Raw genomic sequence first — 57,671 nt, forward strand, 5'->3', positions numbered from 1 at the left:
CTTTAATGATCTTCTTAATGATTCGTCATCATCAAGCTAGGTCGGCCATATTACTCTCTTTAAAAAGAAAGTCAACTAGTAATTCGAAATATTTTTAACTTATTTAATAATCATTCAATTCAGCACTTCGTGCTAACTGCCTGTTTATCAACAAGTTTTATTTCTCATCACCGCCGATGGATGTGCATTCTACAGCATTCCCAACCTAACACAACCCTTTTTTAAATTATTTTTTATCAACCGTATAAACTTTAAACTCAAAACCCACAAATTATTGTTTTTTATCAATTATTATTTTAGTTTATTTTCACTTTTTATCTGGTGTTTTTTTGATTAAAATATAATTTCATTATTTTTTAACTTTATTATTTAAAATGCATCATAAGAAAATTAAAAGATGTAGTGTTCTACTTTTCAGTTTTTGGCTGAGTTTTTCAGCTTATGCCACATCAACTCAAAATTTTTTAGAAATAACACTCTCTATTCTTAGCTATGCTAAATGGAATACAAATGTTAATACACCCAATCTATGTATTGTAAATAATCCAAATCTTGTAGGACAATTTAAACTACTTGTTCAACAACAGCACGCCAATTACAACATCATACCAATTGACCTTAAACTGCTTGATCAAAGCACATGCCAAGCAATTTATTTTTCAACTCTATCTGCAAAAGAGGAGCAAGCTGCGTTAAATCATCATATTCACTCTCCAACCCTATCTTTTAGCAGCAATAATACCGAATGCGACATTGGAAGTGCTTTTTGTCTTTATAAAAGAAATGGATTGACATCTTTTAAAGTCAATCTCGACAGCTTAAGCCAATCTAAAATAAGAGTTGATCCACGAGTTTTACTGCTCGCCAAGCCTTTGGAGCAATCATTATGATTCGTTTCAATAAAGTGTCGTCTTTAAAAGATTTATTCAAACGTGCTCAAGTTTCTCTTTTTATTTTAACAATTAGTATTTGTACGTTTATTTTTGTGGTGATTTCGGCAATTACACTCAATACCTATGCAAAACAAACTTTAAATATTTTAAGCAAAGCGCTAAATGAACGTATTCAACCCGCAGTCGTCTTTAATGATAAAGCCACAATGAATCAAATTTTATTGGAATATATGCAAGAGTATCCGATTCGCACGATTGTCATCCAGAATCCAGAGCATCAAATCTTAGCATCTACGAGCGACTATCCAAAGAAACAAGTTTTCATTCAAAATATATTGGATCAATTATTTTTCCACACCCCAATAACAACCACGATTCAGCATGAAAATAGACAGTTTGGAACAATCATTATTTATGGTAGTTCAAGCAATCTAATTCAATTCTTTTTTACTAGTTTTATAGGCCTTGGACTAGGCATTTCCCTCATTCTCATCACGCTACTTTACTCAATGCGTGCAAACTATCAATTTATTTTTAAGCAAATTTCACCCATACTCACCGCAGCACAAAACATGAGTAATGAAAACACCTATTACCAACGGTTACCAGAATCACAAATCAAAGAATTCCAATCTCTAAATACAATTTTTAATCATTTTTTAGCGAAAATCCATGCTTCAACCTTAGAATTAAAACAAGAAAATTCTCAATTGACGCATCAAGCAAATCATGACCAACTCACACAACTCCCAAATCGTCATTATTTCTACCATGAACTTTTTGCTTTTTTCGAGAGCCAAAATCGCAAAAATGCAGCATTACTCTTTATTGATAATAATAATTTTAAAGCGATTAATGACCAATACGGTCATTTGGCCGGAGATACCGTTTTACAAGAAATGGCGTTACGTTTAAAAAATAGTATCCGAAAAGATGACTTAATTGCACGATTAGGTGGAGATGAATTTGCCATTTTCATTCAGGATATTGAAAATACAGAACAAGTAATTACGATTTGCAATAAACTACTCAGCAGTAGTGAAACACCAATTTTCTTTAATAAAAATAAAATTAAATTCAGTTTTAGTATCGGAATTGCATTCACGATACAAGCAAGCTCACCAGAACATTTAATTACCGATGCAGACAATGCCATGTATGTTGCTAAAACCATTGAACAAGGTTGGTATATTGCATCAAACCACAGCTACAAGGACCCTTCACATGTTTAAAAGACCAATTAAATTCGGATTCATTCTACTGTTAAGCAGTATTTTATCTGCTTGTGCAGGCTTAGGTCATTTAAGCTATAAACAAGCACATATGCTTAAAAAAGAAGGTTTTATCCTTACAGATGAAGGCTGGAATCTCGCACTACCTGAACGCTTATTATTTAACTTTAATGACTACACCATCGCTCAACAACAAACGCAGGACTTAACCTTACTTTCCAATCAACTATACAAATACAAGTTAAACAAAATTAAAGTGGTTGGCCATACTGATGACATTGGAGGCATTCAATATAATCAAGAGTTATCGCTTAAACGCGCTAATAGCGTTGCCGAAATATTCTTAACACACGGCTTTAATACATCAAATGTTCAAATCATTGGTAAAGGCTCAAGCCAACCTATGGTTGAAAATGATAATGATGAAAATCGCGCAAAGAATCGACGCGTAAATATCATTATTATTCCTTAAATGTCATATCGCCTTTTCGGGGGCGATTTCATATCCTTAATTTTTAGACATAAAAAAACCGCAATTAAGCGGATTCTTTAATATCACTTCTTATTGTAAGAAGTGGTCGGAGCAGTAGGATTCGAACCTACGACCCCCTGGTCCCAAACCAGGTGCACTACCAGGCTGTGCTATGCTCCGTTTGTGGGGTGAATGACGGGATTCGAACCCGCGACAACCGGAATCACAATCCGGGGCTCTACCAACTGAGCTACATCCACCATAACGGTACTTTAAGTTCTAAATATCAGACCACCATAAATGGCGCGCCTGACAGGATTCGAACCTGTGACCATCCGCTTAGAAGGCGGATGCTCTATCCAACTGAGCTACAGGCGCATGACCGATGATAAAACTTATCACACGATACTTTTGCCGAACTTAAACTTTGGTAAATTTAAGTGGTCGGAGCAGTAGGATTCGAACCTACGACCCCCTGGTCCCAAACCAGGTGCACTACCAGGCTGTGCTATGCTCCGATTGTCTCAGCGTTTTATGTATCACACATCGTGCGGTACGGTGTGCATTCTAGGCGCGACAATGACTTTGGTCAATACCCTAAGTTAAAAAAAAGTGCTTTTTGCTTACCAAAAGACTATTTATTCAGCGTTTTAGCTCAAATCTCTTTAAAAGAGCTATTTTTTAGACATTGTTCTTTATTATCAACACGATATTTTCTATGTAATAAAATAGCCGCACAAAAATGTGCGGCTGTTTTTCATACTTACTCAAATTTAAGAGCGATAGTCTGCATTAATTTTGACGTAATCATAAGAAAGATCACAGGTATAAACTGTATCTTTCGCATCACCACGACCTAAATTCACACGAATCGTCATTTCTGTTTGCTGCATCACCCGTGCACCAGCTTCTTCCGTATAATCCGCTGCTGCACCACCATCTTTACAAATTTGCACTTCATCCAACCAAACTTGAACTTTTTCAACATCTAAGTTTTGGATTTTGGCATAACCAATGGCACACAAAATACGCCCCCAGTTCGGGTCAGATGCAAAAATAGCAGTTTTAACCAAAGGTGAATGTGCAATGCTATACGCGACTTCACAACACTCGTCAGTATTTAGTCCACCTTCTACCGTTACGCTAATAAATTTAGTTGCACCTTCTCCATCACGCACAATCAACTGTGCTAAACGTTTCATCACACGAATCAATACATCTAAAATAATGCCATAACGTGAATCAGCTTCTGATTCAATTGGTGTACCACCCGCCTGCCCTGTGGCAGCAAAAATACAAGAATCGTTGGTTGATGTATCGCCATCAATGGTAATGCGGTTAAAAGATTGATTCACAGCGATCGTTAACAATTGTTGTACCAATGGTTTTGCAATCGGCGCATCGGTTGCCACGAAAGAGAGCATAGTCGCCATATTCGGACGAATCATGCCTGCGCCTTTACTGATCCCTGTCATGGTGTAGGTTATACCACCAAGTTCAAATTGCTCAGAAGCACCTTTAGGTGTGGTATCTGTGGTCATAATGCCTTTGGCTGCCGCATCCCAATGGGTTTCATTTAAGTTTGCGACAGCAGGTGCCAAACCTGCTAACAAACGTGGCATTGGTAATTGCTCACCAATCACACCGGTTGAAAATGGTAAAATATGAGCTGTGCTCACACCTGTGATTTCAGCCAAAGCTTGACAGCTTTGTTTGGCATTACTTAAACCCAATGCACCTGTCCCTGCATTTGCATTGCCCGTATTAATTAATAAATAACGTGGATCTGTTTCTAAAAGATGCGCTTTAGACACTTGCACAGGTGCTGCGCAAAAAGCATTTTGGGTAAAAACACCAGCAACCTTGGTTTCTGCTGAAAACTCAAACACGACTAAGTCGCGTCGATTCGGATAGCGGATATGCGCTTCTGTTGAACCAATTTTTACACCTTTGACCACATGCATATGCGGCATTGACACATCACCAACAGCCATCTTGAACGATCCACTTTAATGAAAAATAAACAAGCTTTAGCTTATTAGATATCAGCTCAAAAATCGAGATCAGTAGAAATTTTAGTGGTGAAATAAAAAACTGGTCAAATGACCAGTTTTTCTCTTTTTTGCTTATTGCGCTTCAGGTGCTGAAGGCATCGCCAATAAGGCTTTTTCGGCTAATTGCTGGCTTTCATCTGAAAGTGCTGGATTTTTAGCAACAATCCGCTGCACGTTTGCGCTTGTTGCAGCAGTAATCGCTGCCGTTTGCACTGTAATTGGACGACCATTGGTATCGCCTAGTGTATAACGAATACCTGTACGTGGACTAATAATCGCTGTCTCGCCACCTTTAACAACAGCCGTAGCAGTCGTTGTACCTTTGGCAACCAATACGTTCTCAACACTGGTTGTAAATGGTTTCGTTTCATTGGCAAACGCCAAACTTGGCAAAAGAATAAGCGAACATAAAATCGGTTTTATTGTATTCATCATCATTTTAACTAAAATCCATAGTGAACGATTACATGAATTGAGTGTACTTGAATTTCACACTAAAACCCACGTATGCAAAAATAAAAAAGCAGAACTCTTGTTCTGCTTTTGTAATATCAAGATTTAGATTTTGCCGTGACATTGCTTGTATTTTAAACCTGAACCACATGGGCAAGCGGCATTACGACTTGCAGGTGCTTCGAAGTTTTGTACAGTCTGTGCAGCTTGCTCTTCATTTAACATCACAGTTGAAACATTACCTGTTAAACCATCGACTTCATCGTGTTCAAAACTTAAACGCATTGACTCAGCTTGTTGCTGCTGTTGTGCTTCAAGTGCGGCAACTTCTTCTGGCGATGGAATATGTACCAAAGATAAATCATTTACAACGTCTGATTTAATGATTGATAGCATGTTCACAAACAAGTTGAAGGCTTCTTTTTTATATTCTTGCTCTGGGTTCTTTTGTGCATAACCACGCAAATGAATCCCTTGACGTAAATAATCCATCGCCGCCAAATGCTCTTTCCAATGGCGATCAAGCGAATTGAGCATGAAATGACGTTCAAGCATTGGTGCGGATTCATCACCCATTTGCTCACGGCGTGAACGGTAACGTGTAACCACCTCATCAGTAATTCGTGCGACTAAACCTTCTTCATCTAGGCGACGATCTTCATCTAGCCATTGCTGCACAGGCAGTTGAATATTTAATTCAGTGGCTAAAGCCGCTTCTAAGCCTGCAACATCCCACTGGTCATGAATCGATTCAGGTGGAACGAAGTTAGCAATAAAGCCTTGCATGACAGATTGATGCATTTCTTCGATATAGTCTTGTAAACTATTTTCAACCAAGACTTCATCGCGCTGACGATAAATAATTTTACGTTGTTCGTTGTTAACATCATCGTATTTCAACAAATTCTTACGAATATCAAAGTTACGGGCTTCAACTTTACGCTGCGCATTTTCAATTGAACGGCTCACCATTTTATGTTCAATGGCTTCATCTTCTTTTAAGCCCATCGCACGCATCATACCCACAACACGGTCGCCTGCGAAAATACGCATTAAGTCATCTTCTAGCGATAAGTAGAAGCGCGACACGCCCGGGTCACCTTGACGGCCTGCACGACCACGCAATTGGTTGTCGATACGACGTGATTCATGACGTTCGGTACCAATAATATGTAAACCACCAGCATTTAACACAGCTTCATGGTCACGTTGCCACTCAGCTTTTAAACGTGCTTCGTCTTCAGGTGTTGGATTTTCAATTTTGGCCAGTTTAACTTTCCAGTTACCACCTAACAAAATATCTGTACCACGACCTGCCATGTTGGTGGCAATGGTGACTGAACCCGGACTACCCGCTTGGGCAATAATATCGGCTTCACGCTCATGTTGTTTTGCATTTAAAACTTCATGGGCAATCCCTGCTAACGATAATTGTTGTGACACAATTTCACTAGCTTCAATGGTCGCAGTTCCTACCAAAATTGGCGCTTGAGTAGCCTGAATGCGTTTAATCTCAGCCACAATTGCACTGTATTTTCCATCACGGTTTAAATAAATTAAATCGTTATGATCTTGGCGCACCATTGGACGATGAGTCGGAATAAGAACGACATCTAAGCCATAAATTTCTTTCATTTCCGCAGCTTCGGTATCGGCAGTACCAGTCATTCCGGAAAGCTTTTTATAAAGGCGGAAATAGTTTTGGAAAGTTGTTGTTGCAAGGGTTTGGTTTTCAGGCTGAATTTCTAAGCCTTCTTTGGCTTCAACAGCTTGATGCAAACCTTCAGACCAACGACGCCCCGGCATTGTACGACCTGTGTGCTCATCGACAATCACCACTTCGCCATTATGAATAATATAATGCACATCACGTTGGAATAAGAAATGTGCACGAATGGCTGCTGAAACATGATGCACCAAGTTTAAATTGGTTGCCGAATACAAGCTTTCGCCTTCTTGCAATAAGCCCATTTGGATTAAAGCAGACTCAACCGCCTCATAACCCACCTCGGTCATTTCAACTGAACGCTGTTTTTCATCAATCCAGAAATGCCCGCCATCTGCCACTTTTTCTTCTTTTTGTGGATGTAATTGCGGTGCAATCATATTAATTGCGGCATAAAGTTGCGATGAATCTTCGCTTTGCCCAGAAATAATTAATGGCGTACGTGCCTCATCAATTAAAATTGAGTCGACTTCATCAATAATGGCATAACTTAAACCACGTTGTTTTTTCTCTGCAAAAGAGAACACCATGTTGTCACGCAAATAATCGAAACCAAACTCATTGTTAGTTCCATAAGTAATATCTGCCTGATAAGCCTGTGCTTTTTCATCTGGCGCTTGCATTGAATAAATCGTGCCCACGCTTAAACCTAAGAATTCAAATAATGGGCGGTTTAATTCTGCGTCACGCTGTGCCAAATAATCATTCACAGTAATGACATGCACGCCTTCTGAACTTAAGGCATTTAAGTAACATGCGAGCGTCGCCATGAGGGTTTTACCTTCACCGGTACGCATTTCGGCAATTTTACCTTCGTGTAATGTAATACCACCAATCAACTGTACATCATAATGGCGCATCCCCATTACCCGCTTACCTGCTTCACGGCAAACAGCAAATGCTTCAGGCATTAAATCATCTAAACTCGCTCCTGCTTGGTAACGAGTTTGAAATTCTTGAGTTTTGGCAGACAATTCTGCATCACTAAGTGCAACGATCGTCGGTTCAAGCGCATTGATCTTTTCGACAATTTTACGCATTCGCTTAAGTTCACGCTCATTTTTTGTACCGAAGATACCTCCGATCAGACTTGCCAACATGAATAAACTCTCTAAATTTTGCTAATTAAAAATAAATTAATCGTTTGACTCTATTATGGAGTTAGATTTTTGAAGTACAAGTTTTTTGCGTAAAAAGCGACACTTTTTTTGCCGATAACTCAGCGACCCTCATTATTTCTGAAATTTTCTCATACCAAGACATACCTATAACAGCACAACAACCTTGAATGGATATAGATCAAAAGCAAAAAATAGATTAAAAAAATAGCGACAAGGCTCTTTTCCTTATCGCTATTCACATATATAAAATTTATTAATATTAGCGCTGATCGAGCGGCACCCAATCAATCACCCATGCTGACTTCATGCCTAAACTTGTATCGGCTTGAATTTTCTTACGAGATACATCTGCACTGTCACGGTCTTTGGCAGGGCCAACCATAATCCTAACCCCTTTTGAGGTTGGACTCGTAACCACTTTATAACCTTTAGCACGTAACTTTGCCACAATTGAGTCAGCATTCGCCTGATTACCCGCTAAAGCAACCTGCACCATCCATTTCTTATGCTCGTCATCATCTAACAGTTTACGTGCATTTTCAGTGTCTGCTTTTTTCTTGTCAGCAGTTTTTTTATCATCTTGGGCTTGCTGCTTTTTGGCTTCAGCCTTTTTCTTTGCTGCTAACTCCGCTTTATGCGCGGCTTCTTCATCTGCTTTGCGCTGTGCTTCTGCCTCAGCTTTCTTCTTAGCAGCCAACTCCGCTTTATGTGCGACCTCTTCATCTGCTTTGCGCTGAGCTTCTGCCTCAGCTTTCTTCTTAGCAGCTAACTCAGCTTTATGTGTTGCTGCTTCACCTGCCTTACGTTGAGCTTCTGCATCTGCCTTCTTTTTGGCAGCAAGGTCTGCTTTGTGCTGTGCGGCTTCATCTGCCTTACGCTGTGCTTCAGCCTCGGCTTTCTTCTTAGCGGCCAATTCAGCTTGATGCTTTGCAGCATCATTGGAAGAAGAGGCGTTTAAAACAGCCGTTTTATCGGTTGTTTGTGCATTCAACTTACTTTTATCCCCGCCCATATCGGGTGGAATATTATCTGAACTTTCTTGCTCTTTATTACGACGCTTATTAATGTCGGCATATTCTTCTGCTGCTTTTTGTGCAGCATTGGCTTCAGCTTGCTGTTGTTGTAATAAGTATTGTTGGGTGCGTGCTTCTTGCTCAGCCACAGCACGTTCTCGCGCACGGCGTTGCTCTTCAAGTAATCTTTTTTCTGTTGCAACATCAACTGTCAATGGTTGCAAAGACTGCATTTCACCTGATTTTGCAGATTGTGCTGCTTTTGCAGGCGTGATTGTTGCATCATCTTTATGTTGCAATTCTTGCGAACCTTTAAACAACAATGCAGCCAACAATACACCACCACCTAATAAAACAACGCCTCCCATCCAACGTTGTTTGCTATTCATTGACATGATCAATGTACTCCCAAACCGCTTCTAAAGTATGAAACGATCCACAAACTAAAATAAGCTGATGTGACTGCACTTGCTCTAAGGCATTCTGAAATGCTTCAGCAACACGTTTAAACTGCTGTGTCTGTGTACCTTGCAATGCGGTCTGTATTTGTTCAATCTTCGCAGCACGAGGGACATCTAGCTCAGCAATTTTCCATTCGGAAATCACAGATTTCAACAATTCAACCACGGCATCAATATCTTTATCTGCCAACATGGAAAAAACTGCAACAATATTTGTGTACTGTTTATTGCATTGCAAGAATCTTTGCAATTGCTTTAACAAAAATTCAACACCATGTGGATTGTGGCCCGCATCAAAAATGACGGTTTTCGCTTGAATTTTGCGAACTTCAAACCGCCCTGCAATATGCGCAGTCGCCACACCGCGTTGAATGGCCTGATCAGAAACATTCAAACCACTCAGTAAAACAGCAGCAACCGCAGTCGATAAATTTTCTAAGGCCAAATGTCCACGTGGAAGCTTTAAGGTAGTTGCGGGCGATGCAAATGTCCACATCGCGTCATCATGTTCAGTATAAAAATAATCTCGATTCACTACATAAAGTGGTGCTTGTTCTTGTTCTGCTTTGTCTTGAATGGCTTGTGGAAGGGTTTGCTGCCCTGCAAAAACAACTGGAATATTTTTACGAATAATACCTGCTTTCTCAAAGGCAATTTTTTCGATGGTATCCCCTAACCAATCGACATGGTCTAGGCCAATATTGGTAATCACCGCTAAGTCGGGTTCAATCACATTCACCACATCTAAACGGCCACCAAGACCAACTTCTAAGACCCAAACATCACATTGTTGTTGTTCAAAAATTTGGAAGGCTGCTAAGGTCGTCGCTTCAAAAAAAGACAGGCTCAAACCGCATTCGCGTCGAGCCTGATCTACTTGAACAAACGCATCAATCAGAGTTTGATCATCCGCTTCTTTGCCCGATATTTTGACTCGTTCATTAAAATGGTAAATATGTGGCGACTGATATAAACCCACTTTATAACCCGCTTGCTGCAAAATTGCTGCAATGGTGGTGGTGGTCGAACCTTTACCATTTGTACCTGCAACCGTAATCACCTTTGCAGTTGGACGAGTCACTTTTAATTTTTCTGCAACAGGAATCACCCGCTCTAGGCCAAGGTCAATTCCTGTAACATGCACTTGGCCCCAATAATTGAGCCAAGTGAGTAAATCATCAGAATGTAACGGAGGTGTGATATTCAATTTAGATGTTCATCAGCTTACTTACAATTCTACATACAGTATCACGTAATGCATGACGATGAACAATTTGATCGACCACACCATGATCAAGCAAGTATTCAGCACGTTGGAACGGTTCTTCCAATTTTTCACGCACAGTTTGCTCAATGACACGTTTACCCGCAAAACCAATCATAGCTTTCGGTTCAGCAATGTGTACATCGCCCAACATGGCTAAAGATGCAGTTACACCACCATAAACAGGATGTGTTAATACCACGATATACGGTAGGCCCGCGGCTTTAACTTTTTCAATCGCTGCTGCTGTACGCGCCATTTGCATTAAAGACAACATGCCTTCTTGCATACGTGCGCCGCCTGAAGCTGCAAAGCAAATTAACGCTTGTTTTTTCGCAATGGCACTTTCAGCTGCTTGTACAAAACGATCACCAACAACCGTACCCATTGAGCCACCCATAAAGTCGAACTCAAAGGCACATGCCGTCATAGGTACATTTTTAAGTACACCTTGCATCACCACCAAGGCTTCGGTTTCACCGGTTTTCTTTTGTGCTTCTTGCATACGCACTGGGTACGGTTTGCTATCCACAAAATGTAGCGGATCTTTGGCAACAAATTCTTGACCCAATTCGGTAGTCACATTGTCAAAAAACCACGTTAAGCGATCACGTGCTTTCATGCGCAAATGTTCGTCACACTGTGGGCAAACATGGGCATTAAAAGACATGGCGGTTACTGTAGTTAATGAATGACATTCAGGACATTCAACCGTTGGTTCGCTAAAAGAAGCTTTGAAGGTTTCTTGTGCGTCAGGCACACGAATTCCCGGTACAGTACGTTCAGTCCACGGCGTCGATGGGTTTAGCACTTTGCTTGCTTTAACTTCTTGATTCATATTCACTCATCGAGCGCAGCTCGAAGCTCCTTGATTTTATTAACCGTTTGATCTGCGGCTTGTTCTGGTGGCAAGGTTGCAAAAGGCTTAACCAAAGCACTTCCAACAATCACAGCATCAGCAACAGCACCCATGGCTTTGGCTGATTGGGCATCGCTAATACCAAAGCCCGCCCCCACAGGAATCGTGGTGTGCGCTTTAATTTTAGCAATACGGGCTGCGGCTTCTGCTGTATCTAAGGTCGCTGCACCAGTGACCCCTTTCAGTGAAACGTAGTAAATAAAACCACTTGCTTGCTGAATAACATGTTGAATACGTTCATCAGTTGATGTTGGTGCGAGCAGGAAAATTTGGTCTAAACCGTGTTGTTTCAGCACTTGGTTTAATGTGTCTGCCTCTTCAGGCGGCAAATCAACCAATAAAATACCATCTACACCACTTTGTGCCGCGCGCTCAACAAATTTTTCATAACCAATCACTTCAACAGGATTTAAATAGCCCATGAGTACCACAGGCGTTTCCTGATCGTTTTGGCGAAAACTTTTAACCATATCGAGCGCATCAAAAGTATTGGTTCCACCTGCCAAAGCACGTTCTGCTGCCAGTGCAATGACTGGACCATCGGCCATTGGGTCTGAAAAAGGCAAGCCTAATTCAATCACATCTACGCCTGCTTCAACCATACGGTGCAACAAAGGTACGGTAACGTAAGGATGAGGGTCTCCCGCCATAACATAAGAAACCAAAGCTTTTCGCTGTTGAGATTGAAGCTGATGAAAACGTGTGGCGAGACGTGACATGGGTTTACTTTCCTTTTATACAAAAATAAAGTGGTGCTGTGTGAAGACACGACACCGCATTGTAACGCTATTTTTTGTGCATTGCACAGCGCCAAAATCAACCCGATTGTATTCAACTTTTTAGGAACAATCCGCAAGCTACATTAATCAATATTTAGCAGTTTTTCTCAATGATCAAAGATACCTAATTTCGGGAAATTCTCAAAAGCATAGCACTGGGTGTTTTATGGGCTTTTTTAGCAGAAAAAAATTTAAAAACAAAGATTTAAAAAATTAAAACAGCATTTTGATTAATAGCAAAAGCTATACGTAACGAAAATTTTGCAGCGATATTACAATCGTACAAGATCAATCTCACTGAATATCGACAACAACCGCAAGTGGTCAGTTAAACGCAAAATAGCCATTGTGCTCGGCATCTAACTATCATAAAAATTTGGATTTATGGCTGCTCGCAAATATTTTTTACTTTCATCTGATGTATGCAGAATACAAACCAGCTTCAGTAATCCGACAAACAGCCAAATCCAATAAACGCTTACATATCCACCATTTCAATGCCATCTAAGCGCGCAACAGTCATTAAGTCTTTATCACCACGCCCTGAAACAGTCGCAATAATGATTTGATCTTTAGACAGGGTTGGAGCAAGTTTTGTGACATATGCCATAGCATGCGCACTTTCAAGCGCAGGAATAATGCCTTCAATTTGGGTTAAATCACGGAAACCTTGTAAGGCTTCATCGTCATTAATTGGCACATAATTGACACGATTCATATCTTTTAAGAAGCTGTGTTCAGGCCCAACACCCGGATAATCTAGCCCCGCAGAAATACTGTGTGTGTCAATAATTTGACCTTGTTCATCGCTCATTAAATAAGTACGGTTACCATGTAAAACACCAACATGCCCCGCAGTTAATGGTGCAGAGTGTTTACCTGTTTCAATGCCATAACCTGCCGCTTCAACACCATACATTTTGACATCTTGATCATTCAAGAACGGGTAAAATAGCCCAATCGCGTTAGAACCACCACCGACACATGCCACCAATGCATCTGGTAAGCGCCCGGCCTGAGTTAAAATTTGTTGGCGTGCTTCACGACCAATAATTGATTGGAAATCACGTACTAATTGTGGGTATGGGTGCGGCCCTGCTACAGTACCAATCACGTAATAGGTGGTGTCGACATTACTTACCCAATCACGCATCGCTTCATTCAATGCATCTTTTAGAGTTTTTGAACCACTTTCAACAGGCACAACAGTCGCACCAAGCAAACGCATACGGTAGACGTTCATAGCCTGACGTTTGACATCGTCTGCGCCCATATAAACCACGCATTCAAGCCCTAAACGTGCAGCAATCGTTGCCGTTGCAACGCCATGCTGCCCCGCACCAGTTTCGGCAATAATACGTTTTTTACCAGAAAGTTTGGCAAGCAAAGCCTGACCAATGGTGTTATTGACCTTATGCGAACCTGTATGATTCAAGTCTTCTCGTTTTAAATAAATTTGCGCACCACCAAGGTGCTTAGACCATCGTTCAGCATGATAAAGTGGACTAGGACGGCCAACGTAATAGGCCAAATCACGGTCAAATTCTGCCAGAAATTGTGCGTCATTCTTCATTCTGCCATACAAGTTTTCTAAATCTTGTAAGGCAGCCATCAAGGTTTCTGACACAAAACGTCCGCCATGAATACCAAAGTGTCCTTTGGCATCTGGATATTGTGTGTAGTCAATCACTTCATTTTGCTGATCCACAATGGACTCCTTGCATAAATCTTTCAATAAGCTGCTGGTCTTTAATACCTTTTGCAGACTCCACGCCACCACTAACATCTACTGCATAGGCTTGTGTGGTTGCAATGGCATCTTGAATATTGTCAGGGTTTAAGCCACCTGCCAAGATTAAAGGAATAGCGAGTTTTGGAAACTCAGACCAATCGAACTGTTCACCCGTCCCCCCTTTTAAATTGGGGTGCCAAGCGTCTAGTAAGATAGCACTTGCGCCTGCCTGTTGGTAGCGTTGAATTTCATTAATTAAATCTAAATCTGGTTTCACTTGAATGGCTTTATACCAACGGCGTTTGGTCTGCTTCGCAATCGCTTGGCATTGTTCAGGGCTTTCATCCCCATGAAATTGTAAAATATCCAGCGGAATATCATTCAAAACATGTTCAATCTCTTGCACCGTTGCATTCACAAACAAACCGACCACTTGCACATAAGCAGGAATATGCGCCACTAATGTTTGTGCTTGCATACTATTTACCGCACGTGGGCTTGGCGGGTAAAAAACCAAGCCAATTGCATCTGCACCTGCTTGAACAACAGCTTGAACATCTTCAACTCGGGTAATTCCACAAATTTTGGCTCTGGTTCTCATGGTAACTTCTTTCATGTATTGGTTTAATTCATGCTTGGCATTAAAACGTGTTTTTAAATCAAAAAGCGAGTGGATTTGCAATTCACAGGTAAAACCTTGTGATTAATTGTTTCAATCTTTAAAAAAACGTATACTCATCAACATTCAATGCTTCAAGTTCAGGGAAGTTGGTGCAAGTCCAACACTGCCCCCGCAACGGTCATCAATACGCACAACATATTTAGCTTGGTTGCTAACGTCACTGTTTTTTTAAAATGGGAAGACGCTATATGTTGCTGTTTTAAGTTGAAAGTCCGGATACCTGCTTGTTGCTAAAGTCTATTAAGCATGCGCGGGGCGCGGATGTATGGAATGAATTCTCTATGTCTATTTTCAAACCAACTACATTGGTCAGTACTATTACGTTCGCGATGAGCGTAAGTTCAGTTTCACATGCAAATTTATCCTCTACCGAACTTGACCCAATTGTTGTGACTGCCTCGAAAATCGAGGAAAAAAGCAGCCAAGTGCCTGCACACATTACCATTATTTCTAAAGATGAGATTGAAAAAAATCCTACCCTTAACTTGTCTGATGTTTTACAAAAAGATGCGTCCATTTATATCAAACAAAATGGTGGATTAGGGCAAGTAACTGATCTATCACTACGTGGTGGTCGAACAGGGGCAACATTATTACTAAAAAATGGTGCACGTTTAAATACACAAAATAGCTTCGGGCCTGTTGCACCAGAATTTATAGATTTAACCGATATCAATCAGATTGAAATTTTAAAAGGCCCTGCATCGGTACAATATGGATCTGATGCGATTAGTGGTGTTATCAATTTAATCTCAAAAACACCAGCTAAATCGGATATCAATTTAACAGGCATTTATGGTGAGAACAGTACTTATAAGTCGATTATAAATGCAAACTATGTTGATGCGTCAGGCTTCTATGCACAAGTCGGCGGACAACGTTTAGAATCGGATGGAACACGAATATTAAGCAGCCAAAAGAAAAATGATAAAGCCGGCTTTGATCAAAAAGGCTATCATGCTAAGTTCGGTTATAAAAACAATGCCTTAGATACCAGCCTTGCAATTGATGAAAACCAAGGTATCAACAATTATTTAGATTACAATGCAGGCACCAATACCGCTAAACGTGATTTTAAAAATCAATTGATTAATTGGCTAGCTTCATACCAATTCAACCCTGATGTTAAAATCAATGTACGTTATTCAAATATAAAGAACATCAGTGAATCAACAGATACCGATTGGAACTCTCAACTCTCAACGAGCCATTACAATACTGAAACAAATGAAGGCGATTTAAATGCTGTTTGGAAGTTTACAGCGCATCAAAACATTTTAGTGGGTATCACAGATAGCAAATCAAAGTACGATGCATCATCCTCGCCCGAAGCTGTACGTACCATCAACACGACAGGTTACTATTTACAACATCAATATCAAAATAATGGCTTTAACACTCAAGCCGGCATTCGCTTAGAAGATAATGATTGGTTTGGTCAGCATACCGTCGGGCAGCTTGCAGCACGCTATCAGCTCCTACCGCTAACCAGTGTCTATGCCAATATTGGTACGGCGTTTAAAGCACCAACACTTGAAAACCTATACGGTTCTTATGGCAATACTTTTTACAGTAATCCAAATCTAAAACCAGAAGAAAGTACCGCCTATGAAATTGGTCTAGATCAAAAACTAGATTACGGCTTATCGGCTTATATTTCTGCATATTCTACCTATGTTAAGAACATGATTAGCTTAGGTAAAATAGATGGAAAAACAACCTATATCAATATCAACAAGGCAACGATTCAAGGTGCTGAAGTTGGTTTTAAATGGTCACATGACTCTTTATTTGCAAATGCTGAATATGCTTATACCAAAGCAGAAAATAAAGCGACTCAATTAGATGCTGCATATCGCCCCCGCCAAACCTACACCTTAACAGCAGGCTACGATGATGGTATTTATGGGGTCAATGCCGCACTAATTTCTCGCTCAAAGGCGAATACAAGTGCTGCAAATATTAAAATTTCAGGTTATGCCACAATTGATCTAAATGCCTTTTGGAATGTGAGTCAAAATGTAAAAATTTTCACGAATATTCAAAATATTGGTGATATACAAAATATCGTTGTTAACGACTATGGCTCTGAATATATTAACGGTGGACGCCAAGCCTCTATCGGAATCACACTGCACTACTAAATTCGCATCAAATTTAAAATAGCTGAAACAGCGCTTTTTGAGGATAATGGTCTCCAAAACATTATCCTCTTTTTTATGGGCAATTTATGGGTCATCGTTTAAGTAAAATCTACACTCGCACAGGCGATTCAGGGACAACGGGATTAGGCGATGGTACGCGTATTTCTAAAGATGATTTACGGATTCAAGCCTTAGGTGATATTGATGAACTCAATGCACTGATTGGGGTACTACGCGCACAAATTCAAAGCACGTCAATCACACATTCACGTGATTGGGACAAACCTTTAAGTCTGATCCAACATTGGTTATTCGACTTAGGCGGTGAGGTTTGTATTCCAAATTACAACTTATTACAGCAAGCCAGTATTCTGTTTTTAGAGCACGATATAGACCACATGAATGCAGCGCTTCCAATGCTTAAAGAATTTATTCTACCTTCAGGCATCCTTACCTGTAGTTATGCGCATCAAGCCCGTGCAGTCTGCCGCCGTGCCGAACGCAGTTTATGTGCCGTGCAACAACGCGACCAGAACATTCAAAATATTGCACTGCAACTGCTCAATCGTTTATCCGACTGGCTGTTTGTCGCCTCGCGTATGTTGCAACGTGAAGCAAGTGGTAGCGAAGTTCTATGGCAAAAAAATATCAATGACACAATTTAAGCGTATACTTTTGCCCAAGATATTTATTTACAGATAAGTAGCATGCAAATTATTGGTCATCGCGGTGCGCGAGGCGAAGCGCCTGAAAATACTTTAGGTGGCTTCCAATACTTACGTCAATTGGGTATTCGTGCTGTTGAATTCGATGTTCGACAACTTAAAGAGCTTTCGCTGGTAGTGATGCATGATGATAATTTTCAACGTACTACAGGCTTAAAAAAGAAGATTGATGATTTTCACATCAGTGAACTACAACACTTCGACCATCGGATTGAATGGCCAAGTTGGTCACAACCTGAATACACACCGCTATTGTCACAAGTTTTAACCGAAATTCAGACATTTTCACACATTGAAGTCGAGATCAAAGCCGTAGCTAGTCAACAAGCGGCAGAGCAATTGATCGAAACATTACTCCCGCATTTAATCAACTTTAAGAACCAAGCCATCATTACCAGTTTTGACCACAAAATTTTAACAGCATTACAACAAACTCATCAGCCCTTTAAACGTGGATTATTGGTTGAATCGAAGCCCGATCAAGCGATTGACACCGCGCTTGCACTCGGTTGCAGTCGGATTGGCTGGATGAATAAATTAGCAACCAAGCAACGTATTTTTGCAACACATACAGCACAACTAAAAACCAGTGTTTGGACAGTCAATAAAATCGATAGAGCCAAAGAATTACGTGACTTAGGCGTCGATGGATTAATTACAGATCTTCCTAAAATAATGCTTCAAGAATTAACATAATCGCGTAAAATAAAAGCAGAACATAAACGGATGTATTTTTTATTTCCCTTTTAAAATACAACTGTATAATATTGTTAAAAGTCTGCCTGCAATATCAAGGCTAGATTTTTAAATATGACCTTGTTCTGGTTATAAAAGGTTCTCTTATTCACATTTAAGGAGTGTCGTGAAACATGACTCCCCTGCCCAAAGCTCCAATAAACTGGACGGCTGCAATTACCCTATTAGGCACGCCAATTGCGGCCCTCATTGCAATTCCCCTTTATGCCTATTCACATGACTTTAGTTTAGGCGCATGGCTCAGTTTATTTTTCTTGTTGGCTGTTAGTAGCTTAAGTATTACTGCGGGCTATCATCGCTTATGGGCACACCGTGCTTATGAAGCAGCGTTACCGCTTAAGATCCTTTTGATGTTAGGCGGCACATTTGCCGTTCAAAACAGTATTTTATATTGGGCATCGGGGCACCGTACCCATCACCGTCATGTCGATGATGTAGAACAAGACCCATACTCAATTAACAAAGGGTTTTGGTATGCACATTTAGGTTGGATGATTCGCGATTATCCAACTGCAACGGCAAACTATAAAAATGCGCCAGACTTACTCAATGATAAAGTGGTCATGTTCCAAGACAAATATTATGTCCCTCTCGTCATTGCTGTACATGTGGTAATTTTAGGGACAATTGGTTGGGCTGTTGGCGATTTTTGGGGTGTGGTATTGCTTGGTGGCTTACTTCGCTTAATCATTAGCCATCATGTTACTTTCTTTATTAACTCTTTATGCCACATGTTTGGTAAACGACCTTATACCGATGAAAATACCGCACGGGATAACTTTTGGTTAGCCATTGCGACATGGGGTGAGGGTTATCACAACTATCACCACATTTTCCAATACGATTACCGTAATGGCGTTAAATGGTGGCAATATGACCCAACCAAATGGCTAATTTGGAGCTGTTCTAAACTTGGGCTTGCCAAAAACTTACGCCGTATTCCAAGCTTTAATATCAAAAAAGCCGAATTGGCGATGAAGTTTAAATATGCAGAACAAGACCTTGCAATTTATGGCTTAGACATCAGCGAAGATATTGCAGCATTAAAACTCAAGATTTCTCAAGAATCAGAGGCTTTTGCCCATACTTTAAATGATTGGAGTAAATTGAAAGAACAAGAAATTCAAGCAAAAAAAGCGGCAATGACAGAAAAATTACACCAAATGGATCATCGTTTAAAGCTTGAGTTTCAGTTAATTGAACAGCGTTTACAGCACCATCGCGACCGCTTAGAAGTGATGATTGAAAATGTGAAAAAACTTCCTTCACGCTAAATCCAAATCACCATACCTCATTTTATTTGCCCATTTCTAAATGGGCTTTTTTATGTGTAAAACTTTCATTGGACTGATTTTAAATTTATCTACCACCTCTAAACTGGCATAAATTTAAACATTTCACCTTCTTATTTGGCGCATTTTAGGTAGACCGAACAATTCTTTTGTCTGATCAATCTATGACTTAAGACCTAACATCTTAAACTTCATTCAATTGAAAGCCTTATCTAGTTTTTAAACATTCAATGCTACCATATGAAAACGGTTAACTCTGTATACACGTAAAAATTCTAAAGCCTCTATCTATAATGGCTGATGATTTATGACTGTATCCTCTTTATAACGGTTTTACTATATCTTTAAAGTTATACATTTAAAATCGGATGCTACTCTAACAATAAACCTGTAATTGTTTAAAAGGTATCAAACAAGCAATAAAAAATCAGCCTTTAAGGCTGATTTTTTATTGCGAAAACAAAGAACTTACTTTTAGTTTTCACTTACAAATGCAATATCATTTAGTCCTGCACCACTTGCGCGTGACATTACTTGCGCAACAACATCATAACGAGACTCTTTGTCTGCGCGTAGTTGAATACTTGGTTTTTGTGCAGCCTGAGCTTCAGTTTGGAAACGATTATTCAGTTCATCTAAACTCACAATCTGATCATTCCAAGCAACTTCACCCTTTGCGTTAATGCTCACGGTAATGGCTTTTGGTGGCGGTGTGGTCATTTCCGCTGTGGTCTTGGGTAAAGTCAGCGGAATGGATGGATTCGCAACAGTTGCCGTCACTAAAAAGATAATCATTAAAACTAACATGATATCAATCAATGGAATGAGGTTCATCTCATTCATACCAGCATCGTGATCTTCACCCAATTGAAAACCCATTAGGCTTGACCTCCAACAAAGCGCTGCTCAGTCGATTGATGCTGCGCTGATGTCGTTGTGGTTTCTTGCTGTAACATCGTATCAATTAATAAGCTATGTGCTTTATCTTGTAAGGCATGTGCTAAAGCACGATTGGCACGCACACAAATGTTATATGCAAGTACAGCTGGAATCGCAACTGAAAGACCTAAGCCCGTCATAATTAACGCTTCACCAACAGGGGTTGCAACTTGTGCAAGTCCTGCTTGACCGCTTTTTCCCACAGCAACAAGGGCATGGAAAATACCCCAAACTGTACCAAATAAACCAACAAACGGTGCAATAGATGCAATCGTTCCAAGTACCGATACGCCTTTTTCAGCTGCACTCTTTTCTTCAGAGATTTGACGCAGTAAAGCTTGTTCTGCAACTGCTTTACGTTGCTCAAACGATAACGGCTGTAATTTCGCTTTAAGCTGACCCAAGGCCTGTTCTAATTGAGCATACGCTTGTTGCTTCAACTGCCGCGTACCCATTAAACGTAAAATGAAAATTGTCCATGTCGCAATCGACATGACAATTAATACAAAATACAGGGTCTTGCTGACGGCATCTGCATTCTGCCAATAGACTGAAAAGTTCATATACTCGAACTCCTAATTGAGTTAGCCGTTAGATCGATTAATTTAAATCAAATGGTTGGTTTGCACGAATCGGATACGCCACACCATTCTCTTTATAAGGTTTAAATTTCGCACTGCGAACTGCTTTCATCACTTTTTCATCCAATGCAGGCAGTCCACTACTTTTTACAATACGTACTGAAGTCACTACGCCTTTTTCATTCGCCTCAATTGCAACCACAATTGAACGCGGCGCATCTTTTAAATCTGAAGGTGAAACTTGTACACTTGGACTACGACTCCACTGCACTCCAGAACCGCCAATTGAAACACTTTTCGGTGATTTATCCGCAGGTGGCGCAGCAGGTTCAACCGGTTTAACCACTGGTGCAGGTTCAACAGGTTTGACGACGGTTTTTGTTTCTGAAACCGTGGTACTAACTACTGGCGTTGGTTTAGTTACAGGCGGTTGAATAACTTGTTTTGGTGCTTCAGCCTTCACCTGTTGTACTTTTTCCACTTTTTTAGGTGGTGGAGGTAATTGTTGTTTAACAATTTTTACCTCTTTAACAGGCTTTGGTTTTTCTTTTGGTTTCTCTTTTGGCTTAGGTGGCGCAGGAGGCGGTTGAATTTTAACAAAGCGCACTTTAACTGGATCTTTATGAACCGGTTTGAGTGTTTGGACTTTCATTTGGCTTAACAGCCCAAGCACTGCAATATGTCCAACAACCACTGTGGCAACAGCAATCATTGCTTTTTTTTTCATCCCATTATTGGGCTGATTTTGATTAAATACGCTAGCGTGACTCATAACACCATAATGACCTGTGGCATAAACTGGACAAATAAATCAATCCTCAAGATCGGTTTAAGTCAGTTTATCAATGTGAGTTGGACAATAAAGTGGCATTATAATAAATGAGAAGTGTTTTCATTTGCAACTTATTTTTTGTTTTTATCTGTGCTGATTCAAAATTAATCCTAGAATATTCTCCTTAAAAATTTAATTGTCTCAGACAAGCCACATCAGTTATCTTTATTAAAGATATGATAGATTTCATTTCATCCATCATATCTAGCGTAAATTACCAACTTATTTTTGTGATTCTAAAATCTGAATCGGAATATCCTCAGTACGCGTATAGCGATCTACCACAACACTGACCATCATATCACCCTGCACATTCACCACCGTACGGACAGTATCTAAAATACGGTCAATCGGTAATAAAATGGCAATGGCTTCAGCAGGTAACCCCACCGATTGTAAAACCATAATCATGGTCACCATACCGGCACTTGGAATACCCGGTGCGCCAAGTGAAGCAATCATGGCGGTTAAACAGACAATAATTTGCTGTCCTAAATGTAAATCTAGTCCCATTAAATTTGCAACAAATAACGCAGCTGCGGCTTCATATAGTGCTGTTCCATCCATATTTAGATGTGAACCGAGTGGAATCACAAAACCTGTAATTTGCGGACGAACTCCCAAGTTTTCTTGGGCACACTTCATACTTAAAGGCATAGTTGCCGAACTTGAACTGGTCGCGAACGCTGTGATTAATGCCAAACGCGTGCCTTTAAAAAAGGTCAACGGCGACATTTTTCCAAAAATCCACAGTAATAAAGGCAAGACCACCACACCATGAAAAATCGTTGTTCCTGTTACTACGGCTGCAAATTCAGCGACACGACTTAAAATTGATAAATCTTCAGTGGCAATCAATTTGGCTAACAATGCTAAAATTCCAAGCGGAGCAAGTTTCATCACCCAACTGACTAACAGCATGACCAAATCAAAAAACTCTTGGCTCACTTGCCGAATGCTTTGGAAGCGTTTACCGCCATAAACCAACGCCAAGCCAATCAACATCGCAAAAATCACCACAGACAAGACATTGCCATCACTAAAGGCTTTAAATGGATTGATCAGGGTATTTTGGACAAAATTCATGAGAAATGAAGATGCATCTAATGACTGCACCGTAGGTTGATGCTGTTGCATGGCACTTTGAAACATGGCCACATCTAAACCCTTACCGACTTCAAAAATATGGGCACACATTAAGCCTAGAAACAATGACAAGCTCATGGTCACAAAACTACACAGTAAGGTCATTTTCCAAACCTTACCCAGTTGCTGACCCGACTCAAGACTCGCTACCCCAATCACAATGGATGAAAACACCAGTGGTACGAGCAACATTTTTAGAAAACCAATAAAAATGCCACTTATCAAACTTAATACATAAATGCTCTGGCTAAAAAAAGCCGCTTCAGGATAGAAGCGGAGTAGTAATCCAAAAAAGATTCCGATCAATGCGGCAATAAAAATTTGCGTGTTTAAGCTCATGCCAATCCATATAATTTTATCATGCTCGTAATATGGCATGAGCAACTGTTCAAATCGAGCCTTTCTTTAGCACTTTATTGACTTTCTATTTCACGTAAACGCATTAAGCCCTCTTGTACCGTACTACAAACTAATTCACCATTTTGCCACATACGACCAAAATTCAAGCCACGAGAATTAGCACTAATCGTGGCATTCATATCATAAAGCATCCACGCATCTGCCTTTAAAGCCCGATGAAAATAAATCGTATGGTCAATACTCGCACACTGTAAACTTGGCGATAAATAATTCAAACCATGTGGACGTAATGCCGTTGTCATTAAGGTAAAGTCAGAATAAAAGGCCACAATCGCTTGATGTAATGCTGTTTGGTTTTGATCTTCAGGTATCGCATCATGCGTGCGCACATAATGTGCATATTCTGGCGACTCTGGTTGTGGTCTAAAAAAATTATTCACACTGTGAATCGGACGCAGTTCAACATGGCGTTCTCGCATAAAGCTAGCACGCACATTTTCAGGCACAAATTCAAGTAAACTTTGCTTTAATTCTTGTTCATTCTTTAAATCTTCAGGTGCAGGATAGTCAGGCACATGTTGCTGATATTCTAAACCCTCTTCGGGTGGTGCAAACGAAATCATCGCAGTAAAAATTAGGCGACCATGTTGAATTGCACGAACTTGACGACTTACAAAGCTTTTACCTTCACGTAAACGCTCAACTTCATAAATAATCGGTGCATTAATATCACCACCAAATAGAAAATAAGCATGCATCGAATGCGCAGGGCGATCAGTCGTATAAGAAGCAGCACGCAATGCTTGCCCAAGTACTTGCCCGCCAAAAACCCGTTTACCAACCAAATTACGGCTTTGACCACGATAAATATTTTCCTCAATTTTTTCTAAACTGAGTAATGCAATTAATTCTTCGGTTAAGTTGCTCATTTTGTTCCTCATATCATCTCATCCGAGATTTTCAATCAACTCAGATTAAAGTGCCACATCACGATACACCCAAGTCAGTCACAGCACTTAATTTTATCTACTCAAAATCGATATTAGGTACAATAAAACGCAAGTAAAGTTGCAGTACTTGGCAAAGTTAGTAGATAAAAACACCTTTTTTAACCAAATTTATGCGCAATCTAGCAGATTTTAGTTAAAATGATCCGCTAAACGAATTTTACACCATGAATCGTATCATGCGATTCATCGGTCATGATTCATCATGACTTTACCTTGAGTTGAAGTAGGAGTTTTTATGTCCAAGAATAGCATTGGTCAAATCTATCGCAGAGTATCAAGCAAAATTCTTGATCTTGTGGTCAGCCCTCGCCTTCTTGGAGATGCTCCTACGGCTTCAACCGAACCTGCTGCAACAAATGATGCATCCAAGACACAAGCGCTTACCTGTTATGTCTTACAAAATTATTCGCGTAGTAATGCTTTGGTACTCGACAGCGAAACCCGCCGTTTAAATTTGCCTGCCGCACTCGAACCTTTAGCAATTTTAGGACAACAAGAAAAATCATCGGTCTTTTTCTTACAAAAATCTGACTTTACTGTTTTTACCGCCAATAGTCCGACTTTACCGCCCCGTTTATTACGTTTAATTGATCTGATTGATCAAAACCCTGAACTTGAAATTCAGTTGGTGCCTGTAACCATTTTATGGGGACGTTCACCAGACAAAGAAGATTCATTATTTAAACTGTTATTTACCGATACGTGGGCAACACCCAGCACACTCAAACAACTCATGAATATTGGGGTACATGGTCGTCAATCGTTCTTAGAGTTTCATCCTGCACAGTCGCTGCGTGACTTAGTCAAAATTGCCCATACCGAGCATCCGAATCTGTCGCCTGCAACTTATATTGTCAACCAATTGAATCAATATTTAGATCGTCAGCGTGAAGCGGTTTTGGGCCCCGATTTATCGGATCGCCGTAACGTCATGCAGTCTTTGGTGAAATCTAAAGATGTCCAAGAAGCCATTCGCCGTGAAAGTATTCGTGGTAAAGTCAGCCTATTTGAAGCCGAACGCCGTGCTATTGGCTATGTCAATGAAATTGTTTCGGACTATTCATATTCAACCATTCGCTTTGGCGATATGGTGCTGACGCGCCTATGGACACAACTCTATGACGGCGTTGAAGTCCATAACTTTAATGTGGTGCGTGAATTGGCAAAAGATTATGAAATTATCTATACCCCATGCCATCGCAGCCATATCGACTATTTATTATTATCTTATATTATTCATCGCCGTGGATTAATGGTGCCGTATATTGCCGCAGGCGATAATTTAAACTTGCCGTTTGTTGGGCAAATTTTACGTGGTGGCGGTGCCTTCTTTATTCGCCGTTCATTCCGTGGCAATGGGCTTTACACTTCTGTTTTCAAAGAATATTTATATAGCATTTTGTCACGCAATACGCCTTTAGAATACTTCATTGAAGGTGGACGCTCACGTACAGGACGTTTGTTACCACCAAAAACAGGCATGTTAGCCATGACGGTGCATAGCCATTTACGCAGCCGCAGCAATAAACCGATTGTGTTTATTCCCACCTATATTGGCTATGAACGCCTGATGGAAGGCTCAACCTATATTGGTGAAATGCAAGGTAAACCGAAAGAAACCGAATCCTTATTGGGCATTGCCAAAACGTTGCGCAAAATTGAACGTATTTTCGGGAAAGTTCACTTGAACTTTGGCGAGCCTGTATTTTTAGATGATTTGCTGAAAGCACACAATGCCGACCAAATTCGCATCGAAAAAAATGACGACCCAATTCCTGCGGCAGTCTCGGATGCAGTGAACAGTTCAGCCCATGAAATTTTGAAAAAAATTAACAATGCCGTGGTGATTAACCCTGTCTCATTGTTAGCACTGACCTTACTTTCAACCGACAAACATACTTTAGATGAAGCTGTATTTGTTAAGCAGCTTGAAAATTACCGTCAGTTAATTACACAAGTTCCATACGACCATCGTACCGAAGTTACGCCACTTTCAGGCCAAGAAATGATTCGTTATGGTCTTAAACTGAAACTGATTAAACGCGTTCAACATGCGCTAGGCGATATTATTGCCATTGAAGACAATCAAGCGGTTTTACTGACCTATTTTAGAAACAATATTTTGCATGCTTTTGTGATTCCATCATTAATTGCATCGTTGGTTGAACGTAATGGTAAAATTAAACGTGATAGTTTGAGCAATGTTATTTGCACACTTTACCCATTCTTAAAAGCTGAACTGTTTATGAAATGGGATATCACTGAACTTCATACACCAATTCAGCAATATATCGACAGCCTGATTCAAGCAGAGTTAATCAGCCAAGATAATAATGGCATGTTGCATAGCCCTGCACCAAATAGCGAAGCACATCAGCAATTGGTGTTAATGGCTGCACCTGTTAAACAAAGCTTAGAACGCTACTTTATGACAGTTGCACTGATCACCCAACGTGGTTCAGGCAAAATCTCTGCCAAACAAGTCGAAGATTTGAGTCATTTGCTTGGTCAGCGCTTGTCGGCATTATATGAGTTTAATTCACCCGAATTTTTTGATAAAGCGCTGTTCCAAGGCTTCTTAAAAGTCTTAACGCAACAAAGCTATATTCAAACCAATAGCGATGGTTTCCTTGAATATGACGCGCGCTTTAGTCAAGCTGCTCATCACGCCAACCTTATTTTAGATGATGCGACCTTGCATATGTTGCAGCAAATCACCCAGTTTAGTGATGACGAGCTACAACAAGCGCTTGATGCGGTAGCCACACAAAATGCTAGACGCCGCAATAAGAAAAAAGCCAAATAAGCCAAAAACGACCACGCTACGGCGTGGTTTTTTCTGCCTCATTTAATAAGTGTTGATAGACCTCAAAGCAATTTTGATGCTGCAATACAAAACCACTTTCGTATAAATTCGTGGCATATAAGCGCTTGCCTGTTTGAACATCCGTATTGTCTAAATTCAAAATCGAGTGTTTGGCTTGCACTTGAAACCATTGCAAAATTTCGTGCATCGGCTGTGGTCTTGAATCACTGACGATATAACTCGACGCAAGTGTAGATTGAGGGATTTGGGTTAAATAGGCTAAAAACCCTGCCAAATCATCAATATGAATCCGATTACTCCAATGTATATTTGGATAGGTGCTTGCTTGCGCTAACGTTTGCAGCCGCACAACACTTATGCCATAAATGCCGCTTGGACGAATGATAATGGTTTTTTGCGGATATGCTTGCTGCCATAACTGCTCCATTTTCAATAGCAATTGTCCTTGCACATCTTTAGGATTGGGCGGTGTTTCATCATCAATCGCCTGCCCTGTGTCGTCACCATAAACGCGAGTTGATGACACAACCACTACACGTTGCACAGGATGCGTTTGCAGTGCCTTTACAATTGGTGCAATCGTATCAACATAGGTTTTTTGATACCCGTCGATACTACTCTCGCTCGGACTGAGTAATACATACACCCAATCAATTAAAGGATAAGCACTTAAATCTAAAGCCTGAAGATCTTGAATATCGTGTGTGGCAAAGTGATCTGTTTTTACACTTCGACTCATGGTATAAATTCGGTGACCATCTGCAAATAACTGTTTTGCAACACGTTGCGATGTTTTACCATAACCAATAAATAAGATGTTCATATCAAGATCCAACTGGAGGGACATGCGTTCAATTCAAACGCTGCAAGGCATTGGGCAAGCCACAGCAAGCTTGCTAGAAAAACTACATATTTTCACCACTGAAGATTTAGTATTTCACCTTCCACGTGACTATGAAGATCGTAGCACGATTATTCCCATGTACCAATTAAGCGTGGGACGCAGCTATTTGCTTGAAGGAATCATCCAATCTGTCGATTTCCCGCCAGGAAAACGTCAGTCGATGGCTGCCACATTACAAGATGACAGTGGCAAAGTCACTTTACGGTTTTATCATGTTTATAAAGCCCTGACCGACCGACTTAAAGTCGGCAATCGGATTCGGGTATTTGGCGAAGTTCGTGTAGGCGCACGGGGCTTAGAGTTATATCATCCCGAAATTCAAGCAATCACTTCACAAACAACACTGCCCAAAACGCAGCTTACTGCCATTTATCCAAGTACCGAAGGTTTAACCCAAGCCAAATTACGTGACTATATTCAACAAGCCTTACAAGAACATAGCGAGAATTTAGCAGAACTGATTCCTGCACAATTCCACAATGGCTATGGACTCAAGCAAGCTTTATTGTACCTACACGAACCACCTCTCAGCGCCAACATGCAGCAATTGGCACAAGCCACTCATCCTGCACAACAACGCCTGATTTTTGAAGAATTGGTCGCACATCAACTGAGCTTACTCACCCGCCGTGCCTATATTCGGCAAATTCAAGCACCAACAATCAAGCCAAGCCAAAAGCTCGCAACACAACTTTTGGCACAACTTCCCTTTCAACTCACTCAAGCCCAACAGCGTGTTTCAAAAGAAATTTCGGATGATTTACAACACAATAAAGCCATGCTGCGCTTGGTTCAAGGTGATGTGGGTGCAGGTAAAACCTTGGTTGCAGCAATTGCCGCTTGTCATGCGTTAGAGTCGGGTTGGCAAGTCGGACTCATGGCACCCACCGAAATTTTAGCCGAACAACATTTTTTAAATTTTAGCCGTTGGTTTGAACCCTTAGGTATTTCAGTCGCGTGGCTGTCTGGCAAACAAAAAGGCAAGGCACGTGAAGCTGCGGAACAACAAATTGCTTCGGGTACCGCGCAATTGGTGGTTGGCACGCATGCGCTGTTTCAAGACACCGTACAGTTTTCTAAACTAGGCTTAGTGATTATTGATGAACAACATCGTTTTGGCGTCGACCAACGCTTAGCATTACGCAACAAAGGCGAACAAGGCAACACCCCACATCAATTGGTCATGACTGCAACACCTATTCCTCGTACTCTTGCCATGAGTGCTTATGGCGATTTAGATACTTCAGTCATTGACGAGCTTCCACCAGGGCGTGCACCAATCCAAACAGTTACTATTCCGCTAGAACGACGTGAACAAGTGCTAGAACGGATTGCCAATAACTGCCGTGAAGGTAAACAGGCTTATTGGGTATGTACCTTAGTTGAACAATCCGAAACCTTAGATGCGCAAGCGGCTGAAGCGACTTATTTAGATATTCAACAACGCTTTCCCGACCTCAATGTTGGGTTGGTACACGGCAAAATGAAGGCTTCAGAAAAACAAGCTGTCATGCAATCTTTTAAAGCCAATCAATTACAATTGCTTATTGCAACCACCGTCATTGAAGTTGGGGTGGATGTCCCAAATGCCAGTATTATGGTGATTGAAAATGCCGAGCGTTTAGGACTTTCACAATTACATCAGCTTCGTGGTCGGGTAGGACGTGGTGCATTAGCCAGTTTCTGTGCGCTACTGTATAAAACCCCACTGTCACAAAATGGTTATGAACGCTTGGCAATTTTAAGAGAAAGTAATGATGGTTTTGTGATTGCCGAAAAAGATTTAGAAATTCGGGGTGCAGGCGAACTACTTGGCACCAAACAAACAGGTGATATGGGTTTTCGCGTGGCACGACTTGAACGCGATGCCCATTTATTACCGCATGCACAGCATACAGCCGAGCAAATTCTGCTGCACTACCCAAATTTAGTTGAACCTTTACTTGAGCGATGGTTACCCGAGGCGCCACGCTATGCCTATATTTAAGCTTAAACTAAAATTGCCCTTGCCATGTAAGTTATGTCATTCCACTATCGCTGTTATGCCACAACAACTCTGCCAAGACTGTTGGCAACAATTACCATGGTTTAATCAATCCATTCAGTACGAACATTTTCAGTTATATGTGGCATGTTGGTATCAATATCCCATCAATCGGCTCATCCAACAGTTTAAGTATGAACAGCAATTACATTGGCTGCCCGTATTGTCTGAATTACTGTTAACGCTAAAAATTATCAAAATACAAGCGATTGTCGCTATGCCTGTATCTGAACAACGCTTAACCGACCGTGGCTATAATCAAGCCTTACTTTTGGCACAAGTGTTGTCTAAACAATTACAAGTTCCTATTTGGCAACCTATTTCGCGTAAAAATGAGCATTCACAAAAAGGGCTTTCGGGTGCAGAACGGCGGCAAAATATTGAACAACAATTTTACGTCACACAAAAAACGAAACAACGCTTTAGACGCGTTTTGATGGTGGATGATGTGATTACCACTGGCAGTTCACTTGACGCACTGGCGAAACAATTGAAATTACTCGGTTGCCAAGAAATTTTCGCAGCTTGCATAGCGATTGCAAAATAAGCCATTAAATTTAGTTCAAAAATTAACAAACTATAAAAGTTCAATCACAATACCAATAAAATGAATCAATACAGTTTTGACACTCATTGCATGGCTCTCATCAATTTTTCAGGTTGTACTGCCATTCAAATCAATAATACAGAACATTTTAATGCCAAACAGTTAACTCAAATCTGCATCATTCAAAACCCGAAAGTCACAATTTAAGGTTTCACCAATTTGCTTGAACGCAGTTTTGCACGCCACCTTTTCAACTACGCAAAAAGGTGGCTTAGCTTTAAACAAATGGCGCAGTGTAGATACCAACATTGATGAATTGGTCGATCAATTACTCGAAAAACCACCTCAACATGGATAAAAATTAAGGTACAACATCAGCCGCACCCCATTTCGGTTCAGGTGAAGTATAGGCTTCAAAACGCTCAACCAGTGTTTCTATGCTGTCTGACACTTGCAACGCATCAGCAAAACGTGATTGAGTAAATCCTGTTTCTACAGTGCGTTGTACCATTGCCAAAAGTGGATCATAAAAACCCTGAATATTTAAAAATCCACAAGGCTTGGCATGAATACCCAACTGCGCCCATGTCCATTGTTCAAAAATTTCTTCTAAAGTGCCTGCCCCACCTGGTAGTGCAATAAAACCTTGGGCCAGTTCCGACATTTTGGTTTTACGTTCATGCATGTCTTTAACAACATGTAACTCGGTCAAATTTGGATGTGCCAACTCTTTATCAACCAAAGCTGTTGGAATCACACCAATGACCCGCCCACCTGCTTGTAATGCGCTATCAGCCACCGTACCCATAAGCCCTGAACGCCCACCGCCATACACCAAAGTCACACCCTGTTGCGCCAAGTACTCACCCACACGTTGTGCAGTTTGCACAAAAATAGGCAAATTCCCCGCCTTAGACCCGCAAAAAATGGCAACTGACTTCATAAAAACACCTTTTCTTAAATAAATATGAATTAAAAACAAACTAAAGTAGGTTTTTTTTAACAAAATAACAAACGGAACAGTGTTTTTAATTGATTCCTTGTCTAAAATACACCCATCGTTTCACCCCCCATTTTAAAGGGAGAAAGACACCGATGCTTGAAGCTTTTTATGCCACAGAGCGTGGTAGTCTCGAAGATGCAGCCATCAATGGTGGATTTGATTTACATCCAGAATTAGTTTGGCTTGACCTCATTGCCCCTTCACAAGAAGAACAGCAATGGGTCATTGATGCTTATGAACAGAACTTACCAACCCTAAAATCTTTAGAAGATATTTCGTCTTCTGCTCGCTTTTATCGTGATGATGATGGTGTCTTGCACATCAGTACTTATTTTTTAACAAAAAATAAGAATTATCAAGTTGATGATGACACCGATGAAGCAGGAAAAATGCTTGCAACCGTACAAACGGTGGCTTTTATTTTAACCAAAGAACGCTTAATTACCTTACGTGGTGAAAAGCTTGTGGCTTTTCGTGCCTTTCGTGCCCGTGCGCGCCGCAATGACTATGAAATTGATTATCAGGATCCAATCTGGATTTTGCTTGGATTACTCGAAGCCAAGCTAGATGAACTTGCAGACATTTTAGAAGACATCCATAAAGATTTAGAGAAATATTCAACTGAAGTACTCAACAATCATCATCGTGAACAAGTCCTTGATTTAGACGACATGATTACTCGCCTTGCACAACAAGAAGATATGTTGGGGAAGGCACAGCTCTGCTTAATTGACTTACGCCGCGTGCTGACATTCTTGTCTCGTCCGCGCGCATTAGGCAGTCATATTTATGATGGTGAAATTCGAGAAATGAGTGAAGATGTCCGCTCATTGGTCGAACATGATGCGTTCTTATTCCAAAAAGTACGTTTCTTACTCGACACCACATCAGGCTTTATTAACACCGAACAGAACGATACCATCCGTCGCTTCTCGATTTTACCAAGTATGCTTGCTCCACCTATGCTCATTGCCAGTATGTACGGCATGAACATTGATGAGTTACCTTTTGCACATGGCAAACTCAGCCTTGCTATTGTGAGCGCGGTACTTCTCGCCACATTCTTTGGCCCAATGCTGTATTTCCGTTGGAAAAAATGGATCTAATTTCTTAGGCTTGCAACCTTCGTGGTTTAATCCATCTTGCAATAAAAAACCGCACATCAATAATGATATGCGGTTTTTTATGCTGCTAAAAATCGTTTTCTTTGATGTTAACTTGTAGCTTAAGCAATTAATTGCAAATCATCTTGCAAATGGCAGGCCTGAATAATTTTTAACATTTTTTCAGGTACCGCTTTAAACTGCAAACCTTTGGCTTGTGGTGTATGGCGCAACCACTGCACCAAAACGGCCAATGCCAAGGTATTACCATGCACTAGACCTGACAAGTCAACCACCAGTGGAAACTGGGTTTGCTTGGCAATAATGTCTTTGCCTTGTGCATATAATGCTTCAGCATTTTTAAAATCAACTTGCCCTGAAAGCGACAATTGTTGTGATTTAAACTCGATCACGTTTCACCTACACTTTAATTGACAACTTGCTGCTTATTGATATGCACTTGTAACAAGCCGAAGATTATTTCGTTGCATTATTTGCATCAGGTTTAAAGCTAGCAATCGCTTTATCTAAGTTACCACCATTACGTTTTACCGTATCTGCAAACTGATTACGGAACTGTAAACCTAAATCAATTCCGGCAACATTAATGTTACGCACTTTCCACTGGCTACCCGCATCGGTTAACTGAAATGATACAGGGGTTTTCTGACCTTGGTTATTAAAGTCAAGCGTTACTACAGGGAATGCACTTGCAGTTTGTTTATATGGACGAATGCTATAGCTTTGATTACTGTATTTAGCAAAAGCAGTACCATAATTTTGGATTAAACTTTGACGTAAATTACGCTCAAAGGTTGCACGTTGCTGTGGCGAACTGCTTTGTGCAGAGGCGTAAGTTCCCATCACAATACGAGTAAAAGCTTGTGCGTCGACATTTGGCTCAAGGTTTTGCTGTACGATCGCAGTTACCGCAGCAGGGTTATTTTGCAATTTAGCATGGTCTACCTTTAAACGGCTAATTAAGCTATCTGCAATACGTTTTACAAATGCAGGGGGTGCTTCGGCAGGTGCAGCCATTGCCGTACTTGCAATCATTGTTGATAAGATACTAGCTGTAAGTGTTTGTTTCATTAAGGTATTCAAATCTACTCTCCTCTATTGTTATTCAGCAAATGATGTTTGTGGATCGGCTGTTTTTGCGCTCTCTGACGCAGTTTTATCACCTGAGCTGTCTGATGATTTACCGGACATGCCTGTAATAAATTTACCAATCAAATCTTCTAAATCCATAGTGCCTTGGGTATTACTAATGACACCACCACGTTTGATATAGTTCAAACCACCACCTGGAACAACTTTTAAATATTTTTCACCAAGTAAACCATTGGTTGCCACCATAATATAAGCATCTTCATCAATGTTGGTGATGGAGTTCATGTTATTTAATAGTTGCTGTTCCATTGCTTTTTGTTGAGTCGCGTTGGCTTGTTGATAAGCATCGCTATAACGTAGCTCATCCAAAGCATTTTTTTGTACAGTTTTAAGCTGATCTGCACTGAATGTGGTTAATTTACTGTCTAAATCAAAAGTAACTTTGGCAAGTCGCGAGACAGGGTCAAGTGTGATGGATTCAACACGCCCAATCGTCACCCCACTCATCGTTACTTTGGCGCGGGTTTTTAAGCCATTCACATTATCAAACTGTGCGCTCATTTCATAACTATTGCCCATATTATTGCCAGTTAAACCACTGACTTTCATGGCCAAGAAAAATAAAGCTAAACCAAAAATAACAACAAAAATACCAACGGCCAGTTCACTTGCACGTGATTTCATTACAATCCTCCAAACATGACCGCAGTCAACACAAAGTCACAACCTAAAACACATAAAGACGAATAGACAACTGTTCTTGTGGTTGCAGTTGCAATTCCTTCCGATGTTGGCTCGCAGAAATAGCCTTGATACACCGCAATCCATGTACAAATTATCGCAAAAATAATACTTTTGATGATGCCATTTACAACATCGTGATGAAACTGTACTGAACTTTGCATGCCGCTCCAAAACGAGCCTTCATCCACGCCTAAAAAGTCTACACCTACTAGTTTGCCGCCAAAAATACCAATCGCCGCAAAAATAACTGTCAACATAGGCAGACTGATTATCCCCGCCCAAAGCCGTGGTGAAACAATCCGCTTTAATGGATCAACCCCAATCATCTCCATGCTCGACAATTGCTCGGTAGCTTTCATTAATCCAATTTCGGCAGTTAAGGCAGAACCAGCACGACCTGCAAAAAGTAAGGCTGCAACGACAGGAGCAAGTTCGCGCAATAGCGTGAGTGCCACCATCGTACCTAGCATCGACTCACTGCCAACATTGACTAAAATGCTATAGCCTTGTAAGCCAATCACTAATCCAATAAACAAACCAGACACGGCAATAATCAATAATGACATCACCCCAACGCGGTACATTTGGTAAATAAATAAACGTACACCTAGCCAAGATGGAATCGAAAAAATAATTTGCAGCAACATGAGTGCAGCAACACCGATGCCTTGAACACGCTCAATCACACGTCGACCTAAAACGGCAATAGCATTCATGAATCGACCTCTTGGCTTAAATAAGCCTGTTGACTAAATTGGAAATCGACAGGGCCTTCGGCATGTCCATTTAAAAATTGTTGTACAAAAGCAGAGGGATGCGTGCGTAATGCTTCAGGTGAACCTTCTCCCTGAATTTTTCCTTCAGCAACAATATAAATGTAGTCAGCAATCGACATGGTTTCATCGACATCATGCGAAACAATAATCGTGGTTAAATCGAGTGCTTCACGTAATGAACGAATTAAACGGGTTAATACCCCCATCACAATCGGGTCTTGCCCTGCAAAAGGCTCGTCATACATAATTAAATCAGGATCAAGTGCAATCGCACGCGCCAAAGCCACACGCCGATTCATCCCTCCCGAAAGTTCCGCAGGCATTAACTGTTCTGTGCCACGTAAACCAACAGATTCCAACTTTAATGCCACCAATTCAGCAATTAAGTTTTCTGGCAACTGGGTATGTGCACGAATAGGAAATGCTACATTTTCATATACCGTCATATCGGTAAAAAGCGCACCACTTTGAAACAACATCCCCATACGGGCACGTGCTGCAAATAAATCATGACGACTCATTTTAGATAGGTCATGACCATCAAGCAAAACCTGCCCAGAATCAGGGGTTAGTTGCCCACCAATCAGACGCAACAAGGTTGTTTTACCTGTACCTGATGGGCCCATAATGGCAGTAATTTGCCCGCGGCGAATGTTTAAGCTTACATTGTCATAAATGACCCGCGCCCCTCGTTTAAAACTCAAATTTTTTACTTCAATTAAAGTTTTAGCTGACGAAGTCGCTATGTTTGTTATCATAAATAAATCCCTGCTTATGGTTACAGCAGTTTATTGCATTTGCACAGCTTGCCGAAGCACCCAATTTAAATTTATTTTTGAAGCAAAATTGTGTTTACATTTCTAATGTGCATTCAATTTTTTTGATTGAAGAATAAAAATGTCGACCACAGAATTGAATCTATTGTAAATGAAGCGTAGATAAATTTTCTAGCATCAAGCTTACCATTTTCGCCCCATCATCGTGCTGTATTTTCAATCTCACATACATTTTTGTACATAAATTAGCTGTTTTCTTTAGTAAAAGCTTTCTATTACCGATAATCAAGGCCGTAATTTTCAAATTAAAATAAACAGAAACTCAACGTCTATCATTAAGTTTTTCACAAATCTTAGATATAAAAAAACCAGTCACAGGGACTGGTTTTTTATCAAAATTCTTAGACCAACTTAGTCTGAGAATTTACGACGACGGTCGCCACCTTCACGGTTTGGACGGTCTGATTTATTAAATTCGCGACGTGGACGATCTTCTCCACCAAATGCTGGACGATCACCATTACCACGGAATGAACGAGGCTTGTAATCTGCACGGTTACCGCGGTTATCATCATTTGAATCAAAACGAGGCTTGTCGCCGAATGAACGTTGTGGACGGTCGCCATTGAATTCACGACGTGGACGATCTTCTCCACCAAATGAACGTTGTGGACGGTCGCCATTGAATTCGCGACGTGGACGATCTTCCCCACCGAATGAACGTTGTGGACGGTCGCCATTGAATTCGCGACGTGGACGATCTTCCCCACCGAATGAACGTTGTGGACGGTCGCCATTGAATTCGCGACGTGGACGATCTTCCCCACCAAATGAACGTTGTGGACGGTCGCCATTGAATTCGCGACGTGGACGATCTTCTCCACCGAATGAACGTTGTGGACGGTCGCCATTGAATTCGCGACGTGGACGATCTTCTCCACCGAATGAACGTTGTGGACGGTCGCCATTGAATTCACGACGTGGACGATCTTCCCCACCGAATGAACGTTTAGGACGATCTTCACCGAACGAACGTTGTGGACGGTCTTCACGGCCACCTTCACGACGTTTGAAGTTACCTTCACCTTCGAAACGACGTCCGCCACCACTACGACCACCGCCGTTACGACCACGACCACCGCCGTTACGACCACCACCATCACGACCTGAACGTGCAGGAGGTGGAGATGGCTCAAGGCCTTGAATTTCAGAAACTTCTAAACGTGCTTCTAAGTAGTCTTCTAAAGCACGAATTTTACCACGCTCACGGTAAGTTGCTAAAGTGATTGCTTTACCAGTACGACCCGCACGACCGGTACGACCAATACGGTGTACATAGTCTTCGTGTTTCATTGGTAAACCAAAGTTAATTACGTGTGAAATGGTCGGAACGTCCAAGCCACGTGCAGCAACGTCAGTTGCAACTAAGATTTTTGCTTTACCTTCACGAATGCTACGTAAACGACGGTTACGAACAGTTTGTGGCATTGCACCATGAAGTGCAACAACAGAAAGACCCGCTTCAGCAAGCTCTTCAGCTAACATGTCTGTATCTTCTTGAGTCGATGCAAACACAACTGCTTGATCTAAATCTTCTTCACTTAACCAATGGGTAAGCAATTTTTTCTTATGCTCAAAACCATCAGTCCAATGTAAAGTTTGGCTAATATCGGTATTGGTTGAATGACCTGTTTCAATTGCAATACGTTCTGGATCATTCATCATGCGTTCAGCAAGATTAATAATACGTGGTGCAAATGTTGCAGAGAACATCAATGTTTGCTTACGGTTAGCTGCTAAATCGCTAATTGCTTCTAGGTCTTCAGAGAAACCTAAATCAAGCATACGGTCAGCTTCGTCGACAATTAAAGAATCAACTAAATCAAGTTTGATTTGACGGCGGTTGACCAAGTCAAGTAAACGACCTGGAGTTGCAACAACAACTTGCGCGCCTTTTAATTGTTGAATTTGTTTTGCAAATGGCATACCACCCATAATTGCAGCAACACGAACGCCTTTCATGTGACGTACAAATGCAATTGCGTCTTGGCAAACCTGTTGCGCAAGTTCACGTGTTGGAGAAATCACCAAAATTTTTGGTTGAGTGATCGCTTTCATGCGGTCTTTAAATGGTACAAATGTTTCTTGACCAGCTAAAGCGTTTAATGTTGGAAGTAAAAATGCAGCAGTTTTACCCGAACCTGTTTGGCTTGAAACAAGAAGGTCTTTACCTTCCATTGCAGCAGGAATAGATTGTTCTTGCACAGGTGTTGGCGCAGTAAAGCCAAGTGTGTCAAGTGCTTGTTGTAATGACTCGTCTAAAGAAAAATCAGCAAAAGTTTTGCTCATAGAGGTATTCACCCTAACGTGGGTGCTCCAAATAAATAAAGTCTATTGGACATCGGCAAATAGCGGCACAGCAGTAAACGCTGAAAATATAGAATCAGCGGCGATCCGAGAACGACGATGCGTATAACGCACAGATGATTACAGCCGCAACCTGAAAGAATCGCTTAAGCGATTGGGTGGGGCGCGAAATATTGTCCTCTCTTTGGACCGGACGCGCATACACAATGATAGAAGAGAAATGTTCAGGTAATGAACGGAATTTAAGTGCGTGGGCGAATTATAGCAGCTTTTTATAAGTTGTCACGTTATTTATTTTTTTATCTTAAAAATGCATAAAGATAAATGGCAAACTGACATAATCTTTGTAGCTAAACTTTTTATTCCAATCCTTTTAAAAATCACAATAAGTACCAAACCACCCCATATAAATACAAAAAAGCCAGTCATAGTGACTGGCTTTTCAAATCTCTAAGCTATTATTTAACCGCATCTGCCCATGCAGGTACAACTGCTTGAACAAACGGTTTTAACATTTTCATTGAACTTGCAATCACTTGTCCATTTTCCATAGATTCGTTACCGCCACGAGCATCAATCACTGTACCGCCAGCTTCTTTCACAATAAGCTCACCGGCAGCAATATCCCACGGTTTTAAACCTAATTCAAAGAAACCATCATAACGACCTGCTGCAACATAAGCTAAGTCTAATGCAGCAGAACCACTACGACGGAACTGTGCACCTGCTTCAGTTACAGCTAGCAATGCATCAAAATGTTGTTTGGCATAAGAAGTAATTTGACCATTACGTTTCGCACGGTAAGCATGACCTACTGCAAGGAAGGTATTTTCCAAGCTGTCTGGCGTATTTACACGAATACGACGTTGGTTTAATACCGCACCACGACCACGACTTGCAGAGAATAGTTCATCACGCACAGGATCATAAATTACGCCATGTTGCGTCACGCCTTTATGTTGTACCGCAATTGAAATACAGAAATGTGGAACACCCTGAATAAAGTTTAATGTGCCATCTAAAGGATCAATAATCCAACACCAGTCTGCATCATGGCCTTTGCCTTCTTGCAAACCGAACTCTTCACCAAGGAAGCTGTGATTTTTATAACTTTTACGAAGCGTATCAATTGTGAGTTGTTCGATATAACGATCAACACGGGTAACAGGGCCATCAATGCCTTTTTCTTCAACTTGCAAGTCGAGTTTATGACGATTTTGATGCGCTTTTAAAAGCTCTTGACCAACTGTTTGAGCCGCACGCGCAGCCATCACCACCATAGGTTCCATTGAACACCCACTTAAAACAAATTAAAGATTTTGACAAAGAATAATGCATAAAAGCACAGCTATTCTAACAAATATCTGCGCTTTTTGCTAAAGAAATTTCGATTATTTTTTAGACACTTTGTGTGGTTTTCAACCACGCCTGTTGAATACTAGCTTGAATACCTACAGCATCCAAACCACAATCGCGCAACATTTGGGCATGATCGGCATGATGTAAGAATGTATCAGGCAGCCCTAAATTCACAACCGCTTTCGTCACTTGCATTTTTGCGAGTGCTTCATTGATGGCACTGCCAGCTCCTGCCATCACCGCATGCTCCTCAACCGTCACGAATAATGAAGTTGTCGCAGTTAAATCTGCCAACATTTGTTCATCGAGTGGTTTTACAAAGCGCATATTCACCACACGAATCCCAACATCAAGCTGTTCTGCCAATTGGGTGGCGGCTTGCACAGCAGGATTTACCCGACTACCAAAAGCCAAAATACTAATTTGATCTTCATGTTGTGGGTTAATCTCTGCCACAATTTCAGCTCGACCCAGTTCAAGTTGAGTCAAATGAGTGTCAACATCTACCCCAATTCCTGCACCTCGCGGATAACGTACCGCAGCAGGCCCTTTATATTGATAGGCAGTATGCAACATCTGACGACATTCATTTTCGTCTTTAGGTGCCATAATCACTAAATTAGGGATGGTGCGCATAAATGCATAATCGTATGCACCCGCATGGGTTGGACCATCTTCACCGACTAACCCTGCACGATCAATCGCAAAAGTGACATCTAAATTTTGTAGCGCAACATCATGAATGAGTTGGTCGTAACCACGTTGCAAAAAGGTCGAATAAATTGCAACCACAGGTTTTAAGCCTTCGCAAGCCATACCCGCAGCAAGCGTAACCGCATGTTGTTCGGCAATTGCCACATCAAAATAACGCGAAGGATATTGCTTGGCAAATTGCACCATACCCGAACCTTCACACATAGCAGGCGTAATGGCTAATAAACGTGAATCTTGTGCTGCTTCGTCACACAACCATTGCCCAAAAATATCTGAATATTTAGGCGCAGATTTTTTTGGTGTAGCCTCTATTTGAACTGGTGTAGTTTTTTTAGCAATGGCGTGATAACCAATTGGATCGGCTTCGGCAGGTGCAAAACCTTTGCCTTTTTTGGTATAGATATGGACTAAGCGTGGCCCTTTACGCTGTTTTAGTGCGTTAAATACCTGTGTTAATTGCTGCACATCATGTCCATCAAAAGGGCCAAAATAATCAAAACCAATGGCTTTAAATAAATTGTCCGCTTCTTGGGTTGCGGCTTGATGCAAGCGTGAGGTGTAATCCCATTCAGGATACGGCGCAACAAATGCTGTACCTTCTGCATCAATATGAATTGAATGACCTTTTTCCCAAATTGCAGCCAAATGTTTAGCAAAACCACCGGTGCTTGGTGAAATTGACATATCGTTGTCGTTTAACACCACTAACAAATCAGCTTGATGAGCCACTGCATCGTTCATTGCTTCAAAAGCCATACCCGCAGTCATCGCACCATCACCAACAATTGCAACGACCTCACACGGATCATTTTGGTAACGACGTGCCAAAGCCATCCCTAAGCCTGCTGAAATTGCAGTCGAGGAATGTCCAACCCCAAAATGGTCAAATTCCGACTCTTCCCTTAAAGGAAATGCCGCCAAACCATCTTTAGCACGAATGGTCGTTAACCGATCACGGCGTCCCGTTAATACTTTATGTGGATACGCTTGGTGGCCAACATCCCAAATTAAACGGTCATTTGGCGTATTAAAACAATAATGCAAAGCAACTGTCAGTTCGATGACGCCTAAGTTGGCTCCAAAATGTCCGCCACTTTGTCCAGCAGCATACAAAATGTATTGACGTAGCTCATCGGCCACCTGTTCGAGCTGACTAGAGTCAAATTGACGCAATTGCTGTGGATGATCAATCACATCTAACAAGGGCGTAACAGGGCGTTGAGTTGGAATTTCTGTATACAACATAATGTGGCGAAGCCTTCTAAAGCCTGGCAATTTCCTAAGCTAGGGATTGACGTGAACCGATAATTTTAACTCATCGAGCAGTGTTTTCAATGTGCCACTTTTCTTTTTTAAAATTGCGCATTGCTTTTGTCTAAGACAAGGATGTTGATTATCCTGAAAAATGGCACCAATGTTCAACTATTATTAAGTAGTTTGCATAAAAAAAGAAAATGATTGGCTTAATTTTTGTATATCGAATCTAGGAATCTCTGATCAGTGCGGTATACTTTCAACGATTATCGATGACCAAAGAGCGTAACTGTGGCGATTGCTTTTGTTGCAACATCTAAACTTCCAACTGCATTTGGAGATTTCAATATCAGTGTGTTTCAAGACCCTGAAACAGGTGAAGAACATGTTGCATTATCCAAAGGCCTAGAACAACCACCATCGACACCTGTCTTAGTACGTGTGCATTCAGAATGCTTAACAGGCGATGCCTTCGCTTCATTAAAATGTGATTGTGGCCCACAGCTCAAAGCAACACAAAAACTCATTGATGAGGCAGGTCAAGGCGTGATTTTATATTTACGCCAAGAAGGTCGCGGTATTGGATTAACCAATAAAATTCGCGCTTATGCCCTACAAGACCAAGGGCACGATACCGTCGATGCCAATTTAATGCTGAATTTACCTGCTGATGCGCGCAAATACGATATGTGTAAAATTATGCTCAATCACTTACACGTTAAACAGGTTAAATTAATTACCAATAATCCCCTTAAAATTAATGCATTAAAAGCACTTGGCATTGATGTAGTCGACCGTGTTGCATTAACGGTAGGTCTAAATCCATTTAATGAACAATATTTAAAAACCAAATTAGAACGCATGGCACACATGTATAAAAAAGATGACTTTTAAAATTTCGCTGTAAATTAAAAGTAAAAATCGAGCTACATGGCTCGATTTTTTTGATAATCGTCATTGCATTTTGTACAAGATCAAGCGCTATTCTCTCAAACCACGAAAAAACATGCGTCACTCATCCCAATAAATATTGCAATCAAACCTCTTTTCAGTCGAAATTTGACCGTGCTAGCACAAAGATAGACTATTTTTGCTAAGAAGTGGAGTAAATCGCCCCACTTTTTAACCGACCAATTTAAGCCACAGGTCTATTATCGTTTAAAGCCAACAAGCCTTTAATGGCACGATAAATAATCCAAACCCATGATACAAAAACTACGGCAAGCCAAAAGAAGAATGCAAGTGATGCGATACCCGCAAATAAATTGGCATTATCATTGGTTAAGAATAAAAAGAAAAATGGAACAATCCCAAGAATATTCCAAAGCAAATACCACCAAACGGTGCGAATCTGCCAATTGAAGTGACTTTCAAAAATGCTACCGCGCATGGCATCTTTTTTAAGGTAATTAATCACAAGCGCAACCACAGCCAAAATACCTGCGGAAAAAATGGCAGCGATATAAAGTAGATACAAAACAAGCGTTAGGGTTTTGTCCGATTTAAATTGATCATCATATGTCATTATTATACTCACTGTTTCAACACATCGTTTAAATCATAGGACGGAAAATCAACCATAAGGTCAGTCCAATATTCAATACAATGGTACAGTGATAAATCTGTTGAAACGGTTGTTTTTGTGTTTTATGGCGTAGCTTTTGTTGTGCCAACCATGCCGCAGGCCAGCCACCCAATAACGAAAACAGGTGCAAACTTTGCTCTTGTACTCGCCATTGTTTTTGTTGAGCTGCTTTCTTATCTTTGGCATACAACGCATAAGTAATAATATTGATGAATAGCATCACTACAAAATAAATACTTGGGATGCGGGCAATTCCAAAAGCAGTCAAAACCACCACCAAATACATAATAATGACGATAGGCATAACACCCAATTTGGCATTTTGCTGTTGCCGCACATTTAACGCTTGGGGTGAATGAGGACGACTACCCTGCTTTTTGAGGTACGCAACTTGCGTAGCCCGAAAACGCCCTTTGCTATCTACAATCACCAAATAATCTAAAGCACAACCAACCAAGGGGCGCGGGCCACGTTTAGCAAAATCTTGGATATGCAAAAATACCCGATCTTTTGAAGCATCATTGGGCTGAATAAAACCATAACCCTGCTCATCAAACCACTCAATCAGCCTTCCTTGATCACGCATGAATTATCCAAGCACCGTAACATGTACCAATCGATTTAATAACATATTACGCATTTGTGTCGGATCTTTTTGGAACACGTCGTCGCCACCTCGTCCTTCTAAACGGTTTAAACGTGCCACATTTAAACGTAAGAACCAAAAACGACAAGCGGCCATTGCCAAATAAATTGGCAAACAAGCTTGTTCGTCTTCAGTCAATGCACGAACTTGTTGATAAGCATTTAAATAGGCGTCGACACGGTGTTGGTCCAACGTTACATCGGGATATGCCGTACAAAAATCATTAATAGTAATTGCAATATCAAATAGCAATTCATCAAAATTGAGTTCGTAAAAATCTAAAATCCCAGTTAATTTTTCTTGTTGATACAACGTGTTATCTCTGAATAAATCAGAATGCACCCAGCCTTGTGGACGATTTGGATGCTGCGCACGATAAGCTTCAAAAATGGCGTAAATCTGTTGTTTTAAAGCAGCATCTTCAGCGTTCATTTCATTTTGCAATAAATCGCCAATTTCTGTCCAATACACATGACCACGGCTATGTTCACGTGCTAAAGGAAAGTCCGCTAATGTAACATGTAGTGTGGCTTGTGCTTCTGCAATTGCCGCAACTTGCTGCGCAGTCGTGGTTTCAGGATGTTCACCCCAAACCCGCGGTGCAATTTGTGCAGGTTTACCAACCAAATAATGAATTGCTTTATTGCTATGCACGAGTGGTGCAGCAACAGGCACACCAACTTCTGCCAAACGTTGTAAGGCTGGAATAATCTCTCCTGCACTTTGCTCGGTTTCATTTTCAAATAAGGTCAGAACATACTGCTGCCCATCTGCACAAACAATAAAATAATTGGTATTCTGAATCCCGCCTTGAATGGGCACAAGCGCTTCGACCTGTAAATTATAGGCTGCGGCAAAGGGCTGGACTTGATCTAAATTCAAGGGCGTATAAACAGACATAGAAAACCTGCGTGAAACAAAATAAGTTTGATAGAATACAGTAAGTTGATCAAATTTAAAGCCCTCACGGCAAGTTTCTTTCCATAACCCACCAATCGGATGCCATTATGCTTGCAAAACGAATCATTCCTTGCCTAGATGTCGATAATGGACGCGTTGTAAAAGGCGTGCAATTCCTTGATATTCGTGATGCTGGCGACCCTGTAGAAGTAGCGCGTCGTTATAACGAGCAAGGTGCAGATGAAATTACCTTTTTAGATATCACCGCAACCCATCATGGTCGGGACACCACCTATCGTACCGTAGAGCGCATGGCAGAAAGCGTTTTTGTACCATTAACTGTGGGCGGTGGTGTACGTAAGGTTGAAGATATCCGCCTATTGCTGAATGCAGGCGCAGATAAAGTGAGTATTAACTCAGCTGCGGTATTTCAACCTGAATTTGTACAAGAAGCATCGCAGCGTTTTGGCGCACAATGTATTGTGGTTGCCATTGATGCAAAAAAAACAGGCGAGAATAAATGGGAAATCTTTACCCACGGCGGACGCAAACCAACAGGGATTGATGCGATTGAATGGGCAATTAAAATGGCAGATTTTGGTGCAGGTGAATTATTGATTACCAGTATGGATGCCGATGGCACTAAAGCAGGTTATGACATTGCCCTAATGCGTGCAATTAATGAAAAAGTTAATATTCCAACCATTGCTTCGGGTGGCGTTGGCAATTTACAACATTTAGCCGATGGTATTTTAGAAGGCAAAGCTGATGCTGTACTCGCTGCCAGTATTTTCCACTTTGGGCAACACACCATTCCAGAAGCTAAACAATTTTTAGCAGCGCAAGGTATTGAAATGCGTCTTTAAGAGGCTCATGCTCAAAAATAATCGATGACCTTCATTTAAATGCTTATTTTTTGGCTTGAGTTTTATTCATATTACTGTAGAATTCATGCCACGTTGCCGGCATAGCTCAGTTGGTAGAGCAACTGACTTGTAATCAGTAGGTCCACAGTTCGAATCCGTGTGCCGGCACCAGCAAATTTTTAAAAGCCCCCAAGTAAATTACTTAGGGGCTTTTTTTATTTGCGCTTTTTTCACTTTTTGCTTAAATTAGATTTTCATTTGCAGTTTTTCATATATCAATATTTAGGACAATAAAATGACGGTCAAAGATCTATTCCTTGCCCTGCTAATTATTTTGGCATGGGGATTTAACTTTGTCGTGATTAAATTTGGCGTTGCCGATATCCCGCCACTCCTACTCGCCTGTTTGCGTTTTATTGCAGTCGCCTTTCCTGCCATTTTCTTTGTTAAACGTCCAGCCGTACCATTTAAACTCATTCTTCTTTATGCAATGAGTCTGTTCTTCGCTCAATTTGCTCTGCTTTTTATGTCTATTCATTTGGGTATGCCCGCAGGATTAGCATCCTTACTCTTACAAGCCCAAGCTTTTTTTACCTTAATTTTAGGTGCATTGCTGCTATCTGATAAAATTCAACCACATCATTGGCTCGGCATTCTGATTGCCGCAGGTGGGATTTTCATTTTGGCCGATGCAAAAGCAGCCAACCCACAAAGTAGCATTCCACTGCTTCCATTATTACTGGTCTTAGCGGCAGCGTTGGCTTGGGCGGTTGGAAATATTAGCAACAAGGTCATTTTAAAACACCATCCTGTCGATACATTATCGCTCGTAGTTTGGGGGGCACTGATTCCAATTGCTCCCTTTTTTATCTGTTCATGGGTGTTTGAAGGCAAAGTCGCAATTCTGCAAAGCTTGCAACATTTTCAATTACGTGACTTTTTCGTGATTGGATATCTGGCATATATTGCCACCATTATTGGTACAAGTTTGTGGGGCTATTTGCTCAATAAATATGAAACGTGGCGCATTGCACCACTTACGCTACTGGTGCCCGTGGTGGGTATTGTGACTGCGACTATCGTTCTCAATGAACATTTGTCGCTGCAACAGGGTTTAGGTGCTGTGGTGATTATTTTAGGTTTATGTGTGAATGTGTTTGGAATGAAAATAGTTCATCGCTTACGACATCTTCGATCAAACCGATGATGCCCTTGCCGTAACTTGCACATATTCAATTAAACCGTCTTGTGCCAGTTGCCGACAAAGCTTTGCGGTCATTTTAATTTTAAAACCATCCAAGCCATGCAACTGCTGTGGCGGCATTGTAGTAATGTAGTGCGCAAAACCTGCGCATACACCTTGGGTTAAATCCTCAATTTTAATGTGATGAAAACCGACTTGTGTAAGCTGCTCCCATAAACCCTCTTGATCCTTTAAATGATCTAGCTGAATGTCGGCGGCTTTCAACAAATAACGTATCCGTAACTTTTGCCACGTTGTCGCTTTTTTCCACTTTTTACTAAACGTCAAATAATGAAATGCAATACGACCATGGTTGCCAAGTAATGGCCGAATCACACTTAAAAAATCAGGCAGCGCATGATGATAAAGCGCATCAATACAAACAATCACATCAAAAAATTGCTGAAATTGCGCTGGCTTTAATTTAAGAAAATCACCTTGATGCAGATGCTGCAATCCCAGTAAAGCTTGCTTTTGAATCGGATCAATACATGCTACTTGTAATTCTACCGCTTCAAAATGCGGCAATTTAAAATGATCTTGCCAAAGTTTTAAACTTGCACCTTGCCCACATCCTAAGTCGAGTAAGCGATCTTGCTGAGTTAAATGAATTGCATCGACCAGATGCAACACAAGATTGCGACAAGCCTCAGGATAATTTAAAGCACCCTGCCACAGTCCCAAATTGGTCCATGGTAAGGTCGATGTATCTCCCAACATAGATGCCTGAATGGCATATTTATGTTGGGACAACAGCGTAGATTTCTGTTTTGACATTAAAATTGAAACTTAATAACCAAGCTCAGGCGCAACTTCAACTTTAGGTTTTAAGCCCACAAAAGGTAAAGGCGCACCTAAGTTTTTGGCAATTTGCATAGCTGAAGTCACTGCCGATTCTAAAATTGGCAAACCATCACACGACCACGAACCACAAAAATACACTTTACGCCCAGGAACTTTCTGACGGCGCAAGAGTTCTTGATTAACTTCAACCGTTTGAGCATTGACCACTGCACGGCTTAATTTCACAGTTGAAATCACTTTTTTCGCGTCTATTGGCGTTACAGGTCGCCATGTTTGGAATACTGGATTTTTACCCACCAACGTTGGCTCAATTGCATTCATCCACACCGTAAATTGTTGACGGGTAAATTTACGGTCCATCATATAACTAAGCACCGACCAATCTTTACGTTTTGGCGGCATTACCGTTGGGTCGGTGTGAATAACCAAATCACCTTCTTCAAACTTAAATTGTTTAAGTAGTGCCAAATCTTCGTCGAATTGACCTTGGTGCATAAAACTTTCAATTTTATTGGTTGGTGTTGCAACAATCACACGGTCAAATAATTGCTGAAAACCAGCAGCATTTTCAACTAAAACCTGTTCATTTTTTAGCTCAACATTGGTCACTGCTGCACCACTTTGAATGGTGATCCCATCAATTAATTTGCTCACAAAAGCAGGCGCACCACCTTGTAAACGTAATAATTGCTCGCCTTTGGTCAATTGGCTTAGAAAAACCAATAAAGGTTTAGCTGGCCACTCGCCAATGGTTTCAGGATTACACGTACAAATGGTATATAGCACAGGCATCACTGCACCATTCCAAAAAACTTCTTCAATTTCGTTTTTATTGATAAATTCAGTTAAGGTAATATTTTGGTTTTTCGACTTAAAAAAACGATGGATTGCCGTTTTCAATTGCAACATGCCCTTAACCAAGCGCACACCATATTGCTGTAAACCTTTACGGTTGTTGATAATTGGGAAATTACCAATCGGTGAGCGCGAAGTCGTCAGCCATGTTTCCGTTTTCTCTTCAAATAGCCAACTGCACGACATAAAAGTACGAACAGGAAAGGTTTTAATGCCCAAATGGGTGGCTAGACTTAAGGTGTTTTTCCATAAGTAAGGATTCATCACCCGTAATGGCGCATCAATAATACCACCATCAAATTCAACCGTATGGCTGTCCATTCCACGGCCCGACAATGCCTCAAAAACTGTCACTTGATGCCCTGCATCTTTTAGAATTCTTGCGGCAGCAAGCCCAGCCATGCCACTCCCAATGACTGCTATTTCCACGGTCTTATCCATTTTAAAACATAATTTTTTTATTATGCGTGATCTTTATTCGAAACGCCTTATTAAAAACTACCATAATGCCGCTGTTTTACATTCTTTTACAGACAGGTAATTTGGATGAAATTTAATGCTTATGCCCACAAACTTGATTCGAGTGAATAATGTCACGATGCTCAAGCGCTACCTGCTCAGACTTATCTAATTCACGCAATATGCCACAGCCTGCGGTATTATTTTCACCTTGGCACTGTGCTTGTAAAACATTGAGTTCTTGCTCTAACGCTTGTAATTCTAAAATTCGTTTCTGCACATGCTGTAAATGTACTTCAACCAAGTCATTGACCACTTGGCAATTTTTATTTTCTGCCCGAGCATCAAGAAGTACCCGAATTTCCTCATGAGTCATGCCTAATGATCGACAACGACAAATAAAATGTAAGCGCTCTAAATGGCTCGCATTGTAAAGTCGATAATTATTTTGGATATTTCTCAAAGGCTTATGTAACAACGCTTCTTGTTCATAGTAGCGGATGGTTTCAACTGAACAGCCCACTTGTTTTGCAAGTTCACCTATTTTCATTTCCACACTTGAGCCTATAGTTACTTCAGGGTGTTAAATAAGAGTATATCAGGATATGAGTACAAACAATGAACATGTCAATAAAAGACAACAAGACGAAAAGCTGCGGATGTTCACATTCACCTGAAGATGCATCCATCAATATCAATTTAAGTACAACTCAGCTTGAAGGTGAGGTACAGCGCACTGAAATCCGAATTATGCAAATGGATTGTCCCACCGAAGAAGGCTTAATTCGTAAAAAATTTCAGCACTTTAAAGGCATTCAAAAGCTTGAATTTAATTTAATTCAGCGAGTGCTTACGGTCGAACATCAACCCGAAGTATTGCCACACATTTTACAAGGCATTCGGGAATTGGGCTTTGAACCTGAATTAGCAAATACCGAGGGTACACTTGCCCCTCAAACCGAGCACAAGCAATCTCTCACTCCCCTCATTATTGCTGCTGTTTTAGCCGCAATCGCAGAGGCAACGCATTGGTTTGATGGCTCAACGTGGATAGTACTGGCAGCAAGCCTACTTGCAATTGCATTTTCAGGTTTAAGCACATACAAAAAAGGTTGGATTGCGATTAAAAATGGCAATTTAAATATTAATGCGCTCATGAGTATTGCCGTAACAGGCGCAATGCTGATTGGCTCTTGGTCTGAAGCCGCAATGGTTATGGTGCTATTTAGCTTAGCCGAAATGATTGAAGCAAAATCACTGGGCCGTGCAAGAAATGCCATTGGTGAACTGGTCAATTTAATGCCGACCGAAGTGCTGATGCAGCAAGAAAATGGCGAATGGCAACGTATTGATGCCAAACAAGTTCCGATTGGTGCACAGGTCCGTGTGCAGCCTGGTGAACAAATTGGCTTAGATGGTGTGATTACGCAAGGACATTCAACCATCAACCAAGCACCAATTACAGGTGAAAGCCTGCCAATTGAAAAAAATATCGGCGATGACGTTTTTGCAGGTACCATTAATCAAACAGGTGCTTTTGAATATCAAGTGACTGCGAGTGCAGATAACACAGCATTAGCCAGAATTATTCATGCAGTGGAACAGGCACAAGGGGAAAAAGCGCCAACCCAACGCTTTGTAGATCGTTTTGCACAAATTTATACCCCCATTGTATTTGCCTGTGCTTTAGCAATTGCCATCATCCCACCCCTATTTTTAGCAGGTAGTTGGTTTGAATGGATTTATAAAGCCTTGGTATTACTGGTGATTGCATGCCCATGTGCTTTAGTCATTTCAACACCTGTTACCGTGGTCAGTGGTTTAGCGGCGGCTGCTAAAAAAGGTATTCTAATTAAAGGTGGCGTTTATTTAGAAACAGGGCATCAACTCAAAACCGTTGCACTCGATAAAACAGGCACAATTACCTACGGTCAACCCCAAGTCACAGATTTTGTGCTGTTATCGAACCATCAAACTGAAAACGAAATTCGCACTATTCTTGCAAGCCTTAGCGCTCAATCTGACCATCCTGTATCGCAAGCGATTACTGCCGCACACTCACAAACGGTAAAAATTGATGTCGATCATTTTAATGCTTTACTCGGCCGCGGTACGCAAGCTGAAATACAGAATCAGAAGTATTGGTTGGGTAATCATCGCTTAATTCATGAATTAGAACGCTGCTCAAGCGAACTTGAACAACAAATTGAACAGTTTGAAAAGCAAGGTAAAACCGTGGTTTTGCTGAGCGATGAAACCCATGCTCTTGCACTGGTTGCTGTGGCTGACACCATTAAAGATAGCAGCAAAGAAGCGATTGCAGCATTACATCAACTTGGAATACAGACAGTGATGCTAAGTGGCGATAACCCCCACACAGCACAAGTGATTGCACAACAAGTCGGGATTGATTCGGCTCAAGGTGGCTTGTTGCCTGAGGATAAGCTCGAAGTTATCCACAATTTGGCGCAGCAAGGTCAAGTTGCAATGGTGGGTGATGGCATTAACGATGCACCCGCCCTTGCCCGAGCCGATATTGGTTTTGCAATGGGTGCCATGGGCAGCGACACGGCTATTGAAACTGCAGATGTCGCCTTAATGGATGATGATTTACGAAAGCTGCCAAGTTTTATTCGGTTATCTAAAGCGACACATGCCATTTTAGTTCAAAATATTAGTTTGGCTTTGGGGATTAAATTGCTGTTTATGGGCTTAACCCTTGCCAATATTGGCACGATGTGGATGGCTGTTTTTGCCGATGTTGGGGTAAGTTTATTGGTGGTAGCAAATGGACTACGCTTACTGAAAATGAAGTTTTAAACCCAATAAAAAAGGAGCTGATGATCAGCTCCTTTTTTATCATTTTGGACTACCAATCAAAATGGATATACACACAAATTTAAATTATTTAATTAAAATACAATGATTTAAATCAAAATGTAATGATTTTCGTTAATTTTAATCACAATATTTGTTTTGATGGCCTATACCTATGTATAAGACCAATAAAAATATATTACTGATGCCATTCTTTAATAATTTCATCAAAGGCAATATTAGTCCAGTCTTTCTTCCATAATTGCCAAAAAGGAATATCATTAGATGATGGTTTTGGGGCGCATTCATCTATACATACAATTGAAGGAAGAACAATGGAATCACCAATTACAAGGGCTTCACCTTGTTTTAAATTTGGCAAAGTATCTATTAAAGATCCCAAGGAATCAGGTAATAACTTTTTCACATAATTTTGATCGATAGGATTCGTTAAACGCATTGCAATGAAATTGTTACATTGCGCAAAAATTGTTTCCGAAATTTCGGATGGTCTCTGGCTAGATAACAAAAGAGTTACACCATACTTACGACCTTCTTTTGCTATACGTTCAATTGCTTTTTTAGATGCTCTAAATTTCACCAAGTCACTATTAGGTACATATTTATGCGCTTCTTCATATACAAGTAGAATCGGAGCATCATTATTTACTTGCTCATCATTATTCAAATTATATCTTAATCTTTTATAAATATACCCATACTCAAAAATTAATCTAGAAATTAGTGAGACTGTGATACTTAACACTTCAAAAGGAACATCACTTAAATCAATTATCGTTACATTAGATTCATTGTTATCTTCATAACCTAATAAGGTTTTAAGAATATCTTCAAATGTCGACTCTCTAGCCTGATCTCCAAATAAAAACTCTAAACGGTCTTGTTTTATTTTTTCTAAAAAGCGAATATAAAACTTCTCTAAAGTACCATCAGCATATGTTCCCTTACTTATATTACTATTTTTAGCACCATGAAATTCATATTTATCTTTAAAATAATATTCAATTTTCTCCTGTTCAACCTCAAAATAAAATCCTGAATCGTCTTTAACATTACCATTTGCTTCCAATGAATATTGGCTATCTATAATCATATATCTATTTTGATCTTTATAGTTTTTAGTTTCATTCTTTAAGTTGAAAATAGCATTCTCAACTTCTGAAATCTCAAAACGAATAGGAGAATCATAAAAAACTTTTTTTCTACCATTATTATGTTTCATTTTATTTAATGTTACTAACTTCCTAAAAACTGAAGACTGATTATAGTTATCTCTTTCACCCGTATCTAATAAAATTTCTTCTAATTCTTCACTATTTAACAACCAATATGGTAGTTTAAGTTTATTAATGTCTATAAAGTTTGCATCTGGAAAAGCTGTTTTATATTCAGAATGAATGTCAAATATTATAATGTGCGAATTATTTCTTTTTCCCTCATTTGGAATAATTGACTTTTGAATAATACTAGCAAGAGTGTTAGATTTTCCTGATCCTGTAGAACCTAAAATAGCTACATGTTTATTAAAAAAATTGTCACCATTTACTGGAATTCTTATTTCTTGCCGAGCAGCAAGTTTTGAAAATGAAAATACTTTATTAGAATCAAAATTTTGATAAATAGCTTTCATATCTTCGATTGTAGCTGGTTCGACCTTTCGAGGAGGTATTGCTATAGAGTCACCACCTCTAGTAAACTTTCCGTCATCCAAAATACCCAATGGCAATGCTTCAATTAAATAGATTCTTTCATTATGATTATTAAGAGCAATTGAAAAATTTTCAATTATCGCCATCAAAACTGCTGAGTCATTACTTGTTACTTTTAAGTATGACCCAACTTTTAGAGTTTCACCTGCAACCTCAAAGTTATTCAAGTCATCAACTTGAATAACTATCTTATTCGGTCTTACAGAAACGACCTCAGCAGTATTTTTAGGTTCTTCAATATTATTCATAAGATCATTTCCTTTATAGAATTTAATTTATCAAAATATATATCATGATGCATTACATTTGAACTGGAAAAAAATGGCTCTTTTGCATAAAACTGATAAATAATTTTATATTTTGTATCCTCTTTTAAAATACTTTCCAAATCATTTAATGTATTAATAATTTTTAAATTAACCCTATAATTACATGTATTATGTGTTGGAATTCTTACAAATAACTTTGAGTTAAATTTAGAGTTATTATAGTAGTGCCCATCTTCAATTAGCACACCATATCCCATTAGTAATGATTTAACTTCTACTAAATCTTTATCACAGTAATTATGAAGATAAACTGATGGGCAAAATTTCTCAATAATCCTTTTACCATCTAAATTAGACCATTTTCTCGATAATTCAATTAAAAAATCAACCAAATCCATTTTACCAAACATATTATTCTCGATCATAAATATTCTAAAATAATCCGAATTTCTATTATTTTTAAAAATTTGATTTTTTATATTATTGTTGTAATTTTTAGATCCTCTTTTTTTAAAATACCAAGCATTAAAAATTTTTTTCTCAGATTCAGATATCTTATGAACAAAATCTTTTTTAGTGATTTTTCTTTTATTTATATTTTTATTTACTGCCAAACTCTTAATAATAGCCAAACTATTATTATAATAATAATCTGCCATTATTTTTGAGCAATTAAATTGATTTTCCAACTGGGTTATTACTAAATCTTCCAATTCAGCAAACTCTTTCCCATTAATATTTATTTTAACCAATGAGATAAAATCCAAAATATCTTTATCACTTAATGAAAACTCTTCATGTTTTAAAACAAGTTTATCTAATACTGTTTTCTCTTTCCCATCTATCATTTCTTTCTTATATTTCTTATAAGTGAAAAAATTTTCCTTATAAAATTCAACATCTAATTTACCATCTAAGGAATTATGGCCTGACTTATAATAACCATACAAAGTATATTTTATTTTTTTCTCAGGATTGTTTTTTACTTTTGAATAGTGTTCTGCAAAAAATACTATCGCATCTTTGATAAGTGAGTGTTTATAGGCAGAACCTTCATAATACTTACATTGAATACTTTCTTTTCCATCTAAGCTTGTGATATCAATGTCTTCAATACCCTCTATTTCAATAGAATTTTTTTCATTTGTTTGAGAAAGAATTTGACTAATAGTTAAGTCAAATTGATAGTAATATCCCCTTATTGTATCTATAGCATCTCTTGATTTTGTCATAATATTTTTACATGAAATTCAATAAAATTAGTATAAATAATAACTATTTATTTTCAACAAAAATCGCCACTGAGTAAACCATATATGCATTTCTTGTTTAAGCAAGCTTTGTTAACAAACCTACCTCTGACGATCTATTTTAAATAAATCGGTCTATGCTTTGATTCCCTCTAAAACTAACGTGAAGCTTATAAAGATGTAAGTTTTCGTTTGCTTGAAATGAATGAGTCGTTCTGAGAACAATTAAACGTTTAAGTAATTAGAATTCAAGATAAGGAAAAGAGCCTGTAAATTATTTTGTGTAAGTTCCATTTTTTATAAATGATCTTTTAATCGATCATCGAAATGAATCGTAAACCAATTCATTGCTAAACGCCAATTTTGAATTGGCATTGTCCATTTTTTTGCGGCATTGGTTGTTGCCAAGTAAATAACTTTTTTGACTGAATCATCAGAAGAGAATATCTTTCGCTTCTTGGTTGAATGGCGGATCACACTATTCAATGATTCAATCGCATTCGTTGTATAAATCGCATGACGTATTTCAGCTGGATAGCTAAATATTGTACGGATATTTTCCCAATTGGCTCGCCAAGACTCCCCAATTTTAGGGTACTGATGGTTCCATTGATCACAGAATATATCTAAAGATTTCAAAGCATTTTCTTCTGTACTCGCCTGATAGATTGCCTTTAGACCAGAAGTCACCGCCTTATAGTCCTTCCAGCTGACAAAGCGCAGGCTATTGCGTACAACGTGTACAATGCATAGTTGGATGTCTGTATGAGGATAAACCGAGGCTATCGCATCAGGGAAACCTTTTAAGCCATCTACACAAGCAACTAGAATATCTTGTACTCCTCGATTTTTGAGTTCGGTCATGACAGATAACCAGAATTTCGCCCCTTCTGTTTGGGCAATCCACATGCCTAGCAGCTCTTTCTGCCCATCCATATTGATACCTAAAGCAAGGTAAACAGACTTATTAATCACTGTAGAGTGTGACGCACCTTAACAACAATACAATCTAAATATACAACGGGATATAGGCTATCTAGTGTTCTATTTTGCCATTCAGTCACTTGTTCAATTACAGCATCGGTAACTTTGCTTATGAGAGATGCTGAAACGTCGGCATCGTACATTTCTTTAAAGAATGCGACAATTTCTCTATTTGTCATTCCTTTTGCATACAGTGAGAGGATTTGATCATCTATACTCGTAATGCGTGTTTGATACTTCTTAATAATTTGGGGCTCAAATGAGCTCTCACGATCGCGTGGAATCTCTAAATCAAGTGATCCATCAAGTGTTAAAACTTTCTTAGCACTGAAACCATTACGCGCATTGGAGCCTTTGCGAGTTTCATGTTTTTCATAGCCTAAATGTTCGGAAAGTTCTGTATTGAGTGCTGTCTCAATCATGAATTTTTTAAAAACAGCAGTCATTTGGTTTAAGTCTTCTGGTGTTTTTAGACTTTTAGCCAATTCAGCAGCCATTTTTTTGATTGTTGCTTCATCCATGTGAAGTACCTCTTTTTATTATCCTGTATAGGATAAATGAAAATTAAGTACTTACACAAAATTCAGAACAGTCTCAAGGAAAACTTCACACCCTATTTTGAGTCTTTTAAATTAATAGCAAATACATAAATATAATTTATTAGCCTGAGCTTTTCATACTCAAAGGGTCATTCAATTGATCAATATTCACTCCATATTTATGAGCATTGTATTGCCACACCACAAACTGTTCCAACAACATAGCATTTTCTTTTTCCAATCTGGCATTCTTAGCTTCCAAAGCTTCAATTTTAGTTTGAGCAATTTTCAAACTAGCAGGTAGCTTCCTCACCTGATTGATATTTATATTCAAAGCTTTAGATGGCTTTTTACATTGGTCATAAGCATTCTTAATACGTGCGTATTTCTGCAACGTTTGACGAGTTGGTGCAGGCACAAGTTCTAACTGTAATTCAATAGCCTTACAGAGCCGCTCCCATGTCAATTTCTCATCTAGAGACCAATAATCAAGAAGCTCGACAATATTCTCAATGTCTTTGTCAGTTAAATGCTGTGCCATATCAAATCCATGAATCCATTAGCAATACAGAGTTGAGTGAATGTACATCATCCTCTACCTTTCTAC

At 40.0% G+C, this 57,671-nt stretch carries 50 protein-coding genes, 5 tRNA genes, 1 pseudogene and 1 riboswitch (1 of these 57 running past the window's edge); of the genes and pseudogenes, 17 read left to right on the forward strand and 39 right to left on the reverse strand.

Going from position 1 to position 57,671, the window contains the following annotated elements; genetic code table 11:
- Positions 1–374 precede the first annotated feature (374 nt).
- Genes FXN70_RS10255 through FXN70_RS10265 form a run of 3 tightly spaced genes read left to right on the forward strand, consistent with a single transcriptional unit; the run spans position 375 to position 2,597 of the window.
- A complete protein-coding gene (locus FXN70_RS10255) occupies positions 375–890 on the forward strand; it encodes a YfiR family protein (RefSeq protein ID WP_324647373.1) in 516 nt (171 codons plus the stop codon).
- Positions 887–2,125 carry a diguanylate cyclase domain-containing protein gene (locus tag FXN70_RS10260; RefSeq protein ID WP_324647374.1) on the forward strand — a complete coding sequence of 413 codons (1,239 nt, stop codon included), beginning with the start codon at positions 887–889 and terminating at the stop codon, positions 2,123–2,125. Before FXN70_RS10255 ends, FXN70_RS10260 begins: the two co-directional genes overlap by 4 nt.
- Positions 2,118–2,597 (forward strand): OmpA family protein, encoded by a 480-nt coding sequence (locus FXN70_RS10265; RefSeq protein ID WP_324647375.1) that lies wholly within the window; start codon positions 2,118–2,120, stop codon positions 2,595–2,597. The genes FXN70_RS10260 and FXN70_RS10265 overlap by 8 nt, the downstream gene beginning before the upstream one ends.
- Positions 2,598–2,700: 103 nt before the next feature.
- On the opposite strand, the gene FXN70_RS10270 is transcribed toward FXN70_RS10265, so the two are convergent.
- From FXN70_RS10270 to FXN70_RS10330, 13 genes are all read right to left on the reverse strand, one after another.
- A tRNA-Pro gene (locus tag FXN70_RS10270) sits at positions 2,701–2,777 on the reverse strand.
- Between the two features lie 4 nt (positions 2,778–2,781).
- Positions 2,782–2,857, reverse strand: a tRNA-His gene (locus FXN70_RS10275).
- A 41-nt stretch (positions 2,858–2,898) separates the two neighbouring features.
- Positions 2,899–2,975, reverse strand: a tRNA-Arg gene (locus tag FXN70_RS10280).
- A 63-nt stretch (positions 2,976–3,038) separates the two neighbouring features.
- Positions 3,039–3,115: transfer RNA gene (locus FXN70_RS10285), tRNA-Pro, on the reverse strand.
- Positions 3,116–3,370: 255 nt separating this feature from the next.
- Entirely contained in the window at positions 3,371–4,591 is a 1,221-nt protein-coding gene (gene argJ, locus FXN70_RS10290; RefSeq protein ID WP_324647376.1) for a bifunctional glutamate N-acetyltransferase/amino-acid acetyltransferase ArgJ, read from the reverse strand.
- Positions 4,592–4,723: 132 nt separating this feature from the next.
- A complete protein-coding gene (locus FXN70_RS10295; RefSeq protein WP_420714409.1) occupies positions 4,724–5,086 on the reverse strand; it encodes a hypothetical protein in 363 nt (120 codons plus the stop codon).
- A 123-nt stretch (positions 5,087–5,209) separates the two neighbouring features.
- A complete protein-coding gene (secA, locus tag FXN70_RS10300; protein WP_324647378.1) occupies positions 5,210–7,930 on the reverse strand; it encodes a preprotein translocase subunit SecA in 2,721 nt (906 codons plus the stop codon).
- A gap of 280 nt (positions 7,931–8,210) precedes the next feature.
- On the reverse strand, positions 8,211–9,359 hold the full coding sequence (locus tag FXN70_RS10305) for an SPOR domain-containing protein (protein ID WP_324647379.1): 1,149 nt from the start codon (positions 9,357–9,359) through the stop codon (positions 8,211–8,213).
- Positions 9,346–10,632, reverse strand: coding sequence for a bifunctional tetrahydrofolate synthase/dihydrofolate synthase (gene folC, locus FXN70_RS10310; RefSeq protein WP_324647380.1), 1,287 nt, complete (start codon positions 10,630–10,632; stop codon positions 9,346–9,348). The genes FXN70_RS10305 and folC overlap by 14 nt, the downstream gene beginning before the upstream one ends.
- A 1-nt stretch (position 10,633) precedes the next feature.
- Positions 10,634–11,527: an acetyl-CoA carboxylase, carboxyltransferase subunit beta gene (gene accD, locus FXN70_RS10315; protein WP_324647381.1), complete on the reverse strand. Its 894-nt coding sequence runs from the start codon at positions 11,525–11,527 to the stop codon at positions 10,634–10,636.
- A gap of 2 nt (positions 11,528–11,529) precedes the next feature.
- Positions 11,530–12,327 carry a tryptophan synthase subunit alpha gene (trpA, locus tag FXN70_RS10320; protein WP_324647382.1) on the reverse strand — a complete coding sequence of 266 codons (798 nt, stop codon included), beginning with the start codon at positions 12,325–12,327 and terminating at the stop codon, positions 11,530–11,532.
- Between the two features lie 538 nt (positions 12,328–12,865).
- Complete coding sequence (gene trpB, locus FXN70_RS10325; RefSeq protein WP_324647383.1) at positions 12,866–14,095, reverse strand: tryptophan synthase subunit beta; 1,230 nt, start codon at positions 14,093–14,095, stop codon at positions 12,866–12,868.
- Positions 14,079–14,720 carry a phosphoribosylanthranilate isomerase gene (locus FXN70_RS10330; protein ID WP_324647384.1) on the reverse strand — a complete coding sequence of 214 codons (642 nt, stop codon included), beginning with the start codon at positions 14,718–14,720 and terminating at the stop codon, positions 14,079–14,081. Before FXN70_RS10330 ends, trpB begins: the two co-directional genes overlap by 17 nt.
- A 137-nt stretch (positions 14,721–14,857) precedes the next feature.
- Positions 14,858–15,044, forward strand: a riboswitch (cobalamin riboswitch).
- Positions 15,045–15,082: 38 nt separating this feature from the next.
- Between FXN70_RS10330 and FXN70_RS10335 the strand changes: the two genes are divergently transcribed.
- From FXN70_RS10335 to FXN70_RS10350, 4 genes are all read left to right on the forward strand, one after another.
- Complete coding sequence (locus FXN70_RS10335) at positions 15,083–16,945, forward strand: TonB-dependent receptor plug domain-containing protein (RefSeq protein WP_420714407.1); 1,863 nt, start codon at positions 15,083–15,085, stop codon at positions 16,943–16,945.
- An 86-nt stretch (positions 16,946–17,031) separates the two neighbouring features.
- A complete protein-coding gene (locus FXN70_RS10340) occupies positions 17,032–17,610 on the forward strand; it encodes a cob(I)yrinic acid a,c-diamide adenosyltransferase (protein ID WP_324647385.1) in 579 nt (192 codons plus the stop codon).
- Positions 17,611–17,652: 42 nt separating this feature from the next.
- Positions 17,653–18,366: a glycerophosphodiester phosphodiesterase gene (locus tag FXN70_RS10345; protein ID WP_324647386.1), complete on the forward strand. Its 714-nt coding sequence runs from the start codon at positions 17,653–17,655 to the stop codon at positions 18,364–18,366.
- 173 nt (positions 18,367–18,539) lie between these two features.
- Complete coding sequence (locus FXN70_RS10350; RefSeq protein ID WP_324647387.1) at positions 18,540–19,700, forward strand: acyl-CoA desaturase; 1,161 nt, start codon at positions 18,540–18,542, stop codon at positions 19,698–19,700.
- A 492-nt stretch (positions 19,701–20,192) separates the two neighbouring features.
- On the opposite strand, the gene FXN70_RS10355 is transcribed toward FXN70_RS10350, so the two are convergent.
- From FXN70_RS10355 to FXN70_RS10375, 5 genes are all read right to left on the reverse strand, one after another.
- Positions 20,193–20,597 (reverse strand): biopolymer transporter ExbD, encoded by a 405-nt coding sequence (locus tag FXN70_RS10355; protein WP_324647388.1) that lies wholly within the window; start codon positions 20,595–20,597, stop codon positions 20,193–20,195.
- Entirely contained in the window at positions 20,597–21,220 is a 624-nt protein-coding gene (locus FXN70_RS10360; RefSeq protein WP_324647389.1) for a MotA/TolQ/ExbB proton channel family protein, read from the reverse strand. The genes FXN70_RS10355 and FXN70_RS10360 overlap by 1 nt, the downstream gene beginning before the upstream one ends.
- 37 nt (positions 21,221–21,257) lie before the next feature.
- Positions 21,258–22,010, reverse strand: coding sequence for a TonB family protein (locus FXN70_RS10365; protein ID WP_324647390.1), 753 nt, complete (start codon positions 22,008–22,010; stop codon positions 21,258–21,260).
- Positions 22,011–22,292: 282 nt separating this feature from the next.
- A complete protein-coding gene (locus FXN70_RS10370; RefSeq protein WP_324647391.1) occupies positions 22,293–23,555 on the reverse strand; it encodes a dicarboxylate/amino acid:cation symporter in 1,263 nt (420 codons plus the stop codon).
- Between the two features lie 74 nt (positions 23,556–23,629).
- Positions 23,630–24,505: an acyl-CoA thioesterase II gene (locus FXN70_RS10375; protein WP_324647392.1), complete on the reverse strand. Its 876-nt coding sequence runs from the start codon at positions 24,503–24,505 to the stop codon at positions 23,630–23,632.
- Positions 24,506–24,821: 316 nt separating this feature from the next.
- Here FXN70_RS10375 and plsB point away from each other — a divergent pair, with 316 nt between their 5' ends.
- Positions 24,822–27,392 carry a glycerol-3-phosphate 1-O-acyltransferase PlsB gene (gene plsB / locus FXN70_RS10380; RefSeq protein WP_324647393.1) on the forward strand — a complete coding sequence of 857 codons (2,571 nt, stop codon included), beginning with the start codon at positions 24,822–24,824 and terminating at the stop codon, positions 27,390–27,392.
- Positions 27,393–27,408: 16 nt separating this feature from the next.
- Here plsB and FXN70_RS10385 read toward each other — a convergent pair whose 3' ends face one another.
- Positions 27,409–28,236 (reverse strand): NAD-dependent epimerase/dehydratase family protein, encoded by an 828-nt coding sequence (locus FXN70_RS10385; RefSeq protein WP_324647394.1) that lies wholly within the window; start codon positions 28,234–28,236, stop codon positions 27,409–27,411.
- Between the two features lie 22 nt (positions 28,237–28,258).
- On the opposite strand from FXN70_RS10385, the gene recG reads away from it, so the two are divergent.
- The 3 genes from recG (at position 28,259) to FXN70_RS10400 (ending at position 31,266) form a co-directional block, all read left to right on the forward strand.
- The gene (gene recG, locus FXN70_RS10390) at positions 28,259–30,304 is read left to right on the forward strand and encodes an ATP-dependent DNA helicase RecG (RefSeq protein ID WP_324647395.1); all 2,046 of its coding nucleotides are present in this window, start codon (positions 28,259–28,261) and stop codon (positions 30,302–30,304) included.
- Positions 30,297–30,908 (forward strand): ComF family protein, encoded by a 612-nt coding sequence (locus FXN70_RS10395; protein WP_420714410.1) that lies wholly within the window; start codon positions 30,297–30,299, stop codon positions 30,906–30,908. The genes recG and FXN70_RS10395 overlap by 8 nt, the downstream gene beginning before the upstream one ends.
- Positions 30,909–31,131: 223 nt before the next feature.
- Positions 31,132–31,266, forward strand: a complete 135-nt coding sequence (locus tag FXN70_RS10400) for a hypothetical protein (protein ID WP_324647397.1) — start codon at positions 31,132–31,134, stop codon at positions 31,264–31,266.
- Between the two features lie 3 nt (positions 31,267–31,269).
- On the opposite strand, the gene FXN70_RS10405 is transcribed toward FXN70_RS10400, so the two are convergent.
- Positions 31,270–31,851 carry a TIGR00730 family Rossman fold protein gene (locus FXN70_RS10405; RefSeq protein ID WP_324647398.1) on the reverse strand — a complete coding sequence of 194 codons (582 nt, stop codon included), beginning with the start codon at positions 31,849–31,851 and terminating at the stop codon, positions 31,270–31,272.
- 152 nt (positions 31,852–32,003) lie between these two features.
- On the opposite strand from FXN70_RS10405, the gene FXN70_RS10410 reads away from it, so the two are divergent.
- Complete coding sequence (locus FXN70_RS10410) at positions 32,004–33,017, forward strand: CorA family divalent cation transporter (RefSeq protein ID WP_324647399.1); 1,014 nt, start codon at positions 32,004–32,006, stop codon at positions 33,015–33,017.
- A gap of 119 nt (positions 33,018–33,136) precedes the next feature.
- On the opposite strand, the gene FXN70_RS10415 is transcribed toward FXN70_RS10410, so the two are convergent.
- From FXN70_RS10415 to dxs, 8 genes are all read right to left on the reverse strand, one after another.
- Complete coding sequence (locus FXN70_RS10415) at positions 33,137–33,427, reverse strand: STAS domain-containing protein (RefSeq protein WP_324647400.1); 291 nt, start codon at positions 33,425–33,427, stop codon at positions 33,137–33,139.
- A gap of 64 nt (positions 33,428–33,491) precedes the next feature.
- Positions 33,492–34,118, reverse strand: coding sequence for an ABC transporter substrate-binding protein (locus tag FXN70_RS10420; RefSeq protein ID WP_324647401.1), 627 nt, complete (start codon positions 34,116–34,118; stop codon positions 33,492–33,494).
- Positions 34,119–34,136: 18 nt separating this feature from the next.
- Positions 34,137–34,811, reverse strand: a complete 675-nt coding sequence (locus FXN70_RS10425) for an outer membrane lipid asymmetry maintenance protein MlaD (protein ID WP_324647402.1) — start codon at positions 34,809–34,811, stop codon at positions 34,137–34,139.
- A complete protein-coding gene (gene mlaE / locus FXN70_RS10430; protein ID WP_324647403.1) occupies positions 34,811–35,587 on the reverse strand; it encodes a lipid asymmetry maintenance ABC transporter permease subunit MlaE in 777 nt (258 codons plus the stop codon). The genes FXN70_RS10425 and mlaE overlap by 1 nt, the downstream gene beginning before the upstream one ends.
- Entirely contained in the window at positions 35,584–36,405 is an 822-nt protein-coding gene (locus tag FXN70_RS10435; RefSeq protein ID WP_324647404.1) for an ABC transporter ATP-binding protein, read from the reverse strand. The genes mlaE and FXN70_RS10435 overlap by 4 nt, the downstream gene beginning before the upstream one ends.
- Positions 36,406–36,834: 429 nt before the next feature.
- Positions 36,835–38,772, reverse strand: a complete 1,938-nt coding sequence (locus FXN70_RS10440) for a DEAD/DEAH box helicase (protein WP_324647405.1) — start codon at positions 38,770–38,772, stop codon at positions 36,835–36,837.
- Between the two features lie 476 nt (positions 38,773–39,248).
- Positions 39,249–40,079, reverse strand: coding sequence for an inositol monophosphatase family protein (locus tag FXN70_RS10445; RefSeq protein WP_324647406.1), 831 nt, complete (start codon positions 40,077–40,079; stop codon positions 39,249–39,251).
- Positions 40,080–40,188: 109 nt separating this feature from the next.
- A complete protein-coding gene (dxs, locus tag FXN70_RS10450) occupies positions 40,189–42,108 on the reverse strand; it encodes a 1-deoxy-D-xylulose-5-phosphate synthase (RefSeq protein ID WP_324647407.1) in 1,920 nt (639 codons plus the stop codon).
- Positions 42,109–42,408: 300 nt separating this feature from the next.
- On the opposite strand from dxs, the gene ribA reads away from it, so the two are divergent.
- A complete protein-coding gene (ribA, locus tag FXN70_RS10455) occupies positions 42,409–43,011 on the forward strand; it encodes a GTP cyclohydrolase II (RefSeq protein ID WP_324647408.1) in 603 nt (200 codons plus the stop codon).
- 241 nt (positions 43,012–43,252) lie between these two features.
- Here ribA and FXN70_RS10460 read toward each other — a convergent pair whose 3' ends face one another.
- The 3 genes from FXN70_RS10460 to FXN70_RS10470 are packed head-to-tail and all read right to left on the reverse strand — an operon-like array spanning position 43,253 to position 45,248.
- The gene (locus FXN70_RS10460; protein WP_324647409.1) at positions 43,253–43,642 is read right to left on the reverse strand and encodes a hypothetical protein; all 390 of its coding nucleotides are present in this window, start codon (positions 43,640–43,642) and stop codon (positions 43,253–43,255) included.
- Between the two features lie 28 nt (positions 43,643–43,670).
- Complete coding sequence (locus FXN70_RS10465; RefSeq protein WP_324647410.1) at positions 43,671–44,288, reverse strand: DUF1294 domain-containing protein; 618 nt, start codon at positions 44,286–44,288, stop codon at positions 43,671–43,673.
- A gap of 3 nt (positions 44,289–44,291) precedes the next feature.
- Positions 44,292–45,248: a homoserine kinase gene (locus tag FXN70_RS10470; protein WP_324647411.1), complete on the reverse strand. Its 957-nt coding sequence runs from the start codon at positions 45,246–45,248 to the stop codon at positions 44,292–44,294.
- A gap of 104 nt (positions 45,249–45,352) precedes the next feature.
- Here FXN70_RS10470 and hisF point away from each other — a divergent pair, with 104 nt between their 5' ends.
- From hisF to FXN70_RS10485, 3 genes are all read left to right on the forward strand, one after another.
- The gene (gene hisF / locus FXN70_RS10475) at positions 45,353–46,114 is read left to right on the forward strand and encodes an imidazole glycerol phosphate synthase subunit HisF (protein ID WP_324647436.1); all 762 of its coding nucleotides are present in this window, start codon (positions 45,353–45,355) and stop codon (positions 46,112–46,114) included.
- A 95-nt stretch (positions 46,115–46,209) separates the two neighbouring features.
- Positions 46,210–46,285: transfer RNA gene (locus FXN70_RS10480), tRNA-Thr, on the forward strand.
- A gap of 124 nt (positions 46,286–46,409) precedes the next feature.
- A complete protein-coding gene (locus tag FXN70_RS10485; protein WP_324647412.1) occupies positions 46,410–47,321 on the forward strand; it encodes an EamA family transporter in 912 nt (303 codons plus the stop codon).
- Here FXN70_RS10485 and FXN70_RS10490 read toward each other — a convergent pair.
- From FXN70_RS10490 to FXN70_RS10500, 3 genes are all read right to left on the reverse strand, one after another.
- Complete coding sequence (locus FXN70_RS10490) at positions 47,310–48,134, reverse strand: class I SAM-dependent methyltransferase (protein WP_324647413.1); 825 nt, start codon at positions 48,132–48,134, stop codon at positions 47,310–47,312. The genes FXN70_RS10485 and FXN70_RS10490 overlap by 12 nt on opposite strands.
- Positions 48,135–48,146: 12 nt before the next feature.
- Positions 48,147–49,445 (reverse strand): FAD-dependent oxidoreductase, encoded by a 1,299-nt coding sequence (locus FXN70_RS10495; RefSeq protein ID WP_324647437.1) that lies wholly within the window; start codon positions 49,443–49,445, stop codon positions 48,147–48,149.
- 124 nt (positions 49,446–49,569) lie between these two features.
- Positions 49,570–50,025 (reverse strand): Cd(II)/Pb(II)-responsive transcriptional regulator, encoded by a 456-nt coding sequence (locus tag FXN70_RS10500; protein WP_324647438.1) that lies wholly within the window; start codon positions 50,023–50,025, stop codon positions 49,570–49,572.
- A gap of 68 nt (positions 50,026–50,093) precedes the next feature.
- Here FXN70_RS10500 and FXN70_RS10505 point away from each other — a divergent pair, with 68 nt between their 5' ends.
- Positions 50,094–52,295, forward strand: coding sequence for a heavy metal translocating P-type ATPase (locus FXN70_RS10505; protein WP_324647414.1), 2,202 nt, complete (start codon positions 50,094–50,096; stop codon positions 52,293–52,295).
- A gap of 196 nt (positions 52,296–52,491) precedes the next feature.
- Here FXN70_RS10505 and herA read toward each other — a convergent pair whose 3' ends face one another.
- The 5 genes and pseudogenes from herA to FXN70_RS10530 all read right to left on the reverse strand — a co-directional run.
- On the reverse strand, positions 52,492–54,270 hold the full coding sequence (gene herA, locus FXN70_RS10510; protein ID WP_324647415.1) for an anti-phage-associated helicase HerA: 1,779 nt from the start codon (positions 54,268–54,270) through the stop codon (positions 52,492–52,494).
- The gene (locus tag FXN70_RS10515) at positions 54,267–55,523 is read right to left on the reverse strand and encodes a DUF4297 family anti-phage-associated protein (RefSeq protein ID WP_324647416.1); all 1,257 of its coding nucleotides are present in this window, start codon (positions 55,521–55,523) and stop codon (positions 54,267–54,269) included. Before FXN70_RS10515 ends, herA begins: the two co-directional genes overlap by 4 nt.
- Positions 55,524–55,838: 315 nt before the next feature.
- A pseudogene (locus tag FXN70_RS10520) lies at positions 55,839–57,046 on the reverse strand (IS256 family transposase).
- A 139-nt stretch (positions 57,047–57,185) separates the two neighbouring features.
- Entirely contained in the window at positions 57,186–57,605 is a 420-nt protein-coding gene (locus FXN70_RS10525; RefSeq protein WP_324647417.1) for a hypothetical protein, read from the reverse strand.
- Between the two features lies 1 nt (position 57,606).
- Positions 57,607–57,671, reverse strand: the 3' end of a protein-coding gene (locus tag FXN70_RS10530; protein ID WP_324647418.1) for an integrase. Its footprint extends 2,050 nt past the window's final position; only the last 65 of its 2,115 coding nucleotides appear in the window; the start codon falls outside the window, past its right edge; it ends in the stop codon at positions 57,607–57,609.

The organism is Acinetobacter sp. MD2 (genome assembly GCF_035615575.1).
Lineage (GTDB): Bacteria > Pseudomonadota > Gammaproteobacteria > Pseudomonadales > Moraxellaceae > Acinetobacter.

Bases quoted from the DNA above. Each gene is read 5' to 3' on its own strand.
- FXN70_RS10355 (WP_324647388.1), bottom strand. From the start codon at position 20,597: ATGGGTTTTCAATTGGGTGAAGATCACGATGCTGGTATGAATGAGATG.
- trpA (WP_324647382.1), bottom strand. From the start codon at position 12,327: ATGTCACGTCTCGCCACACGTTTTCATCAGCTTCAATCTCAACAGCGA.
- FXN70_RS10370 (WP_324647391.1), bottom strand. From the start codon at position 23,555: ATGAGCTTAAACACGCAAATTTTTATTGCCGCATTGATCGGAATCTTT.
- FXN70_RS10470 (WP_324647411.1), bottom strand. From the start codon at position 45,248: ATGTCTGTTTATACGCCCTTGAATTTAGATCAAGTCCAGCCCTTTGCC.
- FXN70_RS10410 (WP_324647399.1), top strand. From the start codon at position 32,004: ATGCTTGAAGCTTTTTATGCCACAGAGCGTGGTAGTCTCGAAGATGCA.
- FXN70_RS10305 (WP_324647379.1), bottom strand. From the start codon at position 9,359: ATGTCAATGAATAGCAAACAACGTTGGATGGGAGGCGTTGTTTTATTA.
- FXN70_RS10360 (WP_324647389.1), bottom strand. From the start codon at position 21,220: ATGAACTTTTCAGTCTATTGGCAGAATGCAGATGCCGTCAGCAAGACC.
- FXN70_RS10435 (WP_324647404.1), bottom strand. From the start codon at position 36,405: ATGATAACAAACATAGCGACTTCGTCAGCTAAAACTTTAATTGAAGTA.
- FXN70_RS10255 (WP_324647373.1), top strand. From the start codon at position 375: ATGCATCATAAGAAAATTAAAAGATGTAGTGTTCTACTTTTCAGTTTT.
- FXN70_RS10375 (WP_324647392.1), bottom strand. From the start codon at position 24,505: ATGAGCAACTTAACCGAAGAATTAATTGCATTACTCAGTTTAGAAAAA.
- FXN70_RS10465 (WP_324647410.1), bottom strand. From the start codon at position 44,288: ATGCGTGATCAAGGAAGGCTGATTGAGTGGTTTGATGAGCAGGGTTAT.
- FXN70_RS10425 (WP_324647402.1), bottom strand. From the start codon at position 34,811: ATGAAATCACGTGCAAGTGAACTGGCCGTTGGTATTTTTGTTGTTATT.
- FXN70_RS10330 (WP_324647384.1), bottom strand. From the start codon at position 14,720: ATGAGAACCAGAGCCAAAATTTGTGGAATTACCCGAGTTGAAGATGTT.
- secA (WP_324647378.1), bottom strand. From the start codon at position 7,930: ATGTTGGCAAGTCTGATCGGAGGTATCTTCGGTACAAAAAATGAGCGT.
- FXN70_RS10345 (WP_324647386.1), top strand. From the start codon at position 17,653: ATGCAAATTATTGGTCATCGCGGTGCGCGAGGCGAAGCGCCTGAAAAT.
- plsB (WP_324647393.1), top strand. From the start codon at position 24,822: ATGTCCAAGAATAGCATTGGTCAAATCTATCGCAGAGTATCAAGCAAA.
- FXN70_RS10405 (WP_324647398.1), bottom strand. From the start codon at position 31,851: ATGAAGTCAGTTGCCATTTTTTGCGGGTCTAAGGCGGGGAATTTGCCT.
- FXN70_RS10500 (WP_324647438.1), bottom strand. From the start codon at position 50,025: ATGAAAATAGGTGAACTTGCAAAACAAGTGGGCTGTTCAGTTGAAACC.
- FXN70_RS10485 (WP_324647412.1), top strand. From the start codon at position 46,410: ATGACGGTCAAAGATCTATTCCTTGCCCTGCTAATTATTTTGGCATGG.
- FXN70_RS10460 (WP_324647409.1), bottom strand. From the start codon at position 43,642: ATGACATATGATGATCAATTTAAATCGGACAAAACCCTAACGCTTGTT.
- dxs (WP_324647407.1), bottom strand. From the start codon at position 42,108: ATGTTGTATACAGAAATTCCAACTCAACGCCCTGTTACGCCCTTGTTA.
- FXN70_RS10265 (WP_324647375.1), top strand. From the start codon at position 2,118: ATGTTTAAAAGACCAATTAAATTCGGATTCATTCTACTGTTAAGCAGT.
- FXN70_RS10365 (WP_324647390.1), bottom strand. From the start codon at position 22,010: ATGAGTCACGCTAGCGTATTTAATCAAAATCAGCCCAATAATGGGATG.
- FXN70_RS10525 (WP_324647417.1), bottom strand. From the start codon at position 57,605: ATGGCACAGCATTTAACTGACAAAGACATTGAGAATATTGTCGAGCTT.
- FXN70_RS10445 (WP_324647406.1), bottom strand. From the start codon at position 40,079: ATGGAACCTATGGTGGTGATGGCTGCGCGTGCGGCTCAAACAGTTGGT.
- argJ (WP_324647376.1), bottom strand. From the start codon at position 4,591: ATGGCTGTTGGTGATGTGTCAATGCCGCATATGCATGTGGTCAAAGGT.
- FXN70_RS10440 (WP_324647405.1), bottom strand. From the start codon at position 38,772: ATGAGCAAAACTTTTGCTGATTTTTCTTTAGACGAGTCATTACAACAA.
- herA (WP_324647415.1), bottom strand. From the start codon at position 54,270: ATGAATAATATTGAAGAACCTAAAAATACTGCTGAGGTCGTTTCTGTA.
- FXN70_RS10490 (WP_324647413.1), bottom strand. From the start codon at position 48,134: ATGTCAAAACAGAAATCTACGCTGTTGTCCCAACATAAATATGCCATT.
- FXN70_RS10505 (WP_324647414.1), top strand. From the start codon at position 50,094: ATGAACATGTCAATAAAAGACAACAAGACGAAAAGCTGCGGATGTTCA.
- FXN70_RS10260 (WP_324647374.1), top strand. From the start codon at position 887: ATGATTCGTTTCAATAAAGTGTCGTCTTTAAAAGATTTATTCAAACGT.
- recG (WP_324647395.1), top strand. From the start codon at position 28,259: ATGCGTTCAATTCAAACGCTGCAAGGCATTGGGCAAGCCACAGCAAGC.
- FXN70_RS10340 (WP_324647385.1), top strand. From the start codon at position 17,032: ATGGGTCATCGTTTAAGTAAAATCTACACTCGCACAGGCGATTCAGGG.
- FXN70_RS10515 (WP_324647416.1), bottom strand. From the start codon at position 55,523: ATGACAAAATCAAGAGATGCTATAGATACAATAAGGGGATATTACTAT.
- mlaE (WP_324647403.1), bottom strand. From the start codon at position 35,587: ATGAATGCTATTGCCGTTTTAGGTCGACGTGTGATTGAGCGTGTTCAA.
- accD (WP_324647381.1), bottom strand. From the start codon at position 11,527: ATGAATCAAGAAGTTAAAGCAAGCAAAGTGCTAAACCCATCGACGCCG.
- FXN70_RS10295 (WP_420714409.1), bottom strand. From the start codon at position 5,086: ATGATGAATACAATAAAACCGATTTTATGTTCGCTTATTCTTTTGCCA.
- FXN70_RS10385 (WP_324647394.1), bottom strand. From the start codon at position 28,236: ATGAACATCTTATTTATTGGTTATGGTAAAACATCGCAACGTGTTGCA.
- FXN70_RS10335 (WP_420714407.1), top strand. From the start codon at position 15,083: ATGTCTATTTTCAAACCAACTACATTGGTCAGTACTATTACGTTCGCG.
- FXN70_RS10350 (WP_324647387.1), top strand. From the start codon at position 18,540: ATGACTCCCCTGCCCAAAGCTCCAATAAACTGGACGGCTGCAATTACC.